This window comes from Pseudomonadota bacterium (assembly GCA_008501635.1).
Lineage (GTDB): Bacteria > Pseudomonadota > Gammaproteobacteria > QQUJ01 > QQUJ01 > QQUJ01.
In genome coordinates this window covers 1-57,671 of record QQUJ01000010.1, presented here as the reverse complement: position 1 = coordinate 57,671, position 57,671 = coordinate 1, and the positions used below count along the sequence as shown (strand labels likewise).

Genomic DNA, 57,671 nt, shown 5'->3' with positions numbered 1-57,671 from the left:
GAGCCCGCCGCCGACACGCAGCCCATCGACAGGGACCGAGGCGGCAGACATGGCATCCAGATTGGCTTGAATGAGGAACAGAATGCTTTCGGCCACGGCGGCGGCTTGACACGCGGGCGATGCCTCAGCTCTTGCCCCCAGCCAGCGCGGATCGATGCCGCTCCGCCACCAGGGCGATCCCAGCCCACCTACCGTATTGAGAAACAGCGGCTGCTCAGCGCCGCACTCCGGCCAGGGTGCCAGTGCCTGTTGCGGCGGAGGCAGATCCCAGCGCTCGGATGCCCAGTTCAGCGCTGCGCCCGCGCCGTTCACTGTGCCTTCCAGGAGATAACGCACATCGCGCGCGCTGCTCCAGACGAGACTGGTGAGCAGCGGTGGCGCACGTTGCGCGCGCTCTCCCAGCGGCGCGACCACAAACGCCCCGGTACCGATATTGACCAACGCCTCGCGTGGCGCCGGCTCACCCGCGGCACAAAGCGCGGCATTCTGGTCGCCGGTCACGGCGCGCAGCGGAATGGCACTGTCGCACAGCTGCCCGTAGTCGCCCACGACGGGCCGACACTCGGGTAACCACTCCCGCTGCAATCCGAAGCGCGCGAGCAGCGCGGTATCCCAATCGCGGCGATCGAGATCGCAGAGCAGGGTGCGCGCGGCATTGACCGCATCGCAACAGAAGAGTCGGCCTTCGAGCAGGTGAAAGAGCAGAAAGGCGGCCAGCGGTCCCAGACAGAGTCGTCCCTCCGCGGCTGCGGTGCGAACGGCCGGCACCTCGTCGAGCAGCCAGCGCAGCTTGCTGGCGCCGTAATGGGGAGAGATGCGCAGTCCGGTGCGCAGAGCGATCGCATCCCCTTCGGCGTGCAGGCCATGGAGCAGGGAATGCGCACGCGTATCCTGCCAACTCAACGCGGCGTGGAGCGGTCTGCCGCTGACAGCGTCCCACGCCACGACGGTCGAGCGCTGCGTGGCCAGCCCCGCGGCTGCGACCTCCCGCTGCGACGCGGCGGCATGAGCGAGCGCCGCGCTTACCACTTCGAGGACGGTGCCGATCAGCTCCGCCGCATCCTGCTCGACCCGTACGTTGTCCAGACGGCGCAGCGCCACCGGGCGGCGCGCCTGAAATACCACCCTGCCCCGGGTATCGAGCAGCAACGCACGGCTGGCCTGGGTGCCCTGATCGATCGCCAGCAACCAGGGGGAGTCGTGCAAACTAAATCCCTGAACCGCGGGTCAGCTGCGCACTGGTGACCGCACTCAATTCGGCACTATTCTGTTCGAGATAGCGGACAAACTTCTCGGCGGGCAACGGTGGACTGAAGAGGTAGCCCTGGCCTTCGGTACACCCCTCGTCGAGCATGAAACCCCGCTGCGCCGCCGTTTCGATCCCTTCGGCAACCACGTGCAGCTGCAGGCTCTTGGCCAGCGCGATCACCGCGCGGGCAATGGCCTCGTCGTTGCTGTCGTGCGGAATGTCGCGGACAAAGGATTGGTCGATTTTGAGCGTATTGATCGGCAGGCGCTTGAGGTAGGAGAGTGACGAGTAGCCGGTGCCGAAGTCATCGATCGAAAGGGCTACGCCGAGCCCCCGCAGACGATCCAACACCTCGATGGCCTTCTCGGCCTGCTGCATGATGAAGCCCTCGGTGATCTCCAGCTCCAGCGAATGCGCCGACAGCCCGCTGCGGTCCAGCGCCTGCTCGACGCTCTCCACCAGACCACCGCGCCGCAACTGCTGACCGGAGAGGTTCACGGCCACTTTGCGGATCGGCAGTCCCGCCTCCTGCCATTCGCGCAGCTGACGGCAGGCGGTGTTGAGCACCCATTCGCCGATCGACATTATCAGTCCGGTCTCCTCGGCCAGCGGAATGAAGCGATCGGGCGACACCAGACCCATATCAGGGTGGTTCCAACGTACCAGGGCCTCGGCGCCCATTACGCGTCCGCTGCTCAGATCGAGTTGCGGCTGATAGTAGACTTCGAACTGCTCCAGCTTCAGCGCCTGACGCAGACTGTTCTCCAGCAACACCCGCTCGAAGGCTGACGTGGTCAGCTCGGCGGTGTAGAACTGGTAACCGTTGCGACCGCGCGCTTTGGCCTGGTACATGGCGGCATCGGCGTTGCGCAGCAGCGTGGCGACGTCCTCGCCATCGTTGGGCGAGAGGCTGATCCCGATGCTGGCGCTGATATGCAACTGGTGTCCCTTGACCAGGAAGGGTTCGGTGAACGCATTGACCAGCTTGGCGGCGATCGCCCCGGCGCGCTGCGGATTCTGCAGCTGCTCCAAAAGCAGCGTGAACTCATCACCCCCCAGGCGCGCCACCGTATCCTCATCGCGCACCAGACTGCCCAGTCGTTCGGCCACCTGCACCAGCAGAGCATCGCCTACCGGATGACCGAGGCTGTCGTTGATGTTCTTGAAGTGATCGAGATCGATGAACAGCACCGCGACGCAGAAGCGCTCGCGCCGCGCCAGTGCCAGTGCATGCTCGACCCGCGCGGTGAACAGCAGCCGATTGGGCAGATCGGTGAGCGGGTCGTGATGGGCCAGATACTCCAGCTTCTCCTCGGACTCCTTGACGGCGCTGATATCGGAGAAGACGGAGACATAGTTGGTCACTTGACCCGCTCCATCACGCACCACGCTGATGGTCTGCCACTCCGGATAGATATCACCGCTCTTGCGCCGATTCCAGATCTCGCCGCGCCAGTAGCCGCTCTCCTCGATCGCTGACCACATCTGGCGGTAGAAATCCTCGTCGTGACGTCCCGATTGGAGGAGGCGCGGATTCTTGCCCCGCACCTCCGATTCGGTGTAGCCCGTCACTTCGGTAAAGGCCATGTTGACCGCGATGATGTTGCGGTGGGCATCGGTGATGACGACTCCCTCGCGGGTACTTTCGAAGACCTTTGCCGCCTGGCGCAGGCGCTCCTCGGCCTCGAGGCGGGCGCTGATATCGCGAATCAGCGATTGGCTGCCGCCGTTGGCAAGCACGCGCGCACTCACCTCCACGGGTATTATCGTGCCGTTTTTGTGTACGATGCGCCGCTGAATCAGCAGCGAGCCCTTTTCGCGCAGACGATCCATGCTCAGAGGCATCCGCTGCAGCTCTTCAGGCTCAATAAAATCGGCGATGTGCTTGCCGATCATCTCAGCGCGCTTGTAGCCGAGCATAGCGAGCGTGGCAGGATTGCAGTCGGTGATCTTGCCGCTGGCGTCCGATACCACCAACCCGTCGGCGGCCTGCTCGATCAGGTTGCGGTAGCGCAGTTCGCTCGCCCGCAACGCCTTTTCGACTGCCACCCGCTGGGTGATATTGGTGTTCATTCCGCCGACACCGATCAGTTCACCGGCTTTGTTGAAAACAGGAAATTTGGCCATGTTGACCGTTATCGAGCCGCCGGTGGGAGAGGCCATTTCGAGCACCTCCTCCACGGGTTCTCTGGTTGTGATGACTTTCTGATCCTGTTCTGTGTAGCGCTGGGCCGCTTCGGCAGGAAAGATGTCGAATACCGTCTTTCCTTCGACATCTTGGCCCGCGGCATGCGTCTCTTGGTAAGTCCGGCTGACCATCAGGAAACGACCATCGAGATCCTTGAGATACATGCCCACCGGCGAGTGATCGGTCACTGCCCGCAAGTGCGCTTCGCTCTCCTGCAGCGCCTGCTCGGTGCGCATGCGCTCCGATATATCGATAAAGACGTTGACCGTATTCAGCAGCCGCCCATCGAAGTCGCGCTGCGCGGCCCCGGTGGCGTCGACCCAGATGTACTCGCCATCCTTGCGCCGATAGCGTTTGGTGACGCGACCATAGGAGATCTTGCCATCCACCATCTGCTGCAGCAGTTCAAGATTCGCCGCCAGGTCATCGGGGTGCGTGATCTCCTGCCAGTCGATATCGGGCAGTTCCTCCGGATCGTAGCCGAGCATCTGCAGTATCGCCGGGTTAGCCTGAATGATACGGCCGCCCGGGTCGGCCAGCGTAATCCCCACTTCGGCGGTTGCGAAGATGGTGCGAAATCGCTCTTCGTTCTCGCGCAGCGCCTCTTCGGCCAGCTTGCGATCGGTGATATCGGAGATGGCACCGGCGAGGTGGGTGACCTTGCCCGCCACATCGAAGAAGGCCGCGCCACGCCCGTGTATCCAGCGATAGCCGCCCGCCTTGTGCGGCAGGCGATACTCGGCATCGAACTGTTCACCCAACTGCAGACAGCGTTTGAACTCCGCGATGACCCGCTCGCGATCGTCGGGGTGCAACCAGGCGCGGAACTGAAAATCCGCCATCTCGTCGCTGCCGTAGCCGAGCAGCTGTTTGAACCCTGGCGCCAGATAGAGCGTGTCGGTCGCGATGTCCCAATCCCAGATACCGGCCTGGGAGCCGCCAACGGCACGGTCGAAACGCGCCTCGCTGGCGCGCAGCGCCTGTTCGCCCCGCATCCGCTCGCTGATGTCGGTGTGCAGCACCAGCATTCCACCTTCCTGGGTGCGGTACTGGTTGACCTCGATGCAACGTCCATCCTGGATGGGGAAGACCATCCCCTGCTGGCACTCGCGGTGCCGTTCCATCCTCTCCAGCAGCCACGCCGCATGTCGTTCGGGTGGAATTGCGATCAGTCCATGATCCAGCATCAGACGATTCAGCGCCTCGAAACTCAGACCCGGCTGCAGTAGATCGGCGATCGGCGCCACGGATTGCCGGTAAGCGGAATTGCAGAGCACCATCCGGTCATCCGCGTCGAACAGCACCAGCCCGTCGGCGATGCTCTCGATGGCATCATGCAGGCGTGCCCGCAACTGGTTCGCCTGCTGCTCGACCGCCACCTCGGCGGTGATATTACGACCCACCCCGCGGTAACCGAGAAACACGCCGTCGGCATCGTGGATGGGATTACCGCTGATCCGTATGCTTTTCTCCGTACCGTCGGGCAGTTGAATCTGATACGCAAAATCGCGAACCGGGCGGTGCGCTTCCAGTTCAGCGAGATGCGCCTCCCACCTCGCATCGATCTCGTCGGCTCTCATCAGTTCGCGCCGTGTTTTGCCGATGAAATTGTCGAGCTCGAACCCCAGCGTCTGACCGATGAGGTTGGAGAACCAGGTAAAGCGCAGGTCAGGGCCCATCTCCCAGAACCAGTCGGAGGCGGCATTGGCGAAATCCTGAAAACGCTGTTCGCTGGCCTGCAATGCTTCCGCGGCGCGCCGGTGCTCGGTGACATCCTCGATGACACCCACCGCGCGAATCACCGCTCCCGAAGCGTCGCGTTCCAGCGCACGCGCCGTGTCGCGAACGGTTACCCAGTGCCCATCCTTGTGCCGCATGCGGACCTCGACCTCACCCATCGACGACCCGCCGTCAATGAAATGTCGACGCTGCTCCCGGTACCGGGTGAGATCGTCGGGGTGTACCCGCTCGTCCAGCCAAGCAGTCAGCTGTTCGGCGCGGGGCATCTCCGCGGTCTCGTAGCCGAAAATCTGCAGATAACGCCGGCTGAGAAAGGTATCCTCGCGCGGCGGGATCGCGTGCTCGTAAACTCCCAGCGCGGTGGCATCCACGGCCAGCATCAGACGATTGCGGCTCTGGCGCAGGGCACGCTCGGTCTGCTGACGCTCCAACTCCGCCGCGGCGCTGTTGGCGAAGATGCGCAGGATCGATTCTATCTTCTCCGGATTCGCGATCGCCTGCCGGAAGAGCACGACCAGCACACCCATGGGCTGGCCCGCGGCATCCCTGAGCGGAGCACCGGCATAGCCCTCGGCACCGCGCCGGTTCAGCGCCTGATCCTCAGGAAAGAGCTCCTGAACACGCTCGGGGTAGATGCAATAGCGATCGGAGAGTACGTTGGCGCAAGGCGATCCAGCCAACGGATACTCGAAGGGGCGGCTGCTTCCCGTGGGGTTGAACGACGCCAGGCTGCGCACCCGGTCGGGGCGCTCCGGTACCAGCAGGCCAATGAAGGCGAAGCTGCCGCCCAAAGCTTCGGTCAGGTGGCGCAGCAGCGACTGAAAGTAGCGCTTGCCGCTCTCCGCGGAAACGCCTTGCGCGATATGCAGAATGGCGTCCTGCTGGCGGCGCTGCTCGGTGACATCCTGCATCAGCGCCAGAACCTGCGGCGCGCCGTCTTCGATCTGGAGCACGGTCGTGGAGATGGCGATGACACGTCTTTCGCCATCGGCGCGGGTGATCTCCCACTCCTCGCTCTTCAGATCGTCGCCGTGCCGCATGCGTTCCATACGCTGCTTGGCGCGCGCCTGCAACTCGGGATCCGGATAGACGCTCTGGTACCAACCCTGGGCATTGATGGTTTCACGATCGTAGCCGGTGATCTCGGCCATGCGCTCGTTCCATACCGTGAAATGCAGATAAGGCGGGCCGGCGATTTCACAACAAACGCACAAACCTTCGGCGGCGCGCTGAATGATGGCGCTGCTCAGCACCTCATCGGCACGCACCTTTTTCTCGAGCTGCCGCTGCTCGGTCAGGTCCCGGCCGATGCCGCGATAACCGAGGAACCGCCCCTGATCGTCAACCAGGGCCTTGCCCGCGATATGCATGTGGCGGATCGAACCATCCGAACGCCGCCACGGCAACTCCACTGCGAAACCCGGCACCCGGTCCTCGAGCTCGGCCAGGTGTGCCGCCCAGACCTCGGGATCGCAATGCTTACTTGGATGGGTCTCGCGAAGACTTTTGCCGCTGACCGACGCACTGCTGACGCCCGTGACCTCCTCAAAGCGCCCGGAAACGAACGTGAATCGCTGCTCAGCGTCCATCTCCCAGAACCAGTCGGCGGCGGTCTCGGCAAAATCACGGAACCGGCGTTCGCCGCTTCGCAATGCCTCCTCGAGCTGTGCACGCTTGGTAATGTCGATCAGTGTGACCAGTTCCGGGCTTTGGGCATCTTCGGGAGTGCGGACCGTCACCAGCGCGTGCAACGGCGTACCGTCAAACCGCCGCAGCATGGCCTCTCCCTCGACCGCCTGTTTCCCTTCAAGCACGCCGCTCAACAAATCGATGAAGGTCGGCACCGTGGCGGCTTCGACCAGGCGGTCCAGCGACCCGAGGAGCCGCTCCTCGGTACCCGCCCTGAACAAGGCCACCACTTCAGGATTGGCCCTGGTGATCTGGATATGCGCCGCAGCTTCGAGGGCCTTTTCAGGGTGCGTGGTGAAGTAATCGCGCGGCCGTTCACGCGCCGCAGGCTCCAACCCGGCAAGCCATCGCTTCAGGCCGCGCACATCCTCCTCCCAGATACCCACACCGGCGGAATTGAAGATGCCCCGATAGCGCGCTTCGCTGGAACAGGCGGCCTGTTCGAGAAGCTTGCGCTGGGTGATATCGATCACCATACCGAGGGCGGCGCTGAAATTCCCTGTGGCATCCTTGACAGGACTTGCGGCCACCAGCGCCCAGAGCGCGGAGCCGTCCTTGCGTTGCAGGCGGATTTCGTGCTGCTCGGCGATGCCGGTGCGACGGCGCATTACATTGCGTTCGGCTTTCCGGCGCCCTTCGGCATCCGTGAAATCGTACATCGAGGCACCGTGCATCTCTTCACGGGTGTAGCCAAGCATGTCGGCCATACGCTGGTTGACAAAGAGCGTGCGCCCCTCGGCGTCGAGCAGCCACACCCCCTCGTGAGCACTCTCTACGATCCGGCGATACTGTTCCAGCGAAAGAGTGGATTCATATGGCATCGGCGTCTTGGCGACTGTGAGCTTGACGCTGTGAGCTGGGCATTAGCATCTCTCTTTCCCTGCGAACCAGCGAGCTATCTTTAAGAAGTTAGCATACAGACCGGTTGACGCTGGCTTCCGCAGGCCTGACTAGCCGTTCAGTACGTGTTCCACGGCTGCCGCCAGATTGCCCGCCACCCGCGCCCCGGGAACCGATATGCGACCCTCGTCCCCCGGCAGATACTTACCGGTCTTCACCAGCAGTGCCTGCAGGCCGGAGCGCAACGCTCCCTCCACATCCGATGCCCAGTCGTCGCCGATCATCAGTACCTTGCCGGGCTGACAACCGAGGCTGGCGGCTGCGGCCTGGAAAAAAGCCGACGACGGTTTTCCCAGTACAGTAGCTTTGGTATCGGCCGCGTACTCCAATGCCTTAACAAATGGTCCGACGTCGAGGTATAGCTCACGCTCGCCGCGAAAATAACGGCTGTCACCCATGGCCAGCAGTGGGCAACCCTGCATCAGCAAACGGAAGGCACGGCCAAGATTGTCGTAGGTGAACGCCCGCCCGGCATCGCCCACCACCACTGCGTCAGGAGTGCCGGCCAGGCAGTCGGCAAACTCCGACTCGAGTTGGGGATGGATCAAAAGGTGCGGCACCAGTTGGTGTTGATTGAGGTAATCGCAGGTCATCAAAGGTGCGGTAAAGAGGTGTTCGGGGTCGATCTCCAGGCCCATGGCCGCCAGCTTGGCAACGACCTGCGCACGCGTGCTGCGCGTGGTATTGGTGATATAGCGCATCGGCAGCTTCGCGGCACGAAGCGATTCCAGGGCTTCGAGCGCGCCAGGCAGCAGTTGCCCGCCCACGTAGATGACACCGCTCAGGTCCAGCAACAATCCGCGAATGCGGTTCATAGATCCAATTACCCCGTCTTGTTCGGCGAGCGTCCATGGTGGGCCAGCGGCCCGCGCACTTCAAGACCGCAGTGGCAGTAGATCAGGATCAATCCCGGTGGGGTCGCTCGAGTACTCAAACCAAAAATTCAGAACTCTCGCCAAGACGCAGCGACCGCCAAGAGTGCGGGGACAGCGCTCAACCAGCACAGATTGTACGCTTCCAAGAGATCGTTTTTCCGGGCGATCTTTGCGTCTTGGCGAGATAGCGATTTTGGGGAGTGCTCGTTCGCGACCCGCTGCTTCTACGTTCGCTCCAGCAGGCTGCGGTTGCGCTCCTGCAGCGTCGCCAGATCCATGCGATTGAAGAAGTTGGAGAAGGCCATCCACACCGCTAAACCATTGAGATCGCGAAACTGGGGGGGCACATAACGCGGGGCGTCGATGATGCCCTCCTGATGGTAGCGCCACAGCACCGGCACGTCCTCCAGCGTCACTTTGCCCGTGAAGAGAAACGGAATCACCTCGGGACGTCCGTAGCGAATGGCGGTGCGGATGAAGTTGTAGAGCATCACGAAGCCCTTGCCGTAGGAGATGTCCTTGGTAAACGGCGCTCCGCCACCGACCACACCGCCACGGAAGACACGGCGTGCGTGCTGCAGGCATTCGCGCTCGTCGTAACCCCGATCACGGTAAAAACCACAGACCTGCAGAAAATCGGCGCCCTCCTCGGCCATGGCGCAGGCGAGAATGCGGTTGTTGATCTTGCGAGCGCGATCCGGGGTCATGTTGAAGGTGAAGACCTCCATCAGCACCGCCAGCCCCTCCTGAATCGGCGTCACGCAGGGCGGCCCCTTGGCGAGCCAGCGCGCATCGCGCTGGCACTGACCGTTGAGGCTGGTGGCGATATGCACCCAGCCCTCGTGCACCTCGAGCAGGTTGAGATCGCGTTCGGAAAAGCGCGCATCACGGCGCACCTTGACGTAATCCGCGCCCGCCGCGGCATCGGAAACGATGCCGTCGTCCAGCCGCGCGTGAACGCGGTGATCGGCAAAATAGTCGCCGAAGCGTTCGTTGAGCGCTTCGACGATACGGTCCGCCGGCAGCACACGCGGGTAAGCGACGCCGAGCTGCGCATCGTCGATGCCCGACAGCACCTCATTCAACACCTCCCCCAATTCCATGACCGTGGTGCGCTCATCCATGAAGTGGTCGCGCGGACTGCCGTAGAGTTCGCGCGAGTAGCGATAGAAATCGGGCGTACCCCGCGCCTCCAGCATGGCCACCACGGTCTCGTACTCGCGGCAGTTGCGCTGCAGGATCTGCCCGAGCGCATCATCGGCGCCCAGATCGTGTGCGATATCGCCGCGCAAGGCGGCAAACTCGGCGCGTTTCTCGGCGGCATCGAAGGGAATGGGGTGGCGCTGACGATAGTAGTCGGCATCGACCGCCGGCAGTTCGCGAAAGCCCGAAGCGATCACGCGCGCCTCGATCGCGTCGTCCCAGGCCACGGCATCGAGCACCCGGATCGGCTGCTGGGCGTGGACCAGGCGCTCGGAGAGATCGGCGAGGCGCTGGGGATAGGGGGCGGCGCGGCTCATAGCGCGTTGCGCAGCACCAACTCTTTCGGATGGGGGTTCAAATAGACCTGGCGGGCGATGTAGGGATCGGGAAAACGGCGAAAGTGGTGTTTGAGCAGCGTCAGGGGCACCACGAGTGGAACCTGTCCCAGACGATACTCGTCGATCACTGTCTGCAGCTCGGCCCTGTCCCCGGCATCAAGCGCTTTCTTGAGGTATCCGGCCATATGCTGCAACACGTTGGTGTGGCGCTTGCGCGTGGCGCGGCGGGTCATGGCCGCCATGAAACCGGCGTGGTAGGCTGCGGCCAGCGCACCGAGCGGGCCCTTGCCCGCGGTCGCAACGATCTGCCCCAACGCCTTGAGCGGTGCGGCACCGTGGGCCATCAGGCTCAATTTGTGATCGGCATGAAACTGCACCAGTTTCGCCGCTGTCAGGCGTGAGGCGACCAGCTCCTGCCAGCGACGATAGGCAAAAACCCGTTCGATAAAATTCTCACGCAGCACCGGGTCACACAGACGCCCCTCCTCTTCCATGGGCAGCAGCGGTTGGCGCTCACGGAAACCCGCCACGAACAGGCCGACACCTTTGCTGCTCGAACCACCTCCGCCCGCGTGATAGACCTTGACCCGCTCCATGCCACAGCTCGGCGACTTGCTCTTCAGAATGTAGCCGCTGATGTCGTGAAGATCGCGCGCGGTCTGGCGCCCGTAGCGCAGCAGGCTCGCAGTGGGATCGATGGATCTGTCGCGCACCCCGACGGCGCGCGGAGCATGCACATCGCCCTCCAGGCGGATGGGCTCGCGCGGTATCCCCAGGCCCACGGCCACCTCGGGGCAGACCGGTACGAACTCGAAAAACTGACCCAGGGTATCGGTGATATAGCGATCGTGCTTGTGATTGCCGTCGAAACGCACCCTGTCACCCAGCAGGCACTGGCTTATGCCAATGCGGATCTTTTCATCCGCTGCATGGTTCACGCGCTTCTCCCTCGATAGGTCTGACAAGATACTTCACAACCGCGTTGTTCGCGCAAAGACGCAAAGGTCGCAAAGAGTCTTTGTAAGTGCAGCTAACCCGTAACACACAAACAGTACTCCTCACTGCACGGGTGTTTCTCGCTGAACTGCTTCGCCCTTCCTTCGCGTTCTTCGCGTCTTTGCGCGAATTCGTTTCTGATGGTTCGAGCCCTCGTGGCATGGGTTTCTTGCCTAAACCTCATCTTCGTCGCGATCACTCGCTATCCAGCCCGCCAGATTACGCTCTACAAGATTTGCCAGCGCCTCAATGTGCGAGTCACCGTCGTTGAGCGCCGGTATATAGCCGAAAGCGCCGCCGCCTGCGCTGATAAAGATCTCGCGATTCTGCTGATCGATCTCCTCGAGGGTCTCGAGGCAATCGGCGGCGAAGCCGGGGCAGACAACCTGGACGTGCGCCATACGCTCCCTGCCGAACCGCTCCAGGGTCTTGTCGGTATAGGGCTGGAGCCAGGGTTCACGCCCGAAGCGCGACTGATAGGTGAGCATCCATTGATCTTCTTTGAGCCCCAATCGCTTCACCACCTTTTCCACGGTCGCGGTGCACTGCGCGGGATAGGGATCGCCGGCATCGGCGTAACGCTGCGGTATTCCGTGAAAGGAGAACAGGAGCTTGTCGGGCACACCGTGCTGTTTCTGATGGCGGCGAATGCTCTCTGCAAGGGCATGAATGTAATCGGCTTCGTCGTAGTAGCGCTCGATGAAGCGCAGCGCCGGCAGGCTGCGCTCGTGGCGCAGCGCCGCTGCAACACCATCGAAGGTACTGGCCGTGGCGCTGGCCGAATACTGCGGGTAGAGCGGCAGCACCAGCACCTTGTCCACACCGCGCGCCTTCAAGGCCTTGAGCCCTGCGGCCAGGGAAGGATTACCGTAGCGCATGGCCATCACCACCGGTACATCGACGCCATAACGGCCACGCAGCGCCGCCTGCAGCTTCTCGGCCTGGCGGCGGGTGATGGCCAGCAGCGGCGCGCCCTCTTCGCTCCAGACCGCACGGTACAGCGCTGCGGATCGCTGCGGTCGCAGCTGCAGAATGACACCGTGCAGAATCGGCCACCACAGCCATCGTGGCAGCTCCACAACGCGCTGATCGCTGAGGAACTCGGCCAGATAGCGGCGCAGCGCGGTCGCGGTCGGTGCATCGGGGGACCCTAGGTTGGTCAGTAGAACACCGACGGTCGGAGGCTCAATGGGCATGGGCATATCTTTGGCGTGGATTTACGGCAAGTATATCGGGGCGGCAGACGAACGCGCAGCACGCTATTCTTGACCGACATAAAAACTCCACCCTCCAGCAACCGACCAGGACTGACCTATGCTCGGCGTTTTTCTCGACCGTGACTCCCTCGATCTCGGCGATCTCGATCTCTCGCAGTTGGAGGCGACGCTCCCCGAGTGGCGTCTCTACCCCTCCACAGCGCCCGACACAGTGGCCGAGCGCATCGCGCCGGCGCAGGTCGTCGTGGTCAACAAGGTGGTGCTGGACCGGACGCTGCTGCGGGGTGCCGCCAACCTGAAACTGGTCTGTGTCGCCGCCACCGGCACCAACAACGTCGATCTCGACACCTGCCGCGAGCTGGGCATTCCGGTCTGCAACATCACCGCCTACGGCACCCCTGCCGTCGCACAGCATGTGATGCTGCTGATTCTGGCCCTTGCCACACGTTTTCTCGATTATCAACACGATGTGCGCGCCGGGCGCTGGCAGGAGGCCGATCAGTTCTGTTTGATGGATCGCCCGATCCGCGAACTGGCGGGGCAGACACTCGGCATCGTCGGCTACGGTGAACTCGGCCAGGCGGTGGCGCGGCTGGCGGAGGCCTTTGGCATGACCGTGCTGCTTGCCCAGCGGCCCGGCGGCAAGCCACAGACCGGTCGCCTGCCCCTCCCTGAACTGCTGCCGCAGGTGGACGTGCTCACCCTGCACTGTCCACTGAGTCCGGAGACCCATAATCTGATCGGGGAACGCGAACTGGGCATGATGAAGCGCTCCGCGCTGCTGATCAACGCCGCGCGCGGCGGCATCGTCGATGAAGCGGCACTGGCGCAAGCGCTGCGCAAAGGCATCATTGGTGGCGCGGGGGTGGACACCCTCACCGTCGAACCCCCACGTGAAGGCAATCCGCTGCTCGATCCCGACACCCCCAACCTCATCGTCACCCCCCACAACGCGTGGGCGGCGCGTGAGGCTCGCCAGCGGCTCACCGATCTGCTGACCCTCAACGTGCGCTCGTTTCTCGACGGCAACCTGCGCAACCGCGTCGCCTAAGGAGTTTTCATGACACCCTCACCCAGCCTGCTGATCGGTGGCGCCAACGGCCAACCGCTCACCGTACCGGCCCGCATGGCCAATCGCCACGGCCTGATCGCCGGTGCCACCGGCACCGGCAAGACCGTCACCCTGCAAACCCTCACCGAAGGTTTCCTGCGTCTCGGTGTACCGGTCTTTCTGGCAGACGTGAAGGGCGATCTCTCGGGCCTGGCCAGGGCCGGCAGCGCCCACCCCCGGATCAGCGCACGCATCGCGACCATCGGGCTCACCGACCACGCCTTCCAGCCCAATCCGGTCCTGTTCTGGGATCTGTTCGGCGCGCGCGGCCATCCGGCACGCGCGACCATCTCCGAGCTGGGCCCGCTGCTGCTGGGCAGCCTGCTGGAACTCAACGACACGCAGACCGGCGTACTCTACGCGGCGTTCAAGATCGCCGACGACCAGGGGTTGCTGCTGCTCGATCTCAAAGATCTACGCGCCCTGCTGAGCTGGATGGGGGAGAACGCCAAAGACCTGCGCAATGATTACGGCAACCTCTCCGCGGCCAGCATCGGTGCGATTCAGCGCCGGCTGCTGGTGCTGGATGAACAGGGCGCGGAGCATTTCTTCGGCGAGCCGGCACTGCAGCTCAGCGATCTGATGAACGTCGATTTCTCGGGTAATGGGGTGGTGAGCATCCTCGACGCGGCACGCCTGACCCGCGAGTCGCCACGCCTCTACGCCACCTTCCTGCTCTGGCTGCTGGCGGAGCTGTTCGAGAACCTGCCCGAGGTAGGGGATGCGGACCGGCCAAAGCTGGTGCTCTTTTTCGACGAGGCGCATCTGCTGTTCGACGATGCCCCCGAGGCGCTGGTGGACAAGATCGAACAGGTGGTGCGCCTGATCCGCTCCAAGGGGGTGGGCGTCTACTTCGTTACCCAGAGCCCGCTGGATATCCCTGAGTCAATCCTTGGCCAATTGGGCCTGCGGGTCCAGCATGCGCTGCGCGCTTTTACACCGAAGGATCACAAAACGGTGACCACCGTCGCCCGCACCTTCCGTCCCAACCCGGCCATCGATACCGAGCGGGTCATCACCGAGCTGGGGGTAGGCGAGGCGCTGGTCTCGGCGCTCGACGACAAGGGCGCGCCAACCCCGGTGGAGCGGGTGTTGATCGCACCACCGCATTCACGCATCGGTCCGCTGACCGAGCAGGAGCATGGGGAGCAGCTGGGCCGCTCGCCCTTGCGTGGACGCTACGACCAGACCCTGGATCGCGAATCGGCCTACGAACTGCTGAAGCAGCGCGCCGCGCAACAGGCTGCACTTGCCGCGACGGTTGCGAACACTAAAGCTCCCGCGCGCGCCAGCGCCGGACGGCAGCGCCAGGGGGTCGGGGAGGCAATGATCAAAAGCGCCGCCCGCGCCATCGGCAGCCAGCTGGGACGCCAGATCATTCGCGGCGTGCTGGGCTCGATCTTCGGCGGGCGGCGCTGATCCCGGCTAGCCGCGCTCCTTCAGCAGGTCGCGAATCTCGGCCAGCAACACCTCTTCATTCGACGGCTTGGGCGGCTCCGAGGGCTGCTCTGCCTCTTTGCGTTTGAGCGTATTGATGCCCTTGACCAGCAGAAAAACGGCGAAGGCGACGATAACAAAATCGAAAGCGGTCTGGATGAACTTACCGTACGCCATGGTGATCGCCGGCGCGCCATCAGCGGCGGCCTTGAGCGTGATCACCAGGTCCGAAAAGTCCACGCCCCCGATCAACAGACCGAGTGGCGGGGTCACCACGTCGGCGACCAGAGATGAGACGATCTTGCCGAAGGCGGCGCCGATGATGATTCCCACCGCCATATCCACCACGTTGCCGCGTACTGCGAAGGACTTGAACTCCTGTAGCCAACTCATGCTTTTTATCTCCGGGGATTACGTTAATCGGGTTGAATCGTATTAACGAATAGCCCGGAAAACCACTTTCCGCCACCCCTGTCGCCATACCAACCCACTGTCGGTTCCGCGCGCCGTCAATGCCTCTTCACACCATAGCGTCGCTCGCAAGGCAATGCCTGTGAGAAGCATGTCCCAAATTCGATTCAGGCGGCATCGACACGCTTCTGCGGCAGATTCACCGCCGTGTTGAAATAGGTCTTGTCCAGCTCCTGGTGCAGCTCGATGAATCCCAGTTGCAAGTCATCGATATAGCCGTGCAATGCATCCTGCTGCAAAGCGCCGACATCGGTGTCCTGCAAAATGCGTTTGATGCGGCCTACGATGCGCAGCGGATTCTCGGTTGCCGCCAGACCCTCGAGGCTACGCTCTATGGCCTCCATGGTATGAAAGATCGAGCGCGGAAACACCGCGCTTTGAAACAGAAAACGCAGCACTTCCGGACGGCGTACCTGAACCTGCATGCTGCGCCGGTACATCTGATAACCGGAGAGCGAGCGCAGGACGCTGACCCACTGAATGTTGTCAAACGGGCGCAACTCAAGCGGCGGATCGGGCACCAGCGTTGCCGAGCGAACATCGATGATGCGCGTGGTCATGTCGGCGCGCTCCAGGTTGCGGCCCACGCGCAGGAAGCGATAGCCCTCATCGTGATTCATGGCGCCGGCCAACAGGCCGGTTATGGTCTGCGAACCGAGAATGATCTGCTTGAGATAGGCGTGGCGGCTGCGTTTGCCCACTCCTTTGCCGACCTTCTCCTTGGCGTAGAGATAGAGCTCATTGAGCTGCTCCCAGGCCTCGCGCGGCATGGTATCGCGAATGGTGCGGCAATCCTCGCGCGCCATGTGCAGGGAACTGATGATGGAGCTGGTGTTTTCCAGATCGGCGATCAGGAAACGCAGCACGTTCTTTTCGTTGAATTCACCGTAGCGCGCAATGAACTCTTCGGTGCCGCCCGACATATCGATCAACGGCTGCCAGCCCGGCGCCACACCGCGCGGCAGGTCGAGCAGCAGATTGGCATTGACGCTGATCAGACGTGCGGTGTTCTCCGCACGCTCGATAAAGCGCGCCATCCAGTAGATATTCTCCGCAACACGCGACAGCATCTCAGTTGCCCTCCGTATCGACGATCCAGGTGTCTTTGCTACCGCCGCCCTGGGATGAATTGACCACCAGCGAGCCCTTGCGCAGTGCCACACGAGTCAGGCCACCCATGGTCACCTGGATCTTGTCGGCACTGAGAATGAAGGGGCGCAGATCCACATGTCGCGGCTCGACGACGCCGTTCACCACGGTGGGTACGGTGGAGAGCGACAGCGTGGGTTGGGCGATGTAGTTGCGCGGATTCTTCTGAATCAGTTTGGCGAATTCGTCGCGTTCGGCCTTGGTCGACATGGGCCCCATCAACATGCCGTAACCGCCCGATTCGTTGGCCGGTTTGACCACCAGCTTGTCGAGGTTGGCGAGCACGTAGTCGCGCTCTTTCTTGTCCACACAGAGATGCGTCGGTACGTTGGGAATGATGGGCTCTTCGCCCAGGTAGTACTTGATGATGCGCGGAACGTAGGCATAGACCACCTTGTCGTCGGCCACACCGGCGCCGGGTGCATTGGCCAGCGCGACGTTACCGGCCTTCCAGGCGCACATCAGTCCGGGCACGCCCAATGTGGATTCGGGCTTGAAGACTTCGGGATCGAGAAACAGATCGTCGACCCGCCGATAGATCACATCCACCCGCGCCAGACCGCTGACCGTGCGCATGTAGACGCAATCATCGTCCCCCACCACCAGGTCGCGGCCCTCGACCAGCTCGCAGCCCATCTGCTGGGCCAGATAGCTGTGCTCGAAATAGGCGGAGTTGTAGATTCCCGGTGTGAGCACCACCACCTCGGGATAGTCCGCCGGACGCGGCGAAAGCGCCGCCAGGGTGTCGAAGAGCTGCGAGGGATAGTCATCCACCGGCAGTGGCGCGTACTTGCCGAACAGCTCGGGAAACACCCGCTTGGTGACCAGGCGGTTTTCCAGCATGTACGAAACGCCGGAGGGAACGCGCAGGTTGTCTTCCAGCACATAGACCGTGCCGCTCTTATCGCGCACCAGGTCGGAGCCGCAGATGTGCGCCCAGATCCCCAGCGGCGGGGATACGCCGATACACTGCGGACGGAAATTGACCGAGTCGGCCAGCACCTCGGCGGGAAAGACGCCCTCTTTGATGATGCGCTGCTCGTGGTAGAGATCATCGATGAAGAGATTGAGGGCCTGCATCCGTTGTTTGAGCCCGGCCTCGATCCGCTTCCACTCCTTGAGTGCGATGATGCGCGGGATGATATCGAAGGGCCAGGCACGATCGATGGTTCCCTCCGCCTGGGTGTAAACGGTGAAGGTGACACCCATGGTCTTGATGGCCAGCTCGGCGGCCGCCTGCCGTGCCATCAGGGCCTTCTCGTCCATGCGCGCCAGGTGGCGCACCAGCTGGCGCGCCGCGGCGCGCGGCTGACACTTGGGAGTGATCAGCTCGTCGTAGAGCTCGCCGACCGGGTAGTTCTTCCATTCGGTGGTCATAGTTGCCCTCGGGTCAGGAAGTCGGATCAGTCTGGTAGCGCAGATCCAACGTGTAGGGATGATCGCCCGCCGGCTCCTCGGCAGGCACCGTCATCATTCCCGGCGTGTGGCTGCTGGCAAAGAAACGTGCCAGGCGCCGCGACTCGGCCTCATTGGCATTGACCGGAAAAGTCTCGTAATTGCGTCCCCCGGGATGGGCCACGTGATAGGCGCAGCCACCCAGGGAGCGCCCGCTCCAGGTATCGAGCACGTCGAACACCAGCGGCACGTGCACGCCGATGCGCGGATGCAGCGCGGAGGCGGGATTCCAGGCTTTGTAACGCACGCCCGCCACAAATTCGGCCTTGCGCTCAGTGGCTCGCAACGGCACACGGCGCCCGTTGCAGGTGATCAGATGACGGCCCTCCGTCATCCCCACGGCCTTGACCTGCAGGCGCTCCACCGACGAATCCACAAACCGTGCCGTGCCCTGCGCGGTCACCTCCTCACCCAGTACATGCCAGGGTTCGATCGCAAAGCGCAGCTCAAGCTCCACATCCCCGACCTGGACGGTGCCGTAGCGCGGGAAACGGAACTCGGAAAAGGCGTCGAACCAATGGGTCTCAAAGGGATAGCCCCAGCGGCGCAGATCGTCGATGACATCGGCAAAGTCGCCTTCGGTGAAATGGGGCAGCAGAAAACGGTCGTGGAGCTCGGTGCCCCAGCGTACCGGCTTGGTGTCATAGGGCTGATCCCAGAAGCGTGCGATCAGCGCGCGCAGCAGCAGCATCTGAACGCAGCTCATACGCCAATGGGGGGGCATCTCGAAGGCGCGAAACTCCACGATACCGAGCCGTCCGGTCGGCGAATCGGGCGAGTAGAGTTTATCGATGCAGAACTCCGCGCGGTGGGTGTTGCCGGTCATGTCGGTCAGCAGGTTGCGCAGCACCCGATCCACCACCCAGGGGGATGCCACATCGCCGCGCGGCAACTGCTGGAAGGCGATCTCCAACTCGTAGAGACTCTGGTCACGGGCCTCATCGACGCGCGGCGCCTGCGAGGTGGGGCCGATGAACATCCCCGAGAAGAGGTAAGAGAGGCTCGGGTGGTGCTGCCAGTAAGCGATCAGGCTGCTCAGCACATGGGGGCGGCGCAGAATCGGACTGTCGGCGGGCGTGGCGCCCCCAATGGTGACATGATTGCCGCCCCCGGTTCCGGTGTGGCGCCCGTCAAGCATGAATTTTTCAGTGCCAAGACGCGATTGGCGCGCCTCCTCGTAGATGAGATCAGTTTGATCGACCAGTGCGCGCCACGAGGCGACGGGCGGCACGTTGACCTCGATGACCCCCGGATCGGGCGTGACCTGAAGGCGTTGCAAGCGCTGATCGTGAGGCGGTGCATAGCCTTCGAGCACCACCGGCATCTTCTGTTCGGCGGCTACCGCTTCGATGGCGGCGGTCAGGTCAAGAAAGTGTTCCAGATGGGTGATGGGCGGCAGAAAGATATAGAGCCGCCCGTCGCGCGGTTCGATGCAGAGCGCGGTGCGAACCAGGGTATCCGTGGATTCCTCTTCGAGATCGGCCGGCGATTGCTCGTGAAAATCGGCACGCGCCGCCTCCTCCTGTACCAAGGTCATATAGCGCGTGTGCAGCTCATTGAACGAGGCAGGCAGTATCTCGCGCGGTTCGAACGGATCACGTGGTGTCGGTTGCTGGCGCTTTTTTGCCGGTTCCCAGAGCAGGCTATCGAGTGGCAGGCGCAACCCCATCGGCGAGTCGCCTGGCAACAGGAAACAGTGCTCGCGGCGAAATTTCCACTCCGAAGAGCGCCAGCGCTGTGTCGTATTGTCCCAACCCAGCGGTAACGTATACCCGACAATCTGGTCCAGCCCCCGCGCGAACAACCGGCGCAGCCGGGTGCGCTCCAGGGGATCGCGTAACTTGCTGTCGCGCACATCCACATTGGCGGGCAGCGTGCCCTCCTTCCACAGGTAATAGAGCCCATCCTCGTAACCGGGCTGCAAATTGCCTGGTGGTACGCCAAGCCGTTGCGCCAGCGCACGGCCAAAGACCTCGGCCTCGTCCGCCCCTTGCTGGTAGTCGCGAGTGGGATCGGCAAGCCATTGGGGATCGTTCCACAGTCGATGCCCGTCCTTGCGCCACACGCAGGAGAGCGTCCAGCGCGGCAATGGTTCGCCCGGATACCACTTGCCCTGGCCGTAGTGCAGCAGTCCACCCGGCGCCATGCGTTCGAACAGGCGGCGCAGCAGTACTTCGGCGCGCGCGCGTTTGTGTTCGCCGAGTGCCGCGGTGTTCCACTCCGCACCTTCGCTGTCGTCGATGGAAACGAATGTGGGCTCGCCGCCCATGGTGAGCCGCACATCGCGCTCGAGCATCTCCTTATCGACGGCATCGCCCAGGCGATCGATCTTCTGCCACTGCTCGTCATCGAAGGGATAGGTGACACGCGGGGTTTCACGAATGCGCGTCACCTTGTTGGTGAACACAAACTCGGTCTCGCATTGGTCGACGGCGCCGGTAACCGGCGCCGCGCTCACCGGATCGGGCGTGCAGGCGAGTGGAATGTGGCCTTCACCCGCGAACAGCCCCGAGGTGGGATCGAGGCCGATCCACCCCGCACCGGGAACAAAGACCTCTGCCCAGGCGTGCAGATCGGTGAAGTCCTGCTCGGGCCCCGAGGGACCATCCAGCGATTTCACATCCGCGGTGAGCTGCACCAGATAGCCGGATACGAAACGCGCCGCCAATCCCAGATGGCGCAGGATCTGCACCAGCAGCCAACCGCTGTCGCGGCACGAGCCCAGCGCCTTGGTCAGTGTCTCCTCACAGCTCTGCACCCCCGGCTCCATGCGAATCGCGTAGGCGATGTCGCCCTGCAGGTGCTGGTTGAGTTCCACCAGAAAGTCGACGGTGTGGCGCTTGTCGCGCTTGATACCGGATAGCCACTGCGTCAGCTTGGGACCGCTCTCCTGCACCTCGAAATAGGGCGCCAGCTCCTTGCGCAGTTGCGGTTCGTACTTGAAAGGGGTGTGCTCGGCGTAGGGTTCAAGGAAAAAATCGAGGGGATTGATCGTCACCAGATCCGCCACCAGATCCACCTCGATGGCCAGCTTGTGAGTCTTCTTCGGAAAAACCACCCGTGCCAGATAATTACCGAACGGATCCTGCTGCCAGTTGATGAAATGATCCGCCGGTTCGATCTTCAGCGCATAACGATGCACCGGCGTGCGGGTGTGAGGTGCCGGGCGCAGCCTGATGATGTGGGGCGCTAATGAAACCAGTCGGTCGAAACGGTATTCGGTGCGATGGGTCAGGGAAATTGTGATGGCCATATAGGTTCAATGGTAGTCAAGCTCGCGGCGGCGTGCCATGAGATTCAATATGACAGCAGGCAGACACCTGATTAGAATGAGCGGCGTTGCAATTGTGTTTCATAACTCGAGGTACGCGTAACCATGACTTATTGCCTTGGCATCTGTGTCGATGACGGCCTGGTCTTCGCCAGCGATTCGCGCACCAACGCGGGCGTGGATTATGTCACCACCTACAGCAAGATGTACGTCTTTAATCCGGCGCCTGATCGTCTGTTCGTCATCCTCTCCGCCGGCAACCTGGCGACGACCCAGGAGGTGATGAACCACATTCAGCGTGATCTGGATCATCCCGGGCCCAACGGCAATCTGCTCGACGCCCGTTACCTCTTTGAAGCAGCCGACTACGTTGGTCGTGTCAGCCTCGAAGTGCAGCGTGAGCACGGAAATGCTCTCCAGCAGAGCGGCGTCAGCGGTGAAACGACGTTGATTCTCGGCGGCCAGATTCTGGGTCAGCCCCACGGGATGATGCTGATCTACCCGCAGGGCAACTACATCCACTCCTCGCTCGAAACACCCTTTCTGCAGATCGGCGAGAGCAAATACGGAAAACCGGCGCTGGATCGCATCGTCAAACCCGAATTGTCGCTGGAGGAGGGTGCGCGGTTGGCGCTGGTGTCGCTCGACGCGACGTGGCGATCCAACATCACCGTCGGCCCCCCCTTTGAAGTGGCAACCTACCGTAGGGATGCGCTGCAGATCGGTGAGTACCAAAAATTCGAGGCTGAGGACCCTTACCTCATTGCGTTGCGCGACAGTTGGAACGAGGGGATCTGCCTCGCCTTCAACCAACTGCCCACCCTGCCGTGGGAAGATGAGGCACCGGCCCCACTACCCACCGCGCAGATCGGTACGCTATCGAGCTGATTCGCCTAGAGCTGGCGCAGCACGGCCATCGGGGATTGGCGGAGTACCGATCCGCTCCCCCAGAGGCCGGCCAGGCCCACGCCGACACCCCCCAGCAAGGCGCCCCATACCGCCAACAGCACCTCGGGTCGATAAGCAAGATCGAGCACTTGATCGGCCAGCACCAATCCCACCAGCGCTGCGGCAAAGGCCGCCAGCAAACCGGCCAGCAATCCCAGGGTCACATACTCGCCCAACAGACCGAGCCGTAACTGGCCGCGCTTGGCACCGAGCGCACGCAACACGGCGCCCTCCTGCAGGCGCTCTTCCAGACTCGATTGCAGCGCCGCATAGAGCACCACCACGCCGGCAACGAGAGTGAAGAGGAAAACAAACTCCACCGCCTTGACCACCTGCCCGATCACGCTGCGCACCTGATTGAGGATCGCTTCGACGTCGAACACCGTGATGCTCGGAAAGTTGCGCACCAGATCGGTCAGCACGCCTTTGCGATCCGGCGGCAGATAGACGCTGGTAACGTAGGTGGCCGGTAGATCGGCCAGCGCGCTCGGGGTGGTCACCAGGAAGAAGTTGACGCGAAAGTTGTCCCACTCCACCGAGCGGATGTTGGCGACGGTCAGTTCCACCGGCTGATCGGCGACGCGGAAAACGAGGCGATCACCCAGACCGATGCCAAGGTTTTCCGCCATGCGCTGCTCGACCGAGAGCAACGATTGCGTCAGCTCATCCCCCCGCCACCAGCGACCGCTGATGATGCGGTTGTCCTGCTGCGGCTGCTCGGCCCACGAAAGATTGAACCCCTGTTGCAGCCAGTGCCGGCCGTGCTCATTGAGCCCCTGCCACGCACCAGCGTCAGCGCCGTTGATGCTGTCCAGCCGGGCGTGGCTCATGGCATGGAGGGATACGCCGACGATGCCCTGCTCGCCAAACCACTCGGTTACCGCACCCACCTGGCTAGGGGGAATGTTGATCAGGAAATGATTGGGCGCCTCAGGCGGTACCCGTTGCTGCCACACATCCAGGAGATCGTTGCGCACCACCGAGAGCAGGAGTAGTGCCATGATGCCGACACCGAAGGCCATCACCTGCACCACGCTGTCGGCGGGACGCCGCGCGATCCCCGCCAGACCAAACCGCAGCGCCACCCCCACGCGCTTGCGCAGCGGGGCCAGCAACCGCACCAGCAACCATGCACCGCCGCCCAGCAGCAGCAAGGTCCCCGCGGTACCGGCCAGCAGCCAGATCGTGAGCGGTGGATCGCGCGAGATCCACAGCATCAATCCGGCGAGGGCCAGGGCACCGAGTCCGTAGAGCCCCAGGGCCGAAAGCGGTGGCGCCCCCAGATCACGCCGCAATACCCGCAGGGGGGGGACTTGGCGCAAGCGGACTATCGGCGGCAATCCAAAGCCCGCCAGCGTCACCAGTCCGACAGCCATACCGAAGCCCACCGGACGCCACGAAGGGGCGGGCAGATCACCTCCCAGCAGATCCCCGAGGATGCCGGCGATGCCGGCCTGGCCAAGGTAACCGAGCAAACAGCCGACGGCGCTGGCCAGCACCCCCAGTCCCGCCAGTTTCACGGCATAGATGCCGAGTACCGTGCGTTGCGCCGCTCCCAGACAGCGCAACACGGCGGCGGTGTCGGACTGACGCTCGGCGTGGCGGCGTGCCGCGGCGGCCACCGCCACCCCGCAGAGCAGAACGCTGACGAGTGCCGCCAGACCGAGAAACTTGCCGGCCCGATCGAGGGCGGTCTGCAGCTGCGGGCGCGCTTCACTGACCGCCTCGAACCGCTGACCGTCGGCGAGACGCGGCTCCAGCCAACGGCGGTAACCTTCCAACTCCGGTTCCGATCCGGCGAGCAGCAGCCGATAACGCGCCCGGCTGCCGGGCTGGATCAGCTCCGTTGCCGCCACATCCTCGATGCGCATCATCACCCGCGGTGCGATGCCGAAAAAGCCGGTGGCCCGGTCGGGTTCATAGGCCAGGATGCGGCTCACGCGCAATGCCGATTCGCCCACCCCGACGGTATCCCCCATGGCCACATCGAGCAGCCCCAGCATGCGCGCCTCACTCCACAGCGTGCCGCGCTCAGGGGGACTCTGCGTCGGCACATCGGCGGTGTAGGGGGCGTCGCTGGCGCGCAGCGTGCCGCGCAGCGGATAGTCCGGGCCGACGGCCTTGATCTCGGCAAGCTGCGGTCGAGCGGCACCCATCACCACGCTGCGAAACTCCATGACCTGCTCGGTGCGCAGGCCACGCCGCCGCGCCTCGTCGATCCAAGCGGTATCGATCGGTGCTCTGCTGAGCACCACCCGGTCGGCTGCCAGCAGCGCGACGGCACGTTGTGCCAGGGCCTTTTCGACCCGATCGGTAAAGAAGCCCACCGAACTGACCGCACCCACCGCCACCACCAGGGCAAGGGCGAGAACCCGCACCTCGCCGGCGCGCCACTCGCGGCGCAACGCCTGCAGGCCCAGACGGCCAACCTTGCCGAAGGGCGCTGAAATCAGTTGGCGCATGCGGCCTCCGATGCGAAACGCCCATCGATCAGTTCAAGGGTGCGGTCGCAGAAATGGGTCAGGGCCGTGTCATGGGTCACCAACACCAGGGTGGTGCCATGTTCGCGGTTCAACGAAAAGAGCAGCTCGATCACCGTCTCGCCGGTGGCTCGATCCAGATTGCCGGTGGGCTCGTCGGCGAACAGCAGTTGCGGCTCGGTGACAAAGGCGCGGGCAATGGCCACGCGCTGCTGCTCACCGCCCGAGAGCTGCTGGGGGTAGTGATCGGTCCGTGCACCCAGTCCGACCCGATCGAGGATGGTTCGTGCCGTCGTTGTGGCGGCCGGGCGTCCGGCAAGTTCGAGGGGCAGCATGACGTTCTCCAACGCCGTAAGTCCGGCCAGCAGCTGGAAGGACTGAAAGACAAAACCGACCCTCTCGGCACGCAACGCAGCACGGCCATCCTCGTCGAGGGTGCCCAGATCCACCCCTGCCAATGAAACCCGTCCGCTGGTCGGGATGTCCAAGCCGGCGAGCAAACCGAGCAATGTCGACTTGCCGGAACCGGAGGGGCCGACGATGGCCACTGCCTCCCCCGCATGTATCATGAGGTCGATATCGTGAAGAATCACCAGATCACCGCCGGGCGCGTGCACTTGCTGGCCCAGCTTTTCCGCTTGCAGAATGGGCGTCGAGGAAATCTTTAACATGAGGCGATCGTTCCTTTTTCTTCTGCTGGTCGTGGTTGCGAATCCATTGCTGGCCCAGCCGGCAATACTGATTTTGGGCGACAGTTTGAGCGCCGGTTTCGGTATCGATGATAGCCGCGGCTGGGCCGCACTGCTGCAGCAACGGCTGCGAGAGCGCGGGTATCCCCATGCCGTCGTCAACGCCAGCATCAGTGGCGATACCACGTTGGGTGGCCGCGAGCGCATCGCGGGGACCCTCGCGCGCCACAAACCCCAGGTGGTGATTGTGGAACTGGGCGGCAACGACGGCCTGCGCGCGCTGCCACTCGACGAGATCCGTGCCAATCTCACGGCGCTGATCGAAACCGCGCAACACGCTGCGGCCAAGGTGTTGCTGATCGGCATACAGCTGCCACCCAATTATGGCAAGCGATACACCGAAGGGTTCCGCTCCCTGTTCCCCGAGTTGGCGCAGCAGCACAATACCGCATTGGTGCCGTTTCTGCTGGAAGGGGTGGCCGCGCAGCCGGGGATGATGCAATCCGATGGCATACACCCGACGCTTAGCGCGCAACCCCGCCTTCTGGACAACGTGTGGCCCCACCTCCAACCGCTGTTATGATCCTGCGACGTGAGCACCGCTGATCATCCCACCTGGCGCTTGCTCGACCGCCTGGGCAGAGCCGGTACGGATGCGCTCTTTGACCCCCGGCAGGATTCCAGTGAAAAAGAAGGTGCCTACCTCTGCTGTCGTGCCTGCTCGCATCGCGTCACAGAACTTGAGGCGCGCACCCGCCGCGCTGGACATCATCGGCATCGATTCATCAACCCCCAGGGACATCTCTTCGAGATCGGCTGTTTTGGGGACGCGGTGGATAGCCGATTGTACGGCCCCGCGATCGGCGAGCACTCCTGGTTCGCCGGTTACGCCTGGCGTATTGCGCTTTGTGCGGGCTGTGGAGTTCATTTGGGGTGGCGCTACGAGGGGACGGGAACGCCCTTCTACGGACTGATACTTGCACAGCTCGTCGAGTGCCGGGAGGGACGGCGGCACTGAGAAGAAGGTCACGGACAGCACTGGGCCGTGACCGTTAAATGATCTATTTCGATTTCACCTTCATAACAAGGACCCGATCATGCGCAGTGGATTCCTTCTCATCCTTGGGGCGCTGACTGCGCTTCCCGTCAATGCCGAACAGGCTGTCAGCGCAGCCCCAACACTATCGGCCGAACTACAGGCCATGGAAAGCCAGGCGCAAGGCGGGCGTATCGCCCGCTCCGCCTTCACCACCGGTGTCGTCGAACGTGAGCCCGTTGACAGCATCACCGAGCTGACGACCGCGATCGATCGCGTTTACTACTATACCGAGCTGCTGGGCATGGCCGGACAGAGCATCACCCATCGGTGGAGCTACAACGACGCGGTGATCGCCGAGGTGACATTCGATGTCGGTGGACCGCGCTGGCGCGTCTGGTCGAGCAAGAACCTGGTGCCCGGCTGGAGCGGGGACTGGAAGGTTTCGGTGGTGAACAGCGCCGGCGAGGTATTGGGCGGCAACCGCTTTGCCTATAGCGCTGCGCAATAGCCTACCGGTCGCACTCAAGGTGCTGTAGCGCCCAATACAAGACCCGTGCAACCCGCGGACGGATGAGTTCGTCCGCCTCCTTGCGCGTCACCCACCGAAACTCCTCGTGCTCCGGACGCCCCAGGTCGGGATTGACGGGCAGGCTGACCTCGCCGGCGGGCGCCTCGGCCAGGTAGTAGCGCGCCACCTTGTTGCGCCAATAGGGACCGGTTTCGACATACTCCTCCCCCCAGCGGAAGACCAGCTCCGTCAGCGTCGTCTCCTCGGCGACTTCACGGCAGGCGGCCTCGATCGGCGACTCCCCCGCCTCCACCAAACCCTTGGGAAAATCCCAGTGCTGGTAGGCACGCAACAGCAGAAAGCGAAGCTGCCCCGCCTGATGGCGAACGACGATGACACCGGACGATAAGGTTCTGGGAGGCATGAGAACTCCACGTTCCTCGACTCTTTGAGGTCGATATTCTAACGCGACTCTCGCCGGGGTCACGGCCACGAGGGAAAATCGTGGTGTCTCGACCCACCCTGCACTGGGTAATCCCCCGTAACCGAGTCGGGTTTGCCTATACTTATCGCAAGGCGATATCGTTGAGTGCATGTATACAGAGGAGGTTTGATGGCCGTATCCCGTCTTGCTGGTATTGAAGCCTGTGTGTTCGATGCGTATGGCACCCTGTTCGACGTACACGCCGCCGCCGCCCGCTGTCGTGATGCGCTGGGAGACGATGCCGATAAGCTGTCGACGTTATGGCGTGACAAGCAGCTTCAGTACACCTGGCTGCGCAGCCTGATGCAGCGCCATGCGGACTTCTGGCGGGTCACCGGCGATGCCCTGGACTACGCGCTCGCCGCGATCGGCCGCAACGATCCGGCATTGCGCGAGCGATTGATGGATATCTATCGCGTGCTCGATGCTTTTCCCGAGGTGCCACGCATGCTCGAGCGCTTGCGCGATGCCGGCATGAAGACCGCCATACTCTCCAACGGTGCTCCCGAGATGCTCACCGCGGCAGTCGATAACGCCGGCATTGGCGGACTGCTCGACGCCATTCTCTCGGTGGAAGCCATCGGCACCTACAAGCCCGATCCCGCCGTCTACCGTCTCGCCTCCGACAACCTCGGTGTTGCACCCGGGGCGGTCTGCTTCCTTTCGTCCAATGCCTGGGATGTGTGCGGGGCCGCCACCTTCGGCTTCACCGTGGTCTGGATCAACCGTAACGGCCAACCCCCCGAGCGCCTCCCCGGCGGCCCCGTGGTCGAGCTCTCCGATCTGACCGGTCTGCCCGATTTGTTGGGGGCATAAGTTCGAGGACCGATTCCGATGTGGAATCGAGGCCAGAAGGAAAACTTATACCCCTCATAAAACATGGATTGTTAGGGTCGAATCCCTTAGAATCGGTGCCCGCATTCGGCCGCCGATCCGGCCGACATCTCGATTTCTATCACTGCTGCAGAGGATCTACCCATGAAGGTATCCGTTCTTGGCGCGGCTGGCGGTATCGGTCAGCCTTTGGCATTGCTGCTGAAAAATTCCCTGCCGGCCGGCACCGAGCTGGCGCTCTACGATGTCAATCCCGTCGTTCCCGGCGTCGCTGTGGATCTCAGCCACATCCCAACCCCTGTGAAGGTGCAGGGCTACAAAGAGGACGAGCTGGAGGCTGCACTCGCTGGTGCCGACGTGGTGGTCATCCCCGCAGGCGTGCCGCGCAAGCCGGGCATGACGCGCGATGATCTGTTCAATGTCAACGCGGGTATCGTCAAGAAGCTCGCCGCCACCGGCGCCAAGGCCTGCCCCAAGGCCTGCTGGGCAATCATTACCAACCCGGTCAACTCCACGGTACCGATCGTTGCCGAGACACTGAAGAAGGCCGGCGTCTACGATCGCAACAAGCTGTTTGGCGTCACCACTCTGGACGTCATTCGCTCCAACACCTTCGTCGGTGAGCTGAAGGGTAAAAATCCCGCCGAGCTGGACGTGCGGGTAATCGGCGGGCACAGCGGCAATACTATCCTGCCCCTGCTCTCGCAGACGGGTTTCGATTTCACCCAGGCCGAGATCGAGGCTTTGACACCCCGCATCCAGGAGGCCGGCACCGAGGTCGTCGAGGCCAAGGCCGGCGGCGGCTCAGCCACGCTGTCCATGGCCGAGGCTGCAGCCCGTTTCACCAACAAGCTGGTCGCAGCCCTCAATGGCAAGGAGTCGGTGATCTGCACCTTCGTGCAGGTGGATAACCAGCCGACTGAATTCCTGGCCCTGCCGGTGCGCCTCGGCAAGGGCGGCGTCGCCGAGATCCTGTCTGCCGGTGAACTGAGTGCTTACGAGCAGAAACTGTTCGACGAGATGATCCCGACCCTGCAGGGGAATATCAAAAAGGGCGTCGAGTTCGCTCAGAACGGTTGAGTCAAACTCCATACCTCAAAAAAGCCGGGCCCTGCGTCCGGCTTTTTCCTGCCCTACTCCGCAGCGAGACGCTGTGGCCAATTGATCCCATGCCGGTCGCGGTCAGAATCCGGCACAGTTTCGACCGCCGCCAGCTTTTGCAGATAGGACTTGGGCAAGTGGTGGTCATGCCCGCCCGCCAGGATCAGTTCGCGGTACCAATCGAAGGGAGCAAAGGGTTGCGGCGCCGGCTCCGAGGCAAGGTAGGTAAAGGCCCACAGCGTTCCGCCCGCGTGATCGAGACAGACCGAGGCGCGATGATAACCCCCTTCAATGCGGTCCAACACCGGGAGCTCCTCAGCGGCAATGGCATAGATCACGCCGTGCACCACGTGGGATCGCCACCCGGTAAAATGCAGATCCGCCTTCGCCGAGCCATCGCCTCCAATCTTGCGAAACTGCAGCTCAAAGCCATATAGACATGCCGCCGAGACCCGCTCGGCCGAGGGAATACGGCCGCGCAGGCGCGGCCACCACAAATTCGAGCCGTAGGCGAAATAGCGCAACAGATGTTCAGATTTCATAGCCTTCCCACAACGCAATCCTGTTTCAAGCTTAGCGCTGGTTCTTGGCGGCTTCACGCTCCATAATCACCCCCTTTGGCGCAAGGGCCCAGTGTCACTCGGCAGGAGTTCCCCTCGATGAGTCCGATCTTCACCGACAATTCACTCTCTATCGGTAACACGCCCCTGGTGCAATTGAATCGCGTCATCCCCGCGGGTGGCGCGCGCGTACTGGCCAAGATCGAGGGTCGTAACCCTGCCTACAGCGTCAAGTGCCGTATCGGCGCGGCGATGATCTGGGATGCTGAAAAGCGCGGGGCGCTGAGTCCTGGCAAGACGTTGATCGAGCCCACCAGCGGTAATACCGGTATCGCACTCGCCTTTGTCGCTGCGGCAAGCGGCATTCCGTTGACCCTGACCATGCCGGATACCATGAGCATCGAACGGCGCAAAGTGCTTAGGACCTTTGGCGCAAATCTGCTCCTCACGCCGGGGGCGAAGGGCATGGCTGGAGCCATTGACGAGGCGGAACGGCTGACCGCCGAACAGCCTGACAAATTCGTTTTGCTCCATCAGTTCAACAACCCCGCCAATCCCGCAGTTCACGAACAGACGACCGGTCCCGAGATCTGGCAGGACAGTGATGGGGATGTCGATATCCTCATCTCGGGCGTTGGTACCGGGGGCACCCTCACCGGCATCTCGCGCTACTTCGAGAAGGTGCGCGGCAAGCCGCTGCATTCAGTAGCCGTTGAGCCCGAGGAGAGCGCCGTTATCACTCAGCACCTTGCCGGCGCCGAATTGAAGCCTGGTCCTCACACAATCCAGGGAATCGGCGCCGGGTTCATCCCCAAAACGCTGGATCTGGCCTATGTGGATCAGGTGGAGCGGGTAACCAACGAGGAGGCTATCGCTTTCGCGCGCCGTCTGGCCCGGGAAGAGGGCATCCTCGCGGGAATCTCCTGCGGTGCCGCCGTGGCAGTCGCTGCCCGACTGGCCGGCCTGGCAGAAAATCGCGCCAAAACCATTGTCGCCATCCTGCCGGATTCAGGTGAGCGCTATCTGTCCGGCACGCTCTTTCAGGATATCGAGTCTTGACTGCTGAGAAGCTCGCCGCTGTCCGCGATGCTCTCTCCTTGCGCTGCCGGCGTGCCTCTTTAACACCGCAGAGTCGACCACGGAAAAACCGTTCGAAAAGCTGCTTTACGCCAGTCGCTGGATCCTGGCCCCAACCTGTCCCGGGCTGAGCTTCACCCGGATTCGCTTTAGCGTTAAAAGAGTGAGGGCCAGCACCCCAGGCGTCTAGCGGGACGACAACAAAACCCGCTGCACCCAGTACCGAGGAGGGATTCCATTCCATAAGCGAGCGTGCCGATGCGCTGATTAATCTGCGCCCCATACGTTGTTTGGTGTGCGCCAACAGCCACGTCATCGGTTTCTCGCACATCGTCGCGACAGAATCCTCCGCCGATATCGATATCGGGGACCTGCGTCTGCGCTTTCACGGTGTAAGCAAAATGGCCCGCTCGCTGCTTGCCCGGTTGATACACATCGACTACGACCGAGAGATGGCTTTTGTAGCGCACCAAACCGGCGCGGCGGGACGATCGGATATTCTCGGGGTGATCGATATATCCCCCGCCCGTGGCACGAATGAAGCAGAGTTCGGTGTCATCGTACGCTCCGATCTCACAAGGGCAGCGGACTGGGACGACCGCTTCTGGAACGCATTATGCGCTATTGCCGTGAACGCAGCTTCGACACCCTGTATGGCCGGGTGCTCCCGGGCAACGAATCTATGCTCAAACTTGCCCGACGTCCCGTATTCCGCAGTACGCCGCTCCTCGACGAGGGCATGATCAAGATCTACCTGCAGCTAAAAGATGGCTCGACCACTCAGCGGCCGGTTCCCCGCGGCAGGATCAGGGGGCATGGTAAGGCGGGCTGAGTTCGTGCACGGCGTCGACCAGGACAGCCACGCGTTCGGGGTCGACGTATTGATGTACGCCGTGGCCAAGATTGAAGACATGCCCGCTTCCGTGACCGAAGCGTTGCAGGACATCCGCCACTTCTTCGCGGATCCGATCCGGCGCCGCATAAAGTACACAGGGATCGAGATTTCCCTGCAACGCGACACGACCGCCGACACGGTTCCGCGCCTCGTCGATATTGACCGTCCAATCGAGTCCCAGGCCATCGCAACCGCTGTCCGCCATCGTCTCCAGCCACTGGCCACCGCCCTTGGTAAAGAGAATGACCGGCACCCGGCGTCCGTCGGCTTCGCGCGCCAGGCCGGAGACGATCTGCTCCATATACCGCAACGAGAATTCATTGTAATTTCGCTGTCCCAACACCCCGCCCCAGGTATCGAACACCATCACAGCCTGCGCCCCGGCGGCAATTTGTGCATTGAGATAACCGGTGACCGACTGCGCCAATTTGTCGAGCAATTGATGCAGCAGGTGTGGCCGTTCGAAGAGCATCCCTTTGACGAGCGCATACTCCTTACTGGCACCTCCCTCCACCATGTAGGTGGCCAGCGTCCAGGGACTGCCGGCGAACCCGATCAGCGGAACACGCCCGCCTAACGCCTGACGAATTACCCTTACGGCAGCCGTTACGTACCCGAGCTCCTGTTCAGGATCGGGAATGCCCAATGATTCAACGTCGCGAGACTCGCGTATCGGTCGCTCAAAGCGTGGCCCCTCGCCTTCGGCAAAGTAGAGTCCAAGCCCCATTGCATCCGGGATGGTGAGTATGTCGGAGAAAAGTATCGCGGCATCCAGATCAAATCGCTCCAGAGGCTGTAATGTCACCTCGCACGCGAGTTCCGGTGTCTTGCAGAGCGTCAGAAAATCTCCCGCCCGCGCGCGGGTTTCACGGTACTCGGGGAGATAGCGCCCCGCCTGCCGCATGATCCACACCGGCGTTCTATCCACCGGCTCGCGCATAAGCGCGCGCAGCAGGCGGTCGTTATGGAGTGTACTCATGAAAACCAATCCGGAGGTTTAAGCCAGGAGAACGGAGAATACCGCCCACGGAATGATTAGTCGAGGCGTGCGGCCGTATTACGGGACGCGCCTAGCGATTCAGCTGCTCGTGCACGCTGGCGAAGGTGCGCGGCCATGGTTGCACACCGCGCAGTTTGCTTGCCAATTGATCGCGATCCTTCATGGCCTCTTCGCGACTTGCGTAATCGCCGTAGAAAAGCACGTGCCACGGTCCGCCTTGATGAGTCGTTTGCAGGTAGGCGACCTTGTTTTCCAGGTGATTCTCTTCGACAAAGCTCAACAACGCCCGCTCGTCCCGAACGCCTAGTAGCTGCAAGGTGTAACGGCCCGTCAAACGGGATAGCAGCCACTTCCTGTCAAGCATTGCAGGTCGCTTTTCATCGGTCACTGGTTGAGTCGATGGCTCCGGAACGGAAATGATACTTTCTTTGCCGGCGGCGATGGGCGGTTCAGTTTCCTTCTCCTGCGGTGCAGTCGCCAAAGGACGCGGTACGCTGTCAGTCCTTGCATCCAGGCTCGTGGCCGGCGCGATCAGCGCAGGTTCTTCCTCCGTAATCCGCTGTTCCATCGGAGTTGCGATTGCCCTCTCCACCTGCGGCAACCGGCCGATTACAGGAGGTGGCGATCGCGTTTCCGGCTCGGGTAGGGGCAGCGCCACCGGCCCCGACTTGAGGGTGACCATCCTGGATCTGTCATCGGAATCGAAAAGTTCGTTGATGGCACCCTGAAAAAGAAGGATCAGCAGCAGAACAACCGCCCCCCCTGCCAACAGCAGTGTGCGCGGCCTCATCCGCAACGCGGTCCACCGGCCCCGGAACCCGCTGCGAGAGGCATTTGCCGCTCCAGCAGTTCTGATCAGAGACTCGCTCTGCGCCAACAGCCTTCCGGGAATACCGCCGCTCGCGGCGAATGCCTTCTCAACGATTGCGGGGGGCAACGGTAGACTTTCGCCTTGCCCTGTCGCTGCGCAGTAATGCTCCATGAAGTCCCTGGTCTGCTCGACAGTCAACGGGGGCACATCCAATGTGTGAGTGACCTGCTGCTTGAGCGAACGTAGCGCCGGTGACTGGAGGCTCTCGTCGATGGTGGGTTCTGCAAACAGCAATACCCGAACCAGCTTTCCGTCTCCACCCCTAAGTTCAAAAATATGCAGTATCAAATCGAGTACGGGCGCAGCCAATGAGTGCGCATCATCGACGATCAATAACACCACCCTGCCGGCCTTCTGCAACGCCGTAAGCCGCTCCTCGATCACAGACTGCAACTCATCGATCGCGATACCTCGTATATCAAGGCCAAGTTGATTGCCGAAATCCGCCAGCAGTTGATCCCTCGTTGTCAGTGGCGTGGCGTCGATCTGGCATGCCATCCAGTGGTCACGCGCGCGCTCCAGAAGCTGGCGCATAAGTGCAGTCTTACCTGCACCGTGTGTGCCCTTGATCAGCAACAGCAGATCAGCGTACTCGGTGAGATGCTGCACCAAATCGAGTCTTTGCTTGAATGCCGGGGCCGGGAAGTATGGAATTGACATTGGATTGGTCAGTTCAGTTGGGCCGCTGGGAGATCGTTGATTCATCTGCTATACCGAACCTGTTCACTGCGCCCGCTGCTCCATACCCGACATGAATACAACTCGAAAACCTTTCTTGAGCTGCGTATCGCGTGATTTCAATACGGCCCTCTCCGCTTCCGCGTACTCTTTGAAGTGGTCTCGGCGATTCCGACCCCGCGCTCCCTGGTAACCCCACTCTCGTATCACCACCCAACCATCGAGCAGATCCTGCTGCAAAATCAGGTGACAGAACTTCAGGGCCTGACCTTCCACAAAGGGTGTTTGCATATAGATACGCATAAATTCAGCAAACTTATACCCGCGCCTGCGAATTCACGAGACGACGCTTTTCCAGGGCAGCGTAGCGGTCGGTCATACCGGCAATATAGTCAGCAATAACGCGCGCGCGACCGGCCGGACCTCTATTTTTCTCCTCACTTCTCACTTTTTCCAGCTCTGTCGGAGGCAACAGGTCCGGTTGTTCAATGAATCCTTTGAACAATGTCTCTATGGTGGTCTGCGCCTTTACACTCATACGTTTAATCCAATGGTGGCGATAAACCTTCCACAGAAGAAAACTTTTAAGTTTTTTCACCTCGATCTCAACATTCGAACTGTATCTCACCAGCGGTCCATCCTGTGACCTGACAACGTCCGGGTGATCCGGATCCAGCGCCGTCAGACACTGACGCGTCGCGTCCACGACATCTGTTATCAATGCGCTCAACATTCTGCGAACGCTTTCATGCGTGGATCGACGATCATTGAGGTCCGGGTACTTTTCTTTGACTTCGCCGTAAGCCTGCGAAAACAGCACGATATCGCTCAATGATGGCAGATCAATCAAACCGGCACGCAATCCGTCGTCGATATCGTGGCATACATAGGCCATCTCATCGGCAATGTTTGCAAGTTGGGCCTCCAGCGAGGGTTGCTCCCTGACCAGAAAACGCCGACCTACATCCCCCATCATCGTCGCATCCTTCGGGGAGCAATGCTTGAGTATCCCCTCACGAGTTTCGTAGCAAAGATTGAGGCCATCGAATTCAGCGTAGCGCTCTTCCAGAAGATCAACAATACGCAACGACTGAAGATTGTGCTCAAATCCGCCGTACTCGGCCATGCAATGGTTCAGTGCCTCCTGCCCGGCATGCCCAAAGGGTGGATGCCCCAGATCATGAGCGAGAGATATCGCTTCAACCAGGTCTTCGTTCAAACACAATGACCGTGCGACGGTGCGCGCAATCTGGCTGACTTCGAGAGTATGGGTCAAGCGGGTGCGAAACAGGTCTCCAGCGTGATTCACAAAGACCTGTGTCTTGTATTCAAGGCGTCGAAACGCCGCACTGTGGACGATACGATCACGCTGGTAAGCACTGCGTAATCGGCTGCCTGTTTCCGGATAACGGCGGCCACGCGAATTGCTTTCCTGGCACGCATAGGATGCCAACCCGCAGTTCGCAGGTTCCGTGATTACCGTTTGTGCAGGCGCTTTGGTCATCAGTCAGCTCAACCCGCCCCTCGTGACTTGCGATCGATTTTAGGGGCGCAGCTCCGCAGCGATGTTTTTACGCAAATCCTTTCGCGAAAGTTCTGAATACACCACACTGGTACCGATACCCTGAAGAAGTATCAGCCGCTGCACACCACCCATCACTTTCTTATCAACCGCCATAAGCTCGAGAAATTGATCAACCTCGATATCCACAGGAGGTGAGACAGGCAGTTTTGCCCTCCGGAAAAGACTCTCTATTCTTTCAACCTCGCCACCGGACAGCCATCCCATGCTTCTGGACTGCCGGGCTGCCATACAGGTGCCAGCAGCCACCGCCTCACCATGCAGCCAGGTTCCGTAGCCCAACGCTGCCTCAATGGCATGACCGTAGGTATGCCCCAGGTTGAGTAGCGCCCGCTGCCCCGCTTCACGCTCATCCAATGCAACAATTTCGGCCTTCATCCGGCAAGAATTTTCTATGGCCAGCACGAGGGCCTCTTTGTCTCGTGACAGCAGTTTTTCAATATTTGTCTCTATCCAACCGAAAAATCTTTCGTCCCGGATAAGTCCGTATTTGATTACTTCCGCAATCCCAGCCGCAAGCTGCCGGTCATCGAGACTCATCAATGTATCGGTATCCGCTATCACGCATTGCGGCTGGTAGAAAGCGCCAATCATGTTTTTACCCAACGGATGATTGACACCGGTTTTACCGCCAACCGAAGAATCGACTTGCGCCAGCAACGTCGTCGGTATTTGCACGAAGTTGACGCCGCGCTGATAGCAGGCCGCCGCAAAGCCTGCAATATCGCCAACGACACCGCCGCCGAGCGCTACAATGGTGCAACCCCGATCGAATTTCTCCTTCACTAAACAATCGAATAGCGTGGTTACAGTTTCAATGGTTTTGTACCGCTCTCCATCCGGCAGAACCGCCGTCCTTAGATCAAAGCTCGATAATGCGCTGCCTACGGTAGTGCCGTAGAGTGGATCGACAAGCGTGTTTGTCACCAAAAGTACTTGTTTGCCTTTTATATACAATGCCAATAAGTCGCTTTTTCCGATCAAGCCTGACCCTATAAAGATAGGGTAGCTACGTTCACCCAATTCAACATCGAAAGTTGTAACTTGACCCATTGAGGCGGCTGTCCATATTCAATTGAAAACATTACTGCGATGGCTTGTTCACGCGTTGAGGTTGATTAAGATTGCAGCTTCTCTATTCGCCTGACAGACCCGCTATTCCAGTATCGACAACTGGCAAGCATAAAAAAAGCCGGTGCGATTAAAATAACACCGGCTTTTCGAGTACTGCAATTCTCAGAATGGCTAGCGAGCGGTGAGGCTCTCCTTTAGGATTTTCGGTGTTACGAAGATCAACAGTTCGTTTTTCTTATCTTCTTCGCTAGTGCTTCGGAACAGCCATCCAACCACAGGGAGATTCCCAAGACCGGGAACTTTATTGACGTTCTTGGTTTTCACCTGCTCAAAGACGCCTCCGAGTACAACAGTTTCCCCATTATCCACAAGTACGCGGGTATTGATTTCTCGTGTATCCACGGGAGGCACCCCTAAAACACTTCGCGAGAAATCCGGATTATCTTTGTTCACAATCAGATCCATGATGACCCGATCATCAGGCGTAATATGCGGCGTAACCTTCAAGCTCAGTACCGCCTTTTTGAATGAAACCGTAGTTGCGCCACTTGAACTGGCTTCCTGATAAGGCACTTCCACACCCTGCTCAATCAAAGCTTCGTGCTGATCTGAGGTTATAACTCTGGGAGCCGAAATCACCTCACCACGCCCCTCCGCTTGCAGCGCTTGCAGCTCCAATTGCAAAAGTGTGCTGCCGATCTTTCCGATAGCAAAATGGAAATCTCCAGCCGGATTCGAGATCGGCAAGTTAACCTGATAATTTTCGTTTCCGGTATCAGCATCGACGATACCCGTCCCGCCTCCGTAATTGACATTACCGGTCTGCTGACCACCCAAAATCACCGTGTTGTTGTTAGAGGTCGTATTACGACTCAAGCCAAAGCGCACGCCAATCTCTTTGGTAAAATCGTTCAACGCAGTAACCACTCTTGACTCGATAAGCACCTGGCGCACAGGAATATCGAGCCTCGCGACAATTCTGCGAATGTCAGCGAGTTTGTCACCTGTATCCTGTACCAGTAGTGTGTTGGTACGAGCATCGATAGTCACAGCTCCACGGCTGGAGAGTAGTGAGTTTTCTTTGCTTTTAATGAGCTCTGCAATCTCCGCAGCTTTCGCGTAATTGATCTGTATAAACTCTGAGCGCAAAGGTGCCAATTCCGATATTTGCTTCTGGGATTCCAGTTCAAGCTTTTCTCGTGCGGCGATTTCTTCACTAGGCGCGATGAGCAGCACATTGCCCTCTTGCCGCTTGTCCAAACCCTTGGTTTTCAGAACGATGTCCAAAGCTTGATCCCAGGGGACATTGTTCAATCGCAAAGTTATGTTTCCTGATACCGTGTCGCTCGCGACCAGGTTCAATCCGGTAAAATCGGCAATCAGCTGAAGTACCGAGCGCACTTCTATGTCCTGAAAATTAAGTGACAGCCTCTCGCCTGTATAACCGAATTTTTCTTTCTTGAGCTCTTCTACTTCCTTTTTGGAGAGCGGCTTGAACTCCACCGTAAACAGATTCTCAGCCTGGTAGGCAAAATGATCGAACTCCGCCAATGGTGTTATAACCATCGAAACGCGATTCGCTCGAGAAAAAGTATCGATCGTCTTTACTGGAGTGGCGAAATCGATTACATCGAGACGACGCTCAAGTTCACCGGGTAAACTCACGTCGAGGAAATCAAGAACGACTTGTCCTCCCTCTGAACGCATATCAACAACCGTAGATGGATCAGATAGACTTACCTGAACTCGCCCCTCGCCATTTTCACCGCGTCGAAAATCGATGCTCTTGATCTGTCGCGGCCCTGCGCTCTCGGTTCTGGTGGTCATCACACCGGAGGGACGCGATTCTCTGGCAGATGCCACAGCGCCCGCACTAGCCAGGGTAATGACTACCTTATCTCCCTGCACGACGGTCTGATAAGGCACCAACGCCACCAGGTCGACAACAACACGTGTACGACCCATCGCTTCGACTGCGGTTACGCTTCGCGCCATTCCCACGCCGATGGTCTGGCTGCGTTTTGGCAGCTTGCTGCCGGTACCGGGAAAATCGAAGGCAATTCGCGCGGGATTATCCGTGGTAAAGCTACTCGGCGGCCTGATATCGCCATCCAGAGTCAGGACAATTTGAACGCGATCTCCCGTTAGCGCGGAGAACTCAATAGCGTTCAATGTTGCACCGTTGGACTCCGCTGAAGCAGAACTAATAGGCAATAGCGACAATGGTCCCAGCAAGACCGCACCAAAGAACGCGCGCCACACAGTTGAAAACGTCATATTCACTCGCATTATTGTCTCCCTTGGGGACCTGTTTATTGATCCCCACCAAGCGCGAGGGCGGCGTTACGTTCCTGCCAACCTCCAGCCCCATCCGGTATGATTTCTGTAAGCTCGACCTGATTGTCCGAAATACGTACTATTTTGCCGTGGTTCTGGCCCATGTAATTCCCCCCGACTACACGATGTATGGTTCCGTCATTGGCTTTAACGATGGCCCAGACCTTTTGTTCACGTTCCAGGGTACCCACCATGCGCAGCGAATCGAGAGGATACTCTTCGAGCAACTCGCGAGGCCTGTTGAAGTCCGGGGAGATCCCTCCGACAGAAGCGGACTGGCGTTCCGCTTCCTGTTGGCGCGTCTGTGGCTTGCTGAAGGGATCACGGAGATCGGCCACTGAGTAACTATGGCTCTGATAAATCTGTACTTCGGGTAACGGATCTATTCTTCCAGGATTACGCGCCTTGACTTGCGCGACATACTCTCGCAAATCATTTAACTCCGCCGATTCGCACGCGGCCAATCCCAGAGCAACAATGGACACCAGACAAATATGGCCAATACGGAGACCAGTACGAACGGTCATTTGGTCTCCTCCTCTAGATACCGGTACGTTTTGGCGGTGGCCTGCATGGCCAATCTCGTACTATCTTTCTCGTCAGGCGTAATCGTAATATCGTGGATAGTGACAATACGTGGGAGCGCTGCCAGGCCGCTAACAAAGCCGCCAAACTCGTGATAGGTGCCCACTACTCGGAGTTCAATCGGCAGTTCGGCATAAAACTCACGCGGTTGCTCACCGCTTGGTTTGAAGAGCTCAAATTCCAAACCGTTGGCTAAGCCGGTTTGTGAAACATCGACCAGCAGATCGGCAACCTCGGTTTTGTCGGGCAATTGTCTTAACATCGCGCCGAACGATTGTTTCATCACTTCGAGCTGTTCTTTGTAGAGCTGCAGATTTGCCGCCTTGCTCTGCTTCGATTCAAAAGTTTGCTTCAGCCCAGACTCTCTTGCTTTAGCGCTATCGAGCTCAACAAGCTGATCCTTATTGTGAAACCAGTAACCGGCAAAAAGCAGTGCCCCGAACATCAACACAATGACGATTGCCCGACCGGCAACGGGCCAATTGCCAATGTCTTTAAAATCCAACTCATTAAGTTTACTGAGGTCAGGCATCTTCATTTGGCGTCCTCCGCCTGCTCTTCAGCAATTATCGTCTGCTTTAGATGTAGCTTGAAGCTAGCAGCACGCTCACGATTTTCTCCGGTGGTCTGAATGATCTCCAAACGTGGATTCTGCAGCCACTCCGACTTGTCGACGTTACGCATATACGCCGATACCCGCGCATTCGATTGGGCAATTCCCTCCAGCGTCAATTCCGGGCCCTTCTGGCTTATTTTGTTGAGATATACTCCGTCTGGTAGTGTTTTAACCAAATCATCAAAAAGGTGAACGATCTGCGGGCGACTGCGTTGCAGCTCTTGGATTATCTTCATTCGTGCCAGGAGATTCGCTTTTGTTTTCTCCAGTTCTCTAATCTCGAGTATCTGTTGATCGACAATGCGTATCTGCTCTTCAAGAAACGTATTACGTCTGTTCTGGTCTTCAATCAGACCACTGATGAATATGTGCACGTAGACAAGTACAAGGCCGGCGAAAACCGCGGTCCCAGCCGCAATAAACGCGAACTGCTTCTGTCTGGCTTTGCGGGCTTCTTCGCGCCATGGAAGTAGGTTGATTCTTGCCATATCAGTCGAAGCTCCTCATAGCCAGACCGCAAGCGATCAACATGGAGGGAGCATCATTGGCCAGGTGCTGCGGGTTCACCCTCGACGCCAGGGACATATCAGCGAAAGGATTGGCTATCGAAGATGTGATACCGGTCTTTCGGGTAACCAGATCGTCGACGTCCGGGATGGAGGCGCTGCCCCCCGCGAGTACGATGTGATCCACACTGTCGTATTGGCTGGAGGAGAAGAAAAACTGCAGTGAGCGGCTCACCTGCTGACCCATCGACTCCTTGAATGGCTCAAGGACTTCCGGTTCGTAGTTGTCTGGCAGACCTCCCTGCTTTTTGGCCAGTCCCGCCTCTTCGTAAGAAAGGCCGTAACGGCGCTGTATCTCTTCGGTCAGCTGCTTTCCACCAAATACCTGCTCACGGGTATATATACTCTTCATCTTGTGCATCACGTTGAGCGTTGTCATGGTTGCACCGATATCTACTATGGCAACCGTGCGGTCATCGGCGAACCCTGCAATTTGCCGGGCCAGCAGCGGGAAGGCGTTCTCCATGGAAAACGCCTCAACATCGACCACCTTTACCGAAAGGCCGCCCATCTCGGCAGCGGCAACCCGCGTTTCAACATTCTCGCTACGTGAGGCGGCCAAAAGCACATTGACCATATCCGGGGTATTTTCATTCTCCCCCAGCACTTCGAAGTCAAGATTGACCTCCTCCAGTGGATAGGGGATGTACTGATCGGCTTCCAACTGAATCTGGGCCTCCATCTCGGTCTCACTGAGGGAAGCTGGCATCGTGATAACCTTGGTGATCACCGCCGATCCGGCGACGGCCACCGCGCAGAGCTTGGTGCGAGTACCCGCACGCTTTACGGCCCGTCGAACGGCCTCGCCGACGGCTTCCACATCGGAGATGCTCTTTTCCACAACAGAGTTGGGCGGTAACGGCTCAACCGCATAGGCTTCAACTCGATAGCGGGATCCGCTCAAACTCAGCTCGAGCAGCTTGACCGCCGTGGAACTGATATCCAACCCGATCAGCGAGCTGGATCCTTTCCTGAAGAGGTCAAACACCATCTTTTTCCTTTTTTAAATTCGACGGTTACAGGGATTATATGCCCTGTTACATTAAATACCACGGTCAACTATATATCAATAAATGAGCGAAGGAAATACGGTTCATGTCACAATTGGTTAAACCGTATACTTGTTCTTAACCGTACTTCCCAGATGGATCTCTCCTAAATACTCTTTTCATGAAAACCGCTCTTCGCTTGCTGCGCCTGGGTCTTATCGGCGCCTTCGCCACTTTTATAATAGGCGTCATCGGTACCGGGGCGACATATCTGTATATCGCCCCGCAACTCCCTCCTATTGAGAGTTTGAAGGAGGTTCGCCTCCAGGTTCCCCTGCGCGTCTTCACTCGGGATGGGGGGCTCATCGCCGAATTCGGGGAGAAGCGCCGCTCTCCACTGGCATTAAGTGAAATTCCCCGGCCAATGATCAATGCCTTCCTCGCCGCCGAGGACGACCGCTTCTTTCAACACCCCGGCGTGGACTATCACGGCATTGTCCGGGCAGCGCTTCAACTTATCGCCACCGGTGAGAAACGCCAGGGGGGAAGTACCATAACCATGCAGGTGGCACGCAATTTTTTCCTCTCATCTGAGAAGACATTTCTCCGTAAAATCAAAGAGATATTTCTTGCTCTAAAGATTGAAAGGGAGCTTAGCAAAGAGGAGATACTCGAACTCTATCTAAATAAGATCTACCTTGGCAGTCGTGCCTACGGCGTCGGAGCCGCAGCACAGGTCTACTACGGCGTGAAAACCGGGGATCTCAGCCTGGCGCAGGTCGCGATGATCGCCGGCCTGCCCAAGGCCCCCTCCCGATACAACCCGATTGCCGACCCCGAACGCGCCACCCAACGCCGCAACTATGTGCTGGGGCGTATGCGAAGCCTGGGCCACATCAGCGAAGAGGAGTACCAACACGCCAGCAACCAGATCGACGACGCTCGCTCCCACGGGCTTGTGGTCGAGGCAAGCGCCGCTTACGTCGCCGAGATGGTTCGCGCCGAAATGGTAGCCCGGTATGGCGAGGACGCCTACGTCAGCGGCTACCGTGTAATCACCACGCTGGATCCGGTCGAACAGAAGGCCGCCGTTTCTGCGCTGCGTGAATCACTCCTGGAATACGATCGACGCCAGGGATATCGAGGCGCGGAGAGGAAACTCACGTGGGAGGGAGAATCCAACGAGGCGGGCTGGGATCAAATCCTCAACGAAACCCCGGTGCTTGGTGAACTTGTTCCGGCCATCGTCGTTGGCGTCGAAGGCAAGAGTGCCTCCGTCTATCTCGGGAATCGCACTTATGCCGAGCTCGGGTGGAGTGGCATCGAATGGGCTCACCCCAAGGCCGGCCGGCGCGCCAAGGATGACGCCACCCTTTCTGCAGCAGAGGTGTTGAGTCCCGGTGACGTGATTCGCCTGCAACGCACCGGGGATACCTGGGTGCTGGCTTCGATCCCTGAAGTCGAGGGCGCGCTGATAGCGATAGCACCGCGCGACGGTGCGATAACCGCACTCGTGGGCGGTTTCGATTTCGCACGCAGCAAATTCAATCGCGCGGTCCAGGCCGAGCGCCAGCCTGGCTCCAGTCTCAAGCCGTTCATCTATTCGGCGGCACTCGCCGAAGGGTACACGGCGGCGAGCATCTTCAATGATGCCCCCGTGGTGGTTGATGATCCAGCGCTGGAGACCACGTGGCGGCCGGAGAACTACAGCGGCCGGTTCTATGGCCCGACACGACTCCGCGAGGCCCTGGTCAATTCACGCAACCTGGTTTCGATACGTGTGCTGCAGTCGATTGGTGTCGGACCGGCGATTCGACACCTTCAAAAGTTCGGATTGCCTGTCGACCGATTGCCCCGAGATCTATCGCTGGCGCTGGGTAGCGCAACCGTTACCCCGTTGGAACTCGCTACGGCGTACACCGTATTTGCCAACGGCGGCTACAAAATCGAACCCTTCTTTATTCAAAGAATCGAGGACATGGATGGGAATCCTCTGTTCGAGGCTGATCCGCCGATCGTTTGCGAAGAGTGCGAAGCCAGGCGCGCAGCAACCGATTCGCAGGCACCTCAACCGCTCCCGCCGAGCGCTGCGCCTGAAGCCGCCGCTGAGGCAGACCAGCCCCGCCTCGCACCGCGGGTGCTGGATGCACAGAACGCCTACCTGATGTACACCATGATGCGCGATGTGATTCGCCGCGGTACCGGGCGACGGGCCCTGGCGCTCGGGCGTTCCGATATTGCCGGCAAGACCGGCACCACCAATGATCAACACGATGCGTGGTTCAGCGGCTTCAACGCCCATCGTGTCGCCATTGCCTGGGTAGGCTACGACAACGTCCGCTCTTTGGGCGAGCGTGAAACCGGCAGCCGGGCCGCACTCCCGATTTGGATCCGTTTCATGGAGCGTGCCCTGGCCAATACTCCCGAAGCTGTTCTTGAGCAACCCCCGGGGTTGATCAGCGCGCGCATAGACGCGGAAACGGGTTTGCTTGCGAGAGCCAATGCACCCAACGCTGTCTTCGAGCTGTTCAGCGAAGGTCAGTTACCAGAGCGCGCACCGGAAACGGTGACAACCACCCAACACAGTGATACCCCCCAGCGCACACCACAGCGGGAGGTTTCAGAGCAGTTGTTCTAGAGTATCGCTCCTCATGCCTGCACACTCATCACCCAACAATCAACGGCTCCGGCTGAGCATCGCACAGGAAGCTGCGCGCATTCTTGCTGAAGAGGGCACACGCGACTATCACGCTGCCAAACTCAAAGCCGCCGAACGTCTGGGCATCATAGAACGCGGCCATCTGCCTAAAAACTCGGAAATAGAATCTGCACTGATTACCCATCAGCGGCTGTTCAAAACAGACGTGCAACCCCATGAGTTGCTGCTGATACGGCAGACATCCTTACAGCTGATGGATCTGTTCGCCTGCTACGCACCGCGCATCGTTGGTCCGGTGCTACGCGGAACCGCCGATCGTCATTCCGTGATAGAACTTCACCTCTTTTCCGATGTACCCGAAGAGGTCGCCATCTTTCTAATGGAACAGCGTATCCCCTATCAAACCAGTGAACGACGCTGGCAGATCGGCGGCCAGATCTGTTCCTATCCCGCATTTCGCTTCCATAGCGGTGACTATGCAACCGAGTTGACGGTCTTCCCCATCGATGGCTGCCGACAAGCCCCTCGCTGCCCGGTCGAACAACGCCCCATGCAACGCGCCAGTCGTGACAAACTGGCCGAGCTGTTGGATACCTGAAAAAAACCGATGGCTATGATGCCATCGGCCTTGTCGTACTCCTTTGCCCGCAACAGTGAGCTTAGCTGCGCTTTTCTACCGGCACGTAATCGCGTTTGGCGGCGCCGGTATAGAGCTGACGCGGACGACCGATGCGGAACTCCGGATCCGCGACCATTTCGAGCCAGTGCGAAATCCAACCTGCGGTACGGGCAATGGCGAACATGACCGTAAACATGGTGGTAGGAACACCCAGGGCCTTATAGATAATGCCGGTATAGAAATCGACGTTGGGGTAGAGCTTGCGTTGCACGAAATACTCGTCCTCCAAAGCAACCTCTTCGAGACGCATGGCGATCTCCAACAAAGGTTCATTCCGCACACCCAGCTTCTTGAGCACTTCGTGGCAGTACTCGCGGATCACGGCGGCGCGAGGATCATAATTCTTGTAAACGCGGTGGCCAAAGCCCATCAGGCGGAACGGATCGTCCTTGTCCTTGGCCTTGGCGACATACTTGTCGATGTTCTTCACATCGCCGATCTGATTCAGCATACGCAGTACCGCTTCGTTGGCACCGCCATGGGACGGCCCCCACAGCGAAGCGATGCCGGCGGAAATACAGGCAAAGGGATTGGCACCCGAGCTACCGGTGAGACGCACCGTCGAAGTCGAGGCGTTCTGTTCATGATCGGCGTGGAGGATAAACAGAATATCCATGGCACGCTCCACGACCGGGTCCACCTCATAGGGCTCGCACGGGACCGAGAACATCATGTTTATGAAGCTCCCGCAGTAGCTCAGGTCGTTGCGCGGATACACCAGTGGTTCGCCGACACTGTGCTTGTAGCACGCCGCTGCGATGGTGGGCATTTTCGCGATCAAACGGTGAGCCGCTATCTTGCGATCATACGGATTATTGTAATCCGTATGATCGTGGTAAAAGGCCGAAAGCGAGCCCACCACCCCGCACATCATCGCCATCGGGTGAGCATCGTGATGGAAACCGTGGAAGAAATTCTTCAGGGTTTCATTGATCATCGTGTGACGACTAATAAGATGGGAGAAAGATTCGTACTCGTCCTTGGTAGGCAGTTCGCCGTTGAGCAGCAAATAGGCCACTTCGAGAAACGAGCTCTTGGCAGCCAACTGCTCTATGGGATAGCCGCGATACAGGAGCGTCCCCACATCGCCATCGATATAGGTGATACTGCTGCGGCAGCTGGCAGTGGCAACGAAGCCAGGATCGTAGGTGAAATAGTCGAGTTCCTTGGGTAGCCTGGAAACGTCCACTGTCTCGTTACCATGCGTGGGGGTGTAGATCGGTAGCTCAACACTCTTGCCATTGCCATTATCGGTGACCGTGACGGTACGATTTGTCATCCGGGATACCTCCTCGTTGCTAAAGCTCAATGGCCGCCGAAGTACTTCGCCATGCCAGGCGCCCTCCGGCAGCTATGCGGTCGCGCACCCCTCCGCCTGCTTGCGGTTCTACGGGACGATGGGGTTGGGTCGCCGATTACAGCCACAAACCGATGCGACTGCAGAAAGATGCTGATACAGAAAGTAGCGGATTATATAACAGGCGCGAATAGAGTCATTAACTTTTTGTATCGGGTCCGGATCGACGCCCTAAGCCACTGATCTTGAAAGCTACGTCGCAACCCGGAACTACGGGTTACCGTATCACCTTCAGCCACTGGCCCACCCTGGGCTCTCTATCAGGATAAAGCTTGTTAAGGAGGCGCAGCTGGTCGGCCATATCGCCAGCCTGATCGGCCTCCTTCGCCAAACTCGCTATCGATTGCGGACTTTCGATTCTGATAAGGTGCAGTCGCTGCGCCTCCGCGAGCGGTTGCTCTTCGTCCCTTAAAGGTCGCAGGCTGAACATCGTTTCCCGAATGGCGGCAGCATAGTTGCCGGGCCAAGGGCTGGGATCCACCGCCGCACTGATCTGCAAAACCGTGGATCCGACAATCACAATCGCCACCCGGGCATCGCGAACGCCAAAAGGCGTATTCAGGGTTACGGTTGCTCCGTGTCCTCGCCGGCCGTGACCTGCGATTTCAAACTCATGCGCGAATCGCGCGCCCCGCATCTGCTCGTGCAGCAGCTGTACCGGACTCCGATCCGCCTTCACAGCGAGCGTCTCCAGCTGCACGATAGCATCGCGGCCCGGCGCCACCGCTATGAGACGCTTCCGCCTGTTCTCGATCCGCCAACCCTCGGGCAACACCGCGACGATACCCAACTCCCGGTGGTAGTAGCGATGCTTGCGCACGATACCTTGCGCCGCGCTGTCACCGAACACCAGGCCATCCAGAACCCGCAAAAAACCAAGATCATCCCCCGCCGGGGCTCGGGATGCGCGCAGGGTTTGCGCAGCACCGATCACCTCCTGCAAGCGGCGATCATTGTCGGGGTGTGTCGCAAAAAGTCCATGATAGACCTGCGCCGGGCGCCCTTCGGCTTTTGCCTGGCGTACCTCGTGCAACTCCTGGTTCTTCAGAACACGGATAACCTCGAGCATCGCCTCGGGTTGATAACCTCCTGCAGCCAGATACTCCGCGCCAAGTCGGTCGGCCTCGAGCTCATGATCACGTCCATAACCTCTGACCAGCGCAGTACCGGCGAAACTCACCAGTTCCTGGCCTCCAGGATCGGTTTGCGCGCCAACGATGGCGCCGAGCAGTCCGGTTACCGTCGAGGCACTATGCTGTCGCACCGAATGCCGCGCTGTTACATGGCCGATCTCATGCCCGAGCACTGCCGCCAGCTCATCTTCACTGCCTAAATAAGCCAAAAGGCCACGCGTGAGATAGATATACCCCCCGGGGAGTGCAAAGGCATTAACCTCCGGGGAATCGAGCAACGTGAATCGAAAATTGAGCTCACTGCGGTGACTGACGCGTGCCAGACGCTGGCCAACCCTCTCCATCAGACCTTGAACAGGCGCATCCTGGTATACGCCGTACTGGGCAAGAATCTGCTGATGGTAGCGTGCACCCAGCTGACGTTCCGTTGCCTCCGACATGAGCACGAAATCCGCATCACCGGTGACCGGGTTGATCGCACAGCCGCCCATGCTCAGCATCACGGCCAGTAACCAACTGCAACGAAATCCCCTGATAGACATCTGAAGCTCCCTGATCGGCTACTCCCGTGCCTGACTGGCGGTCAGCACTTCCAGATCATTGGGATGTTTGAGATTCATCCGTAAGCGCCCACCTTGCCCGCTGACCCAACCCCTCACTTCCAGTTCGAGTCCTTGTAAAGCGTGAAAATTCCAGTGTCGAAAATGGGGCAGATATCGCTTATCGATGCGCACCCCCAAACGACCGATTTGCAGCCATAAGGCACTACGGCTGAACCCGATTCGATCAAGCCTCCCCTTGACCCTCATGAATCCCGTCGCGCGCGTTTCGAGCACCCCGGCATCACGTGCGCCGTAGTAGGCATCCGCCCATACACCCCGCCTGCGGGTGCGCGCTTCCTGCTCCGCCAGACGGTAACAATCCTGCAGCGCGAGATTGGGCGGTACGGCGATGGCCAGCCCCCACCCATCCTGGATCAGGCGGGCGCTCAGGCTGGCTCCGTCCGGAAGAAACACATGCGCAAGCAGCCGTCCGTATCGATCCTGTAGCTCACTGTCAAAATCCAGCGCAATACGATTATTCCCGCTTGCCAGGTAGCCGATGAGGGCGGCACGGGCAGCGTCAGCCAGGGGTTCAGCAACCCGCCCCTCTTTTGCTCGTTCCGGCGTGTTGACGCCGATAAAGCGCACCTGGCGACCGTCAGTCAGAAGAACGCTATCGCCATCGATGACCTCGCGAACCTCTGCGATCAGATCATAGGCATCGCTTGTGCATTGCGAATCCTGCCCCCAAGCGGATGCAAACGCCAGGGCCAAAAAACAAAAGGCGCTCCCAAGGAGCGCCTTTTGTGCGAATCCACTGAGCGTAACCGGCATTATTTATTGCGCGTACCGTACTTCCGACGAAATTTATCGACGCGGCCAGCCGTATCCACGATCTTCTGCTTGCCGGTGTAAAAGGGGTGACACGCGGAGCAAACCTCTATATGCAGATCATGCCCGGCCGTCGAACGCGTTTGGAAACTGGTTCCGCAGCTACAGGTGACCGTGATCTCGCTGTAGGCGGGATGGATGTCCGGCTTCATGGCTGAATACCTTCTATGGGCTCGAAATTCAACGAGCCCGCAATCATACGGATTTTGAATGGTGGCGGCAACAACAGACTCAACCACGCGGCAATAAACGAATGATCTCGGCACTCTGCGGTGGTCGTGCGCCTTCCGGTCCGGCCCCCAGCTGATTCAGTTTCTCGGCCAAACCACCTCGTCCCACCAGCGAATCCCACATCATGCCGTATACCGAGAGGCACCCTACCATGGGAGTTCGCGCCCGTTTGCGAACCTGGTCGATTCGCCACTGCAGACACCACATCCGTGCTCGACGTTCCTGCGGAACACGTTCGATCAAGGCTTGCACCGTTGCGTTGCGACGCTCCTCAAATGCCGCCGGATCGCGTGATGCCAGATCTCTCCACGCGTTGAAATCGAGACTGCCGGTACCGGGCTTCTGCATAGGCATGCCTCCCCGTTAGACATTGGCATCCATATCAACCTCAACTTAGCACAACCGAATGAACCAAATGGGTACCGCGGTTCTTGTGTCGCTGTTCAAGTTAGCCGAAATCGCTCCCGTCCCTTCTTATCAAACAACGCTAAGTCAGTGACTGCAATGATAAATGGAGATTATCCACAGAATCTGTGGATAACTTTGTGGATGAATTGACGACAACCACTCCTCGGAGGCTTGGCGATAGGTTTGCTGTCAGACTGGTCAAAAAGTAGTCAATTTGTAATAAACGATTAAAAACAACATGTTAACAAGAGGACAACAAAACATATTGTGATTCAGGCGTCCGTCGGTCCGGCACACGTCAAAAACGGCTGTCCTGTGCATAAGGGGATCATAAGTGTTTGATAAGCCGACACCTCAAGGCCCTATGCCTGCTCCATGACGAATCGCTCGAGAAGCGTATCCAGGTAGCGCAACCCCAGTGCGGTAGGCCGCAGCGAGGCACCGTCCACGGCCAGCAGACCATCGCTGACCGCCTGCTGACAGATCCCGGCGATCCCTGCCGCTGCGCTACCCGTGCGTTCCTCGAACAGTGTTACCGGAAACCCTTTGACCAGGCGCAACGCGTTCAGCATGAACTCCACGGTGATGTCGGCCGGCGTATCCAGAACGGTCCGCGTCACCCCCGATTCCCGCCCCGCATGACGCAGATACCCGTTGGGGTTGGAAACTTTGACGGTCCGCAGGTAGCGTCCCTCCGCCAGCGTTGCCTTACCATGCGCGCCGGCGCCTATCCCCAGGTAATCGCCAAACTCCCAATAGTTACGATTGTGCCGGGAGGGGCGGCCACGGGTATAAGCCGATACCTCATACCGATCGTAGCCCGCTTCTGCCAGACGGGTGACACCCTGCTCCTGGAAGCGCCAAAGGAGATCGTCCTGCGGCAGCCTGGGGGGGCGGCGCCCAAATGCTGTGTTGGGCTCGATGGTGAGCTGATAGTAGGAGAGATGTTCGGGCGCCAATGCGATAGCCTGATCGAGATCGCTGCGCGCCATGATCAAATCCTGTCCGGGCAGGCCGAACATGAGATCGAGGTTGAGATTCTCGAAACCGGCCGCCCGCGCATCCTCCACCGCGATCAGCGCCTGGCGCGCATCGTGTATCCGCCCGATACGCCCTAGCAGATCATCGTTGAAACTCTGCACACCCATCGAAAGCCGATTGATCCCGATGGCGCGCAAAGCACCCAGATACCCGGGCTTTACGGTCCCGGGATTAGCCTCGAGGGTGACTTCGGCGGCGGACGCGACCGGTACACAGTTGCGAATCGCCTCCAGCAGCCCCTCGTAGAACTCCACCGACAGCAGGCTCGGGGTACCACCGCCAATGAACACGGTCTCAACCGTTCGTCCATCGGCAAGCGCCCGATCGAACTCGAGATCACGGCGTAACGCCAGCAGGTACTCGCGCTCGGGTAGCGGCCCCGGTGCGGTATGGGAGTTAAAGTCGCAGTAGGGGCACTTTTTCTCGCACCAGGGGATATGTACATAGAGAGAGAGTGGAGTCACCGCCCGATGCGCAGTCGGCCATCCCGTCAACGCAGCGGTTCGTGCTGCAGTCGAGTGTAAAATTTCTGCAGCGCCTGTCCGCGATGACTGAGGCGATTCTTCACCTCGGGTGCCAACTGTGCCGAACTGCATCCCTGCTCCGGGACGAAGAAGAGCGGATCGTAGCCAAACCCGTTTTCGCCCTGCGGAGCACGCAGGATGCGGCCTTCCCAGGTCCCCTGGAAAATCCACGGTGTGGGGTCGTCGCCATGGCGCATCAACACCAGCAAACACTGGAAACGCGCCGTGCGCTGCGCGTCCGGCAATCCGGCCAGTTTCGTCAGCAACCTGGTGTTATTGGCCCTGTCGTCCCCAGGAACGCCGGCATAACGGGCCGAGTAGATCCCTGGTGCCCCCTGCAGGGCATCCACCTCGAGGCCTGAATCATCCGCCAACGCCGGCAGGTCTGAGATCTTCGCCGCTGCGCGCGCCTTGAGGATGGCGTTCTCAACAAAGGTCAATCCGGTCTCGTCCACTTCGGGCACGCCAAACTCCGACTGCGGCACCACTTCCACGCCCAGCCCATCCAGCATCGCGCCGAACTCACGCGCCTTGCCGGCGTTATTGCTGGCCAGGACGATTCGCGTCATGACGTCCCCTCGGCCAGGGCCGTGCGCTGCTCCTCCAACAAAGTTTGGATCCCGCCCACCGCAAGGTTCAACATCGCATCCAGTTCTTCGCGACGGAAGGCATGGCCCTCCGCGGTGCCCTGCACTTCAATGAAGGCGCCTGCGTCGTTCATAACGACGTTCATATCCGTTTCGGCATCGCTATCCTCGGCATAGTCAAGATCGAGCACCGGCACCCCGTGATAGATCCCCACCGACACCGAGGCCAGAGCGCCGTGAATCGGATCGCGTTTCAGGAGTCCCGCTTGGCGCAGACCGTTGACCGCATCCACCAACGCCACATAGGCCCCGGTAATCGAGGCGGTGCGCGTCCCGCCATCGGCCTGGATCACATCGCAATCGAGCGTGATGGTCCGCTCACCCAGGGCCTGCATATCGAGCACGGCGCGCAGCGAGCGCCCGATCAGGCGCTGGATCTCCATGGTGCGGCCGCCTTGACGCCCCCGTGCCGCCTCGCGCGCCATGCGTTCACCGGTCGAGCGAGGCAGCATGCCGTACTCGGCGGTTACCCAGCCGCTGCCCTTGCCGCGCAGAAAGCCGGGTACCCGCTCCTCCACCGTGGCGGTGCACAGCACCCGTGTGTCACCAAACTCCACCAACACCGAGCCCTCGGCGTGTCTTGTATAGTGGCGGGTGAGGAGCACGGGACGCAATTGATCAGGGGCACGGCCACTGGGTCGCATATCACTTCCTTCGCTGTTATAAATAGGCGCGATTATAGCCGGTTGAGGGAACCGGCCTCGAACCCCGGGACATTCCACCTATGATACGCAGCATGACCGCCTTCGCCCGCCAGGAGTTGCGGGCGGACTGGGGCACACTCACTTGGGAGCTGCGCACCGTCAATCACCGTTATCTGGAGATCTCCACACGCCTGCCGGAGGAGTTCCGGGTGCTGGAGCCGGAGATTCGCGAGGTGGTCAGCACCCGTCTATCACGCGGGAAACTGGAGTGTAACCTGCGATTTCAGCAGGCGCCCGGCGTCACCCCCGAAGTGGATGTCGACCAGGGGCTGGCCCAGGCCCTGGTGGAGGCCAATCAGTTGATCGAGGAGCTGCTTCTCAACGCCGCGCACATCAATCCCATGGAGCTGCTGCGCTGGCCCGGCGTATTGAGCCTCAAAGGTCCTGATCTTGAACCGGTTTTCGATGAAGCCATCCAGAGTCTCACCAGCGCCCTGGAAGAGTTGATCACCACCCGTGAGCGCGAAGGCGAGCGCATCAATGCAGTCATCAGTCAGCGCTGTACGGCGATGCGCGATCTGGTCGAGGAAGCCAAACAGCGCCTGCCGGAGGTACTGGAGCGCCAGCGCCAGCGTCTCATCGAACGTCTGATCGAGATTCGCGACGAGCTCAAGGAAGATCGGCTGGAGCAGGAGATGGTGATGTTCGCCCAGAAGATCGATGTCGCCGAAGAACTGGATCGGCTGGAGACCCACATCGATGAGGTGGAGCGCGTCCTCGAGCGTGACGAGGCCGTCGGGCGGCGACTCGATTTTCTGATGCAGGAACTCAACCGCGAGGCCAATACCCTCGGCTCCAAGTCCGCGGATATTGAAACCACCCGCATTGCCGTCGATCTCAAGGTGCTGATCGAGCAGATGCGCGAGCAGGTCCAGAACATCGAGTAGACCATCAGGAATCCCGCACCCCATGCCACAAGGCTCGCTCTACATCCTCTCTGCCCCCTCCGGGGCCGGCAAAACCAGTCTGGTTCACGCGTTGCGCGAACGCGACCACCGCATCGGATTCTCCGTTTCCCACACCACACGCGCGATACGTCCAGGGGAGAAGCCGGAGATCGACTACCACTTTGTCGATCGACCTGCCTTTCAAACCATGGTCGACCGGGGTGAATTTCTGGAGCATGCCCGGGTCTTCGACAACAACTACGGCACTGCCCGCAGCGAAGTGGAAAGCCGGCTGGCAAAGGGGCTCGACGTCGTGCTCGACATCGACTGGCAGGGTGCCCGCCAGGTACGCGAACGCATGCCCGAGAGCGTCAGCATCTTTATTGTTCCGCCATCGCGCGCGGCACTGGAGATGCGTCTGCGCGACCGCGGCCAGGACAGCGAAACGGTCATCGCCCGGCGCATGCGCGATGCGGTGGCCGAGATCTCGCACTACCGCGAGTACGACTATCTCGTGGTGAACGATGACTTTGACACCGCCCTGGGGGAGCTGCACGCGATCTTTCAAGCACAACGCCTGCGGCGCGACGTGCAGATCAGACGGCACGCCGATCTGCTGGCCGGGCTGATAGCATAGCCCCGGCGAATCGGGTAGACTTGCGCGCTCGCCCCGCTCGGTGAAATCAACGTACAACGGAGTTCGTTATGGCACGTGTAACGGTAGAAGACTGTCTCGAACGAGTGGACAACCGCTTTCAGCTGGTGATGGTGGCCACCAAACGCGCCCGACAGCTGGCCATGGGTGCCAATCCGACGGTGCCGTGGGACAACGACAAACCCACCGTGGTGGCGTTGCGTGAAATCGCCTGTGGCAACATCGATGCTTCCATCCTTGATGAGGTCATGGCCGCCGAGCACGCCCTGGAATCGACCCTCAGTGATGAGGAGGTGCGGGAAGAGATCGTCTGAGTTCCAGGCCACAATAACCCCAAAAAGCCGCGCACCGCGCGGCTTTTTTGTGGGCTGCGAACAGGTTCCAACCGGGTACAAACCTGAGCGCAACGGTGTATGATCAGGATGGTGCAGTGCAACTTGATCCGAGCCAGTGAGCGCAACCGACCTCAGCCATCCCAGTTTTCGCGTTAACGATCTGTGCACCATGCTCGAGGACTACCTCGACCGCAAACAGATCGCCGAGGTCTACCGTGCCTATCTCTATAGCGCCGAAGCCCACGACGGCCAATACCGGGCCAGCGGCGAGCCCTATGTCTTCCACCCCCTGGAGGTGGCGCGCGTCATGGCCGAGATGCGCATGGATCACCAGAGCATCATCGCCGCGCTCCTGCATGACGTCCTCGAAGACACCCTGGTCAGCAAGGAGCAACTCATCGAGGCCTTCGGCGAGGAGGAGGCGGAACTGGTCGACGGCGTCAGCAAGCTCAGCCAGATCGAGTTAGAGAATCCGGCCGAGGCCCAGGCGGAGAATTTCCGCAAGATGATGCTGGCCATGACCCGCGATATCCGCGTCATCCTCATCAAGCTCGCCGACCGGCTGCACAACATGCGCACCCTCGGCGCACTGAAGCCGGAGAAGCGCCGGCGCATCGCCCGCGAGACACTGGAGATCTTCGTCCCCATCGCCAGTCGTTTGGGCATGAACAATCTGCGCATCGAACTCGAGGATCTGGGTTTCGCCGCCATGTATCCGATGCGCTACCGCGTGCTGCGCAAATCCGTCATCCAGGCGCGCGGCAACCGCAAGGAACTCACCAAGAAGATCGAGACCGCCCTCAAACGCCGCCTGCGCGAGGAGGATCTGTCGGGTCGTGTGATCGGACGCGAGAAGCACCTCTACAGCATCTACCGCAAAATGCGCGAAAAGGGGCTGTCGTTCACCGAGGTTCAGGATGTCTACGCCTTTCGCATCATCGTCGACAAAGTCGATACCTGTTATCGCGTTCTCGGTGCGGTACACAATCTCTACAAACCGGTACCCGGCAAATTCAAGGACTACATCGCCATCCCCAAGGCCAACGGCTACCAGTCACTGCACACCGTACTCTTCGGCCCCTTCGGCCTGCCCATCGAGGTTCAGATCCGCACCGAGGACATGCACCGCATTGCCGAGGCCGGCATCGCTGCGCACGGGCTGTACAAAGCGGGGGAGAAACTCGGGTCCGGTGCGCAGGCGCGCGCTCGCGAGTGGTTGCGCAGCCTGCTGGAGATGCAGAAGAACGCCGGCAATTCCCTGGAGTTTCTGGAAAACGTCAAGATCGATCTCTTCCCCGACGAGATCTACGTGTTTACCCCCAAGGGCGAAATCAAACAGCTACCGCGGGGCGCGACCCCGGTCGATTTCGCCTATGCCGTGCACTCCGATGTCGGCAACACCTGCGTCGCGGCCAAGATCGACCGGCGACTCGCACCGCTGCGTACATCGCTCGCCAACGGTCAGACCGTGGAAATCATTGCCGCGAAGACGGCGCGTCCCAATCCAGCCTGGCTCAATTTCGTGGTCACCGCCAAGGCGCGTGCCGGAATCCGCAGTTATCTGAAGAAGCTGCAACGCGAGGATGCCGTGCGTCTCGGTCGCCATCTGCTGGAAAAGGTGCTGCTCGGTCTGGGTCAGGATCCGGAGCAACTCGACGGCGGCGCGCTCGATCGATTGACGAAAGAGTTTCAGCTCGCCGATCACGACAGTCTCTACGAGCAGATCGGTCTTGGGCAACGGCTTCCGGAACTGGTGGCCCGCCGCCTTCTGCCCGAACCCGAGGGCGCTGTCGTAAGCGGCAGCAACGACGATACGCGCATGACCATCAAGGGCAGCGAGGGAATGGTGGTCTCCTACGGCAAATGCTGCCGCCCCATTCCCGGCGATCGGGTTGTGGGTTTTGTCAGTGTTGGTCGCGGCATCGTCATCCACACCGAGAACTGCAAAAACTTCCGCGAGCAGGGTGAACGCAGCGATAAGTGGATCGACGTCGAGTGGGCCAGCACTACAGAGGGGGACTTTTCCGTCGAGGTGCGCGTCGAAGTCATCAACCAGCGCGGCGTCCTGGCAACGGTGGCAGCCGTCATTTCGGATGGCGACGCCAACATCGAATACGTCAATCTCGACGAACGCGACGGCGCGAACAGCACCCTGCATTTCACCGTCGCCGTCAAAGACCGCGTCCACCTGGCGCGCATCATGCGCCGCATCCGCGCTATCCCACAGGTGCTACGTATCGCCCGCACCAAGCGCTAACAGAACCCCCGATGTCGTTTAAACTGCTTTGAATGTCCTTAACGTAAAACTCGCGGGAAACGGAGCGTAGGCTAGCTATGTGGCATTGCAAAACATGAACCCGTTACTCACCTTAGGGCATCTCTGATTAAGTCCCAAAGTTTGCGACAATACACGCATTATTTGGAACCGGTAGAAAACGATGAAACAGCAAACATTTGCCGCGGGGGAATTTGAGCAATTTCGAAAACCAACCCGGCGAGAGAAGTTTCTCTCGGAGATGGATGCTGTGGTTCCATGGGATCAGCTTTGTGAGCTCATCGAACCCCACTACCCCAAAGCGGGAAACGGGCGCCCCCCCATTGAACTGGAACGGATGTTGCGCATCTACTTCCTCCAACACTGGTTCAACTTGTCGGATCCAGGCGCCGAGGAAGCGTTGTATGAATCTCGCTCCATGTGTCTTTTCGCCGGCATTGACCTTGGGCGTGAGCCGGTTCCCGACGAGACGACGATTCTCAATTTTCGTCATCTGCTGGA

General features: G+C 60.2%; 49 protein-coding genes (1 of these 49 running past the window's edge). 17 read left to right on the top strand and 32 right to left on the bottom strand.

Annotated features, from left to right (window positions below; translation table 11 throughout):
- The 6 genes from DWQ09_02685 to DWQ09_02660 form a co-directional block, all read right to left on the bottom strand.
- Positions 1-1,206 carry the 5' portion of a hypothetical protein gene (locus DWQ09_02685; protein ID KAA3629186.1) on the bottom strand. Its footprint begins 228 nt before the window's first position, so the window shows 1,206 of its 1,434 coding nt (coding positions 1-1,206); it begins with the start codon at positions 1,204-1,206; the stop codon falls past the left edge of the window.
- A gap of 1 nt (position 1,207) precedes the next feature.
- Entirely contained in the window at positions 1,208-7,687 is a 6,480-nt protein-coding gene (locus DWQ09_02680; protein ID KAA3629185.1) for a PAS domain S-box protein, read from the bottom strand.
- A 129-nt stretch (positions 7,688-7,816) separates the two neighbouring features.
- Positions 7,817-8,581, bottom strand: coding sequence for a TIGR01458 family HAD-type hydrolase (locus DWQ09_02675; protein KAA3629184.1), 765 nt, complete (start codon positions 8,579-8,581; stop codon positions 7,817-7,819).
- A gap of 284 nt (positions 8,582-8,865) precedes the next feature.
- Positions 8,866-10,161 carry a flavohemoglobin expression-modulating QEGLA motif protein gene (locus tag DWQ09_02670; protein KAA3629183.1) on the bottom strand — a complete coding sequence of 432 codons (1,296 nt, stop codon included), beginning with the start codon at positions 10,159-10,161 and terminating at the stop codon, positions 8,866-8,868.
- Positions 10,158-11,150: a DUF1722 domain-containing protein gene (locus tag DWQ09_02665; GenBank protein KAA3629182.1), complete on the bottom strand. Its 993-nt coding sequence runs from the start codon at positions 11,148-11,150 to the stop codon at positions 10,158-10,160. The genes DWQ09_02670 and DWQ09_02665 overlap by 4 nt, the downstream gene beginning before the upstream one ends.
- 201 nt (positions 11,151-11,351) lie before the next feature.
- Positions 11,352-12,380, bottom strand: coding sequence for a ferrochelatase (locus DWQ09_02660; GenBank protein ID KAA3629181.1), 1,029 nt, complete (start codon positions 12,378-12,380; stop codon positions 11,352-11,354).
- A 112-nt stretch (positions 12,381-12,492) separates the two neighbouring features.
- Here DWQ09_02660 and DWQ09_02655 point away from each other — a divergent pair, with 112 nt between their 5' ends.
- On the top strand, positions 12,493-13,446 hold the full coding sequence (locus DWQ09_02655; protein ID KAA3629180.1) for a 2-hydroxyacid dehydrogenase: 954 nt from the start codon (positions 12,493-12,495) through the stop codon (positions 13,444-13,446).
- A gap of 9 nt (positions 13,447-13,455) precedes the next feature.
- Complete coding sequence (locus DWQ09_02650; GenBank protein KAA3629179.1) at positions 13,456-14,925, top strand: DUF853 family protein; 1,470 nt, start codon at positions 13,456-13,458, stop codon at positions 14,923-14,925.
- A gap of 6 nt (positions 14,926-14,931) precedes the next feature.
- On the opposite strand, the gene DWQ09_02645 is transcribed toward DWQ09_02650, so the two are convergent.
- From DWQ09_02645 to DWQ09_02630, 4 genes are all read right to left on the bottom strand, one after another.
- Positions 14,932-15,336, bottom strand: a complete 405-nt coding sequence (locus DWQ09_02645; GenBank protein KAA3629178.1) for a large-conductance mechanosensitive channel protein MscL — start codon at positions 15,334-15,336, stop codon at positions 14,932-14,934.
- A 185-nt stretch (positions 15,337-15,521) separates the two neighbouring features.
- Complete coding sequence (locus DWQ09_02640; GenBank protein KAA3629177.1) at positions 15,522-16,484, bottom strand: alpha-E domain-containing protein; 963 nt, start codon at positions 16,482-16,484, stop codon at positions 15,522-15,524.
- 1 nt (position 16,485) lies between these two features.
- Positions 16,486-17,940: a circularly permuted type 2 ATP-grasp protein gene (locus DWQ09_02635; protein KAA3629176.1), complete on the bottom strand. Its 1,455-nt coding sequence runs from the start codon at positions 17,938-17,940 to the stop codon at positions 16,486-16,488.
- Positions 17,941-17,953: 13 nt separating this feature from the next.
- Positions 17,954-21,271 (bottom strand): IMP dehydrogenase, encoded by a 3,318-nt coding sequence (locus DWQ09_02630; GenBank protein ID KAA3629175.1) that lies wholly within the window; start codon positions 21,269-21,271, stop codon positions 17,954-17,956.
- Between the two features lie 123 nt (positions 21,272-21,394).
- Between DWQ09_02630 and DWQ09_02625 the strand changes: the two genes are divergently transcribed.
- Entirely contained in the window at positions 21,395-22,177 is a 783-nt protein-coding gene (locus tag DWQ09_02625) for a 20S proteasome subunit A/B (protein KAA3629174.1), read from the top strand.
- Positions 22,178-22,182: 5 nt separating this feature from the next.
- On the opposite strand, the gene DWQ09_02620 is transcribed toward DWQ09_02625, so the two are convergent.
- Both DWQ09_02620 and DWQ09_02615 read right to left on the bottom strand, forming a co-directional pair.
- Positions 22,183-24,699 carry an ABC transporter permease gene (locus DWQ09_02620; GenBank protein ID KAA3629173.1) on the bottom strand — a complete coding sequence of 839 codons (2,517 nt, stop codon included), beginning with the start codon at positions 24,697-24,699 and terminating at the stop codon, positions 22,183-22,185.
- Positions 24,687-25,388: an ATP-binding cassette domain-containing protein gene (locus DWQ09_02615; protein ID KAA3629172.1), complete on the bottom strand. Its 702-nt coding sequence runs from the start codon at positions 25,386-25,388 to the stop codon at positions 24,687-24,689. Before DWQ09_02615 ends, DWQ09_02620 begins: the two co-directional genes overlap by 13 nt.
- Here DWQ09_02615 and DWQ09_02610 point away from each other — a divergent pair.
- The 3 genes from DWQ09_02610 (at position 25,387) to DWQ09_02600 (ending at position 26,953) form a co-directional block, all read left to right on the top strand.
- Positions 25,387-25,989 carry an arylesterase gene (locus tag DWQ09_02610; GenBank protein ID KAA3629171.1) on the top strand — a complete coding sequence of 201 codons (603 nt, stop codon included), beginning with the start codon at positions 25,387-25,389 and terminating at the stop codon, positions 25,987-25,989. The two genes, DWQ09_02615 and DWQ09_02610, sit on opposite strands and share 2 nt — an antisense overlap.
- Positions 25,990-25,998: 9 nt before the next feature.
- Positions 25,999-26,424, top strand: coding sequence for a hypothetical protein (locus DWQ09_02605; protein ID KAA3629170.1), 426 nt, complete (start codon positions 25,999-26,001; stop codon positions 26,422-26,424).
- 79 nt (positions 26,425-26,503) lie between these two features.
- Complete coding sequence (locus tag DWQ09_02600; protein KAA3629169.1) at positions 26,504-26,953, top strand: DUF2914 domain-containing protein; 450 nt, start codon at positions 26,504-26,506, stop codon at positions 26,951-26,953.
- A 1-nt stretch (position 26,954) separates the two neighbouring features.
- Here DWQ09_02600 and DWQ09_02595 read toward each other — a convergent pair whose 3' ends face one another.
- Positions 26,955-27,377: an NUDIX domain-containing protein gene (locus DWQ09_02595; protein ID KAA3629168.1), complete on the bottom strand. Its 423-nt coding sequence runs from the start codon at positions 27,375-27,377 to the stop codon at positions 26,955-26,957.
- Positions 27,378-27,566: 189 nt separating this feature from the next.
- Here DWQ09_02595 and DWQ09_02590 point away from each other — a divergent pair, with 189 nt between their 5' ends.
- Both DWQ09_02590 and DWQ09_02585 read left to right on the top strand, forming a co-directional pair.
- Positions 27,567-28,253 carry a haloacid dehalogenase type II gene (locus tag DWQ09_02590; protein KAA3629167.1) on the top strand — a complete coding sequence of 229 codons (687 nt, stop codon included), beginning with the start codon at positions 27,567-27,569 and terminating at the stop codon, positions 28,251-28,253.
- Positions 28,254-28,415: 162 nt separating this feature from the next.
- The gene (locus DWQ09_02585) at positions 28,416-29,351 is read left to right on the top strand and encodes a malate dehydrogenase (protein KAA3629166.1); all 936 of its coding nucleotides are present in this window, start codon (positions 28,416-28,418) and stop codon (positions 29,349-29,351) included.
- 53 nt (positions 29,352-29,404) lie between these two features.
- Here DWQ09_02585 and DWQ09_02580 read toward each other — a convergent pair whose 3' ends face one another.
- Entirely contained in the window at positions 29,405-29,914 is a 510-nt protein-coding gene (locus DWQ09_02580) for a gamma-glutamylcyclotransferase (protein ID KAA3629165.1), read from the bottom strand.
- 117 nt (positions 29,915-30,031) lie between these two features.
- Between DWQ09_02580 and cysK the strand changes: the two genes are divergently transcribed.
- On the top strand, positions 30,032-30,991 hold the full coding sequence (gene cysK, locus DWQ09_02575; protein ID KAA3629164.1) for a cysteine synthase A: 960 nt from the start codon (positions 30,032-30,034) through the stop codon (positions 30,989-30,991).
- Positions 30,992-31,302: 311 nt separating this feature from the next.
- Positions 31,303-31,752 (top strand): hypothetical protein, encoded by a 450-nt coding sequence (locus DWQ09_02570; protein KAA3629163.1) that lies wholly within the window; start codon positions 31,303-31,305, stop codon positions 31,750-31,752.
- Between the two features lie 63 nt (positions 31,753-31,815).
- Here DWQ09_02570 and DWQ09_02565 read toward each other — a convergent pair whose 3' ends face one another.
- The 10 genes from DWQ09_02565 to DWQ09_02520 all read right to left on the bottom strand — a co-directional run bounded on the left by DWQ09_02565 (position 31,816) and on the right by DWQ09_02520 (position 42,204).
- The gene (locus DWQ09_02565; protein KAA3629162.1) at positions 31,816-32,883 is read right to left on the bottom strand and encodes a uroporphyrinogen decarboxylase; all 1,068 of its coding nucleotides are present in this window, start codon (positions 32,881-32,883) and stop codon (positions 31,816-31,818) included.
- 91 nt (positions 32,884-32,974) lie between these two features.
- Positions 32,975-34,480 (bottom strand): hypothetical protein, encoded by a 1,506-nt coding sequence (locus tag DWQ09_02560; protein KAA3629161.1) that lies wholly within the window; start codon positions 34,478-34,480, stop codon positions 32,975-32,977.
- Between the two features lie 18 nt (positions 34,481-34,498).
- Positions 34,499-34,756, bottom strand: coding sequence for a WGR domain-containing protein (locus DWQ09_02555; protein KAA3629160.1), 258 nt, complete (start codon positions 34,754-34,756; stop codon positions 34,499-34,501).
- A 13-nt stretch (positions 34,757-34,769) separates the two neighbouring features.
- Positions 34,770-35,957 carry a deoxyguanosinetriphosphate triphosphohydrolase gene (locus DWQ09_02550; protein KAA3629159.1) on the bottom strand — a complete coding sequence of 396 codons (1,188 nt, stop codon included), beginning with the start codon at positions 35,955-35,957 and terminating at the stop codon, positions 34,770-34,772.
- A 39-nt stretch (positions 35,958-35,996) separates the two neighbouring features.
- Entirely contained in the window at positions 35,997-37,088 is a 1,092-nt protein-coding gene (locus DWQ09_02545) for a 3-dehydroquinate synthase (GenBank protein ID KAA3629158.1), read from the bottom strand.
- 192 nt (positions 37,089-37,280) lie between these two features.
- Positions 37,281-39,398 (bottom strand): type IV pilus secretin PilQ, encoded by a 2,118-nt coding sequence (locus DWQ09_02540; GenBank protein ID KAA3629157.1) that lies wholly within the window; start codon positions 39,396-39,398, stop codon positions 37,281-37,283.
- A gap of 23 nt (positions 39,399-39,421) precedes the next feature.
- Positions 39,422-39,973 carry a pilus assembly protein PilP gene (locus DWQ09_02535; protein KAA3629156.1) on the bottom strand — a complete coding sequence of 184 codons (552 nt, stop codon included), beginning with the start codon at positions 39,971-39,973 and terminating at the stop codon, positions 39,422-39,424.
- Positions 39,970-40,569 carry a pilus assembly protein PilO gene (locus DWQ09_02530; GenBank protein ID KAA3629155.1) on the bottom strand — a complete coding sequence of 200 codons (600 nt, stop codon included), beginning with the start codon at positions 40,567-40,569 and terminating at the stop codon, positions 39,970-39,972. Before DWQ09_02530 ends, DWQ09_02535 begins: the two co-directional genes overlap by 4 nt.
- Positions 40,566-41,135: a pilus assembly protein PilN gene (locus DWQ09_02525; protein ID KAA3629154.1), complete on the bottom strand. Its 570-nt coding sequence runs from the start codon at positions 41,133-41,135 to the stop codon at positions 40,566-40,568. Before DWQ09_02525 ends, DWQ09_02530 begins: the two co-directional genes overlap by 4 nt.
- Position 41,136: 1 nt before the next feature.
- Entirely contained in the window at positions 41,137-42,204 is a 1,068-nt protein-coding gene (locus DWQ09_02520) for a pilus assembly protein PilM (protein KAA3629153.1), read from the bottom strand.
- A gap of 179 nt (positions 42,205-42,383) precedes the next feature.
- Between DWQ09_02520 and DWQ09_02515 the strand changes: the two genes are divergently transcribed.
- Both DWQ09_02515 and DWQ09_02510 read left to right on the top strand, forming a co-directional pair.
- Positions 42,384-44,840, top strand: coding sequence for a penicillin-binding protein 1A (locus DWQ09_02515; GenBank protein KAA3629152.1), 2,457 nt, complete (start codon positions 42,384-42,386; stop codon positions 44,838-44,840).
- A gap of 13 nt (positions 44,841-44,853) precedes the next feature.
- A complete protein-coding gene (locus DWQ09_02510; protein ID KAA3629151.1) occupies positions 44,854-45,459 on the top strand; it encodes a hypothetical protein in 606 nt (201 codons plus the stop codon).
- A gap of 61 nt (positions 45,460-45,520) precedes the next feature.
- On the opposite strand, the gene DWQ09_02505 is transcribed toward DWQ09_02510, so the two are convergent.
- From DWQ09_02505 to DWQ09_02470, 8 genes are all read right to left on the bottom strand, one after another.
- Positions 45,521-46,819: a citrate synthase gene (locus DWQ09_02505; protein KAA3629150.1), complete on the bottom strand. Its 1,299-nt coding sequence runs from the start codon at positions 46,817-46,819 to the stop codon at positions 45,521-45,523.
- Between the two features lie 295 nt (positions 46,820-47,114).
- On the bottom strand, positions 47,115-48,530 hold the full coding sequence (locus DWQ09_02500) for a peptidase M48 Ste24p (GenBank protein KAA3629821.1): 1,416 nt from the start codon (positions 48,528-48,530) through the stop codon (positions 47,115-47,117).
- Between the two features lie 60 nt (positions 48,531-48,590).
- Positions 48,591-49,406 (bottom strand): hypothetical protein, encoded by an 816-nt coding sequence (locus DWQ09_02495; GenBank protein KAA3629149.1) that lies wholly within the window; start codon positions 49,404-49,406, stop codon positions 48,591-48,593.
- Positions 49,406-49,615 (bottom strand): 50S ribosomal protein L31, encoded by a 210-nt coding sequence (locus tag DWQ09_02490; protein ID KAA3629148.1) that lies wholly within the window; start codon positions 49,613-49,615, stop codon positions 49,406-49,408. The genes DWQ09_02495 and DWQ09_02490 overlap by 1 nt, the downstream gene beginning before the upstream one ends.
- Positions 49,616-49,694: 79 nt before the next feature.
- Entirely contained in the window at positions 49,695-50,048 is a 354-nt protein-coding gene (locus DWQ09_02485) for a DUF3135 domain-containing protein (protein ID KAA3629147.1), read from the bottom strand.
- 416 nt (positions 50,049-50,464) lie between these two features.
- Positions 50,465-51,739, bottom strand: a complete 1,275-nt coding sequence (locus DWQ09_02480; GenBank protein ID KAA3629820.1) for a radical SAM protein — start codon at positions 51,737-51,739, stop codon at positions 50,465-50,467.
- Positions 51,634-52,236: an XTP/dITP diphosphatase gene (locus DWQ09_02475; GenBank protein KAA3629146.1), complete on the bottom strand. Its 603-nt coding sequence runs from the start codon at positions 52,234-52,236 to the stop codon at positions 51,634-51,636. The genes DWQ09_02480 and DWQ09_02475 overlap by 106 nt, the downstream gene beginning before the upstream one ends.
- Positions 52,233-52,958, bottom strand: a complete 726-nt coding sequence (locus tag DWQ09_02470) for a ribonuclease PH (protein ID KAA3629145.1) — start codon at positions 52,956-52,958, stop codon at positions 52,233-52,235. The genes DWQ09_02475 and DWQ09_02470 overlap by 4 nt, the downstream gene beginning before the upstream one ends.
- Positions 52,959-53,038: 80 nt before the next feature.
- Between DWQ09_02470 and DWQ09_02465 the strand changes: the two genes are divergently transcribed.
- The 5 genes from DWQ09_02465 to DWQ09_02445 form a co-directional block, all read left to right on the top strand.
- Entirely contained in the window at positions 53,039-53,905 is an 867-nt protein-coding gene (locus DWQ09_02465; protein KAA3629144.1) for a YicC family protein, read from the top strand.
- A gap of 22 nt (positions 53,906-53,927) precedes the next feature.
- Positions 53,928-54,542: a guanylate kinase gene (locus DWQ09_02460; GenBank protein KAA3629143.1), complete on the top strand. Its 615-nt coding sequence runs from the start codon at positions 53,928-53,930 to the stop codon at positions 54,540-54,542.
- 68 nt (positions 54,543-54,610) lie between these two features.
- Entirely contained in the window at positions 54,611-54,874 is a 264-nt protein-coding gene (locus tag DWQ09_02455; protein ID KAA3629142.1) for a DNA-directed RNA polymerase subunit omega, read from the top strand.
- Between the two features lie 190 nt (positions 54,875-55,064).
- Complete coding sequence (locus DWQ09_02450) at positions 55,065-57,152, top strand: guanosine-3',5'-bis(diphosphate) 3'-diphosphatase (GenBank protein ID KAA3629819.1); 2,088 nt, start codon at positions 55,065-55,067, stop codon at positions 57,150-57,152.
- A 181-nt stretch (positions 57,153-57,333) separates the two neighbouring features.
- Positions 57,334-57,671: transposase (locus DWQ09_02445; protein ID KAA3629818.1), on the top strand; the 338-nt coding region annotated here is incomplete at its 3' end.

What these genes read in the sequence shown, in the direction of transcription:
- DWQ09_02680 (KAA3629185.1), bottom strand. Translation starts at nt 7,687, where the DNA reads ATGCCATATGAATCCACTCTTTCGCTGGAACAGTATCGCCGGATCGTA.
- DWQ09_02675 (KAA3629184.1), bottom strand. Translation starts at nt 8,581, where the DNA reads ATGAACCGCATTCGCGGATTGTTGCTGGACCTGAGCGGTGTCATCTAC.
- DWQ09_02670 (KAA3629183.1), bottom strand. Translation starts at nt 10,161, where the DNA reads ATGAGCCGCGCCGCCCCCTATCCCCAGCGCCTCGCCGATCTCTCCGAG.
- DWQ09_02660 (KAA3629181.1), bottom strand. Translation starts at nt 12,380, where the DNA reads ATGCCCATGCCCATTGAGCCTCCGACCGTCGGTGTTCTACTGACCAAC.
- DWQ09_02655 (KAA3629180.1), top strand. Translation starts at nt 12,493, where the DNA reads ATGCTCGGCGTTTTTCTCGACCGTGACTCCCTCGATCTCGGCGATCTC.
- DWQ09_02650 (KAA3629179.1), top strand. Translation starts at nt 13,456, where the DNA reads ATGACACCCTCACCCAGCCTGCTGATCGGTGGCGCCAACGGCCAACCG.
- DWQ09_02645 (KAA3629178.1), bottom strand. Translation starts at nt 15,336, where the DNA reads ATGAGTTGGCTACAGGAGTTCAAGTCCTTCGCAGTACGCGGCAACGTG.
- DWQ09_02640 (KAA3629177.1), bottom strand. Translation starts at nt 16,484, where the DNA reads ATGCTGTCGCGTGTTGCGGAGAATATCTACTGGATGGCGCGCTTTATC.
- DWQ09_02635 (KAA3629176.1), bottom strand. Translation starts at nt 17,940, where the DNA reads ATGACCACCGAATGGAAGAACTACCCGGTCGGCGAGCTCTACGACGAG.
- DWQ09_02630 (KAA3629175.1), bottom strand. Translation starts at nt 21,271, where the DNA reads ATGGCCATCACAATTTCCCTGACCCATCGCACCGAATACCGTTTCGAC.
- DWQ09_02625 (KAA3629174.1), top strand. Translation starts at nt 21,395, where the DNA reads ATGACTTATTGCCTTGGCATCTGTGTCGATGACGGCCTGGTCTTCGCC.
- DWQ09_02620 (KAA3629173.1), bottom strand. Translation starts at nt 24,699, where the DNA reads ATGCGCCAACTGATTTCAGCGCCCTTCGGCAAGGTTGGCCGTCTGGGC.
- DWQ09_02610 (KAA3629171.1), top strand. Translation starts at nt 25,387, where the DNA reads ATGAGGCGATCGTTCCTTTTTCTTCTGCTGGTCGTGGTTGCGAATCCA.
- DWQ09_02615 (KAA3629172.1), bottom strand. Translation starts at nt 25,388, where the DNA reads ATGTTAAAGATTTCCTCGACGCCCATTCTGCAAGCGGAAAAGCTGGGC.
- DWQ09_02600 (KAA3629169.1), top strand. Translation starts at nt 26,504, where the DNA reads ATGCGCAGTGGATTCCTTCTCATCCTTGGGGCGCTGACTGCGCTTCCC.
- DWQ09_02595 (KAA3629168.1), bottom strand. Translation starts at nt 27,377, where the DNA reads ATGCCTCCCAGAACCTTATCGTCCGGTGTCATCGTCGTTCGCCATCAG.
- DWQ09_02590 (KAA3629167.1), top strand. Translation starts at nt 27,567, where the DNA reads ATGGCCGTATCCCGTCTTGCTGGTATTGAAGCCTGTGTGTTCGATGCG.
- DWQ09_02585 (KAA3629166.1), top strand. Translation starts at nt 28,416, where the DNA reads ATGAAGGTATCCGTTCTTGGCGCGGCTGGCGGTATCGGTCAGCCTTTG.
- DWQ09_02580 (KAA3629165.1), bottom strand. Translation starts at nt 29,914, where the DNA reads ATGAAATCTGAACATCTGTTGCGCTATTTCGCCTACGGCTCGAATTTG.
- cysK (KAA3629164.1), top strand. Translation starts at nt 30,032, where the DNA reads ATGAGTCCGATCTTCACCGACAATTCACTCTCTATCGGTAACACGCCC.
- DWQ09_02565 (KAA3629162.1), bottom strand. Translation starts at nt 32,883, where the DNA reads ATGAGTACACTCCATAACGACCGCCTGCTGCGCGCGCTTATGCGCGAG.
- DWQ09_02560 (KAA3629161.1), bottom strand. Translation starts at nt 34,480, where the DNA reads ATGAATCAACGATCTCCCAGCGGCCCAACTGAACTGACCAATCCAATG.
- DWQ09_02555 (KAA3629160.1), bottom strand. Translation starts at nt 34,756, where the DNA reads ATGCGTATCTATATGCAAACACCCTTTGTGGAAGGTCAGGCCCTGAAG.
- DWQ09_02550 (KAA3629159.1), bottom strand. Translation starts at nt 35,957, where the DNA reads ATGACCAAAGCGCCTGCACAAACGGTAATCACGGAACCTGCGAACTGC.
- DWQ09_02545 (KAA3629158.1), bottom strand. Translation starts at nt 37,088, where the DNA reads ATGGGTCAAGTTACAACTTTCGATGTTGAATTGGGTGAACGTAGCTAC.
- DWQ09_02540 (KAA3629157.1), bottom strand. Translation starts at nt 39,398, where the DNA reads ATGCGAGTGAATATGACGTTTTCAACTGTGTGGCGCGCGTTCTTTGGT.
- DWQ09_02535 (KAA3629156.1), bottom strand. Translation starts at nt 39,973, where the DNA reads ATGACCGTTCGTACTGGTCTCCGTATTGGCCATATTTGTCTGGTGTCC.
- DWQ09_02530 (KAA3629155.1), bottom strand. Translation starts at nt 40,569, where the DNA reads ATGAAGATGCCTGACCTCAGTAAACTTAATGAGTTGGATTTTAAAGAC.
- DWQ09_02525 (KAA3629154.1), bottom strand. Translation starts at nt 41,135, where the DNA reads ATGGCAAGAATCAACCTACTTCCATGGCGCGAAGAAGCCCGCAAAGCC.
- DWQ09_02520 (KAA3629153.1), bottom strand. Translation starts at nt 42,204, where the DNA reads ATGGTGTTTGACCTCTTCAGGAAAGGATCCAGCTCGCTGATCGGGTTG.
- DWQ09_02515 (KAA3629152.1), top strand. Translation starts at nt 42,384, where the DNA reads ATGAAAACCGCTCTTCGCTTGCTGCGCCTGGGTCTTATCGGCGCCTTC.
- DWQ09_02510 (KAA3629151.1), top strand. Translation starts at nt 44,854, where the DNA reads ATGCCTGCACACTCATCACCCAACAATCAACGGCTCCGGCTGAGCATC.
- DWQ09_02505 (KAA3629150.1), bottom strand. Translation starts at nt 46,819, where the DNA reads ATGACAAATCGTACCGTCACGGTCACCGATAATGGCAATGGCAAGAGT.
- DWQ09_02500 (KAA3629821.1), bottom strand. Translation starts at nt 48,530, where the DNA reads ATGCTGAGCATGGGCGGCTGTGCGATCAACCCGGTCACCGGTGATGCG.
- DWQ09_02495 (KAA3629149.1), bottom strand. Translation starts at nt 49,406, where the DNA reads ATGCCGGTTACGCTCAGTGGATTCGCACAAAAGGCGCTCCTTGGGAGC.
- DWQ09_02490 (KAA3629148.1), bottom strand. Translation starts at nt 49,615, where the DNA reads ATGAAGCCGGACATCCATCCCGCCTACAGCGAGATCACGGTCACCTGT.
- DWQ09_02485 (KAA3629147.1), bottom strand. Translation starts at nt 50,048, where the DNA reads ATGCCTATGCAGAAGCCCGGTACCGGCAGTCTCGATTTCAACGCGTGG.
- DWQ09_02480 (KAA3629820.1), bottom strand. Translation starts at nt 51,739, where the DNA reads ATGCAGTTCGGCACAGTTGGCACCCGAGGTGAAGAATCGCCTCAGTCA.
- DWQ09_02475 (KAA3629146.1), bottom strand. Translation starts at nt 52,236, where the DNA reads ATGACGCGAATCGTCCTGGCCAGCAATAACGCCGGCAAGGCGCGTGAG.
- DWQ09_02470 (KAA3629145.1), bottom strand. Translation starts at nt 52,958, where the DNA reads ATGCGACCCAGTGGCCGTGCCCCTGATCAATTGCGTCCCGTGCTCCTC.
- DWQ09_02465 (KAA3629144.1), top strand. Translation starts at nt 53,039, where the DNA reads ATGATACGCAGCATGACCGCCTTCGCCCGCCAGGAGTTGCGGGCGGAC.
- DWQ09_02460 (KAA3629143.1), top strand. Translation starts at nt 53,928, where the DNA reads ATGCCACAAGGCTCGCTCTACATCCTCTCTGCCCCCTCCGGGGCCGGC.
- DWQ09_02455 (KAA3629142.1), top strand. Translation starts at nt 54,611, where the DNA reads ATGGCACGTGTAACGGTAGAAGACTGTCTCGAACGAGTGGACAACCGC.
- DWQ09_02450 (KAA3629819.1), top strand. Translation starts at nt 55,065, where the DNA reads ATGCTCGAGGACTACCTCGACCGCAAACAGATCGCCGAGGTCTACCGT.